At 50.1% G+C, this 57,443-nt stretch carries 61 protein-coding genes and 1 pseudogene (2 of these 62 cut by a window edge); 15 read left to right on the top strand and 47 right to left on the bottom strand.

The window, feature by feature from the left end:
* Together sucC and AB4124_RS20220 are read right to left on the bottom strand one after the other, a co-directional pair.
* A protein-coding gene (gene sucC / locus AB4124_RS20225) for an ADP-forming succinate--CoA ligase subunit beta (protein ID WP_441974000.1) crosses the window boundary here: on the bottom strand, positions 1-945 show its 5' portion. Its footprint begins 216 nt before the window's first position; the window shows 945 of its 1,161 coding nt (coding positions 1-945); it begins with the start codon at positions 943-945; its stop codon lies beyond the left edge, outside the window.
* A 584-nt stretch (positions 946-1,529) separates the two neighbouring features.
* Entirely contained in the window at positions 1,530-1,877 is a 348-nt protein-coding gene (locus AB4124_RS20220) for a hypothetical protein (protein ID WP_441973999.1), read from the bottom strand.
* Positions 1,878-1,908: 31 nt separating this feature from the next.
* Between AB4124_RS20220 and AB4124_RS20215 the strand changes: the two genes are divergently transcribed.
* A complete protein-coding gene (locus AB4124_RS20215; RefSeq protein WP_441973998.1) occupies positions 1,909-3,495 on the top strand; it encodes a helix-turn-helix domain-containing protein in 1,587 nt (528 codons plus the stop codon).
* A 38-nt stretch (positions 3,496-3,533) separates the two neighbouring features.
* On the opposite strand, the gene AB4124_RS20210 is transcribed toward AB4124_RS20215, so the two are convergent.
* The 3 genes from AB4124_RS20210 to AB4124_RS20200 form a co-directional block, all read right to left on the bottom strand.
* On the bottom strand, positions 3,534-4,397 hold the full coding sequence (locus AB4124_RS20210) for a carbohydrate ABC transporter permease (RefSeq protein ID WP_430200206.1): 864 nt from the start codon (positions 4,395-4,397) through the stop codon (positions 3,534-3,536).
* A 12-nt stretch (positions 4,398-4,409) separates the two neighbouring features.
* Positions 4,410-5,327: an ABC transporter permease gene (locus tag AB4124_RS20205; protein WP_441973997.1), complete on the bottom strand. Its 918-nt coding sequence runs from the start codon at positions 5,325-5,327 to the stop codon at positions 4,410-4,412.
* 141 nt (positions 5,328-5,468) lie between these two features.
* Complete coding sequence (locus tag AB4124_RS20200; protein WP_441973996.1) at positions 5,469-7,004, bottom strand: ABC transporter substrate-binding protein; 1,536 nt, start codon at positions 7,002-7,004, stop codon at positions 5,469-5,471.
* A gap of 374 nt (positions 7,005-7,378) precedes the next feature.
* Here AB4124_RS20200 and AB4124_RS20195 point away from each other — a divergent pair, with 374 nt between their 5' ends.
* On the top strand, positions 7,379-8,989 hold the full coding sequence (locus AB4124_RS20195; RefSeq protein ID WP_441973995.1) for a YifB family Mg chelatase-like AAA ATPase: 1,611 nt from the start codon (positions 7,379-7,381) through the stop codon (positions 8,987-8,989).
* Between the two features lie 152 nt (positions 8,990-9,141).
* On the opposite strand, the gene AB4124_RS20190 is transcribed toward AB4124_RS20195, so the two are convergent.
* The 4 genes from AB4124_RS20190 to AB4124_RS20175 form a co-directional block, all read right to left on the bottom strand.
* Complete coding sequence (locus AB4124_RS20190) at positions 9,142-9,525, bottom strand: YraN family protein (RefSeq protein ID WP_076325009.1); 384 nt, start codon at positions 9,523-9,525, stop codon at positions 9,142-9,144.
* Complete coding sequence (locus AB4124_RS20185) at positions 9,525-9,836, bottom strand: EscU/YscU/HrcU family type III secretion system export apparatus switch protein (RefSeq protein WP_076325010.1); 312 nt, start codon at positions 9,834-9,836, stop codon at positions 9,525-9,527. The genes AB4124_RS20190 and AB4124_RS20185 overlap by 1 nt, the downstream gene beginning before the upstream one ends.
* Positions 9,833-11,809, bottom strand: a complete 1,977-nt coding sequence (locus AB4124_RS20180) for a hypothetical protein (RefSeq protein ID WP_441973994.1) — start codon at positions 11,807-11,809, stop codon at positions 9,833-9,835. The genes AB4124_RS20185 and AB4124_RS20180 overlap by 4 nt, the downstream gene beginning before the upstream one ends.
* Before the next feature lie 80 nt (positions 11,810-11,889).
* On the bottom strand, positions 11,890-12,507 hold the full coding sequence (locus AB4124_RS20175; RefSeq protein ID WP_076325012.1) for a ribonuclease HII: 618 nt from the start codon (positions 12,505-12,507) through the stop codon (positions 11,890-11,892).
* A 195-nt stretch (positions 12,508-12,702) separates the two neighbouring features.
* Between AB4124_RS20175 and AB4124_RS20170 the strand changes: the two are divergent.
* A pseudogene (locus tag AB4124_RS20170) lies at positions 12,703-12,826 on the top strand (LacI family transcriptional regulator); the annotation flags it as partial.
* Between the two features lie 114 nt (positions 12,827-12,940).
* Here the strand turns inward: AB4124_RS20170 and ylqF are convergent.
* The 13 genes from ylqF to wecB all read right to left on the bottom strand — a co-directional run bounded on the left by ylqF (position 12,941) and on the right by wecB (position 24,037).
* On the bottom strand, positions 12,941-13,807 hold the full coding sequence (ylqF, locus tag AB4124_RS20165) for a ribosome biogenesis GTPase YlqF (RefSeq protein ID WP_076325013.1): 867 nt from the start codon (positions 13,805-13,807) through the stop codon (positions 12,941-12,943).
* A gap of 55 nt (positions 13,808-13,862) precedes the next feature.
* On the bottom strand, positions 13,863-14,477 hold the full coding sequence (gene lepB / locus AB4124_RS20160) for a signal peptidase I (protein WP_076325014.1): 615 nt from the start codon (positions 14,475-14,477) through the stop codon (positions 13,863-13,865).
* Positions 14,478-14,579: 102 nt separating this feature from the next.
* On the bottom strand, positions 14,580-14,924 hold the full coding sequence (gene rplS / locus AB4124_RS20155) for a 50S ribosomal protein L19 (RefSeq protein WP_015736355.1): 345 nt from the start codon (positions 14,922-14,924) through the stop codon (positions 14,580-14,582).
* Between the two features lie 239 nt (positions 14,925-15,163).
* On the bottom strand, positions 15,164-15,307 hold the full coding sequence (locus AB4124_RS20150) for a hypothetical protein (RefSeq protein WP_213644152.1): 144 nt from the start codon (positions 15,305-15,307) through the stop codon (positions 15,164-15,166).
* 111 nt (positions 15,308-15,418) lie between these two features.
* Complete coding sequence (locus AB4124_RS20145; protein ID WP_441973993.1) at positions 15,419-18,079, bottom strand: collagen-like repeat preface domain-containing protein; 2,661 nt, start codon at positions 18,077-18,079, stop codon at positions 15,419-15,421.
* 188 nt (positions 18,080-18,267) lie between these two features.
* Positions 18,268-19,083, bottom strand: coding sequence for a tRNA (guanosine(37)-N1)-methyltransferase TrmD (trmD, locus tag AB4124_RS20140; protein WP_441973992.1), 816 nt, complete (start codon positions 19,081-19,083; stop codon positions 18,268-18,270).
* A gap of 3 nt (positions 19,084-19,086) precedes the next feature.
* The gene (rimM, locus tag AB4124_RS20135; RefSeq protein WP_076325016.1) at positions 19,087-19,608 is read right to left on the bottom strand and encodes a ribosome maturation factor RimM; all 522 of its coding nucleotides are present in this window, start codon (positions 19,606-19,608) and stop codon (positions 19,087-19,089) included.
* Between the two features lie 112 nt (positions 19,609-19,720).
* Positions 19,721-19,951, bottom strand: a complete 231-nt coding sequence (locus AB4124_RS20130) for a KH domain-containing protein (RefSeq protein ID WP_006211360.1) — start codon at positions 19,949-19,951, stop codon at positions 19,721-19,723.
* 21 nt (positions 19,952-19,972) lie between these two features.
* Positions 19,973-20,245: a 30S ribosomal protein S16 gene (gene rpsP, locus AB4124_RS20125; protein ID WP_006211361.1), complete on the bottom strand. Its 273-nt coding sequence runs from the start codon at positions 20,243-20,245 to the stop codon at positions 19,973-19,975.
* A 48-nt stretch (positions 20,246-20,293) separates the two neighbouring features.
* Entirely contained in the window at positions 20,294-21,676 is a 1,383-nt protein-coding gene (gene ffh / locus AB4124_RS20120; RefSeq protein WP_441973991.1) for a signal recognition particle protein, read from the bottom strand.
* A 21-nt stretch (positions 21,677-21,697) separates the two neighbouring features.
* Positions 21,698-22,054, bottom strand: a complete 357-nt coding sequence (locus tag AB4124_RS20115; RefSeq protein WP_441973990.1) for a putative DNA-binding protein — start codon at positions 22,052-22,054, stop codon at positions 21,698-21,700.
* A gap of 138 nt (positions 22,055-22,192) precedes the next feature.
* Positions 22,193-22,840, bottom strand: a complete 648-nt coding sequence (gene trhA, locus AB4124_RS20110) for a PAQR family membrane homeostasis protein TrhA (protein ID WP_076325253.1) — start codon at positions 22,838-22,840, stop codon at positions 22,193-22,195.
* A gap of 78 nt (positions 22,841-22,918) precedes the next feature.
* Positions 22,919-24,037, bottom strand: coding sequence for a non-hydrolyzing UDP-N-acetylglucosamine 2-epimerase (gene wecB, locus AB4124_RS20105; RefSeq protein WP_441973989.1), 1,119 nt, complete (start codon positions 24,035-24,037; stop codon positions 22,919-22,921).
* A 205-nt stretch (positions 24,038-24,242) separates the two neighbouring features.
* On the opposite strand from wecB, the gene AB4124_RS20100 reads away from it, so the two are divergent.
* The 5 genes from AB4124_RS20100 (at position 24,243) to AB4124_RS20080 (ending at position 28,093) form a co-directional block, all read left to right on the top strand.
* A complete protein-coding gene (locus tag AB4124_RS20100) occupies positions 24,243-25,271 on the top strand; it encodes a glycosyltransferase (protein WP_430105094.1) in 1,029 nt (342 codons plus the stop codon).
* Positions 25,268-26,446 carry a glycosyltransferase family 2 protein gene (locus AB4124_RS20095; protein WP_441973988.1) on the top strand — a complete coding sequence of 393 codons (1,179 nt, stop codon included), beginning with the start codon at positions 25,268-25,270 and terminating at the stop codon, positions 26,444-26,446. The genes AB4124_RS20100 and AB4124_RS20095 overlap by 4 nt, the downstream gene beginning before the upstream one ends.
* A 30-nt stretch (positions 26,447-26,476) precedes the next feature.
* Positions 26,477-27,487, top strand: coding sequence for a polysaccharide pyruvyl transferase family protein (locus AB4124_RS20090; RefSeq protein ID WP_441973987.1), 1,011 nt, complete (start codon positions 26,477-26,479; stop codon positions 27,485-27,487).
* Between the two features lie 64 nt (positions 27,488-27,551).
* The gene (locus AB4124_RS20085) at positions 27,552-27,827 is read left to right on the top strand and encodes a hypothetical protein (protein ID WP_430105098.1); all 276 of its coding nucleotides are present in this window, start codon (positions 27,552-27,554) and stop codon (positions 27,825-27,827) included.
* 62 nt (positions 27,828-27,889) lie between these two features.
* Complete coding sequence (locus tag AB4124_RS20080) at positions 27,890-28,093, top strand: hypothetical protein (protein WP_430105099.1); 204 nt, start codon at positions 27,890-27,892, stop codon at positions 28,091-28,093.
* A 92-nt stretch (positions 28,094-28,185) separates the two neighbouring features.
* On the opposite strand, the gene ftsY is transcribed toward AB4124_RS20080, so the two are convergent.
* The 12 genes from ftsY to AB4124_RS20020 form a co-directional block, all read right to left on the bottom strand.
* Positions 28,186-29,187 (bottom strand): signal recognition particle-docking protein FtsY, encoded by a 1,002-nt coding sequence (gene ftsY / locus AB4124_RS20075; RefSeq protein WP_098747111.1) that lies wholly within the window; start codon positions 29,185-29,187, stop codon positions 28,186-28,188.
* A 27-nt stretch (positions 29,188-29,214) separates the two neighbouring features.
* Positions 29,215-32,784 carry a chromosome segregation protein SMC gene (gene smc, locus AB4124_RS20070; protein ID WP_430105101.1) on the bottom strand — a complete coding sequence of 1,190 codons (3,570 nt, stop codon included), beginning with the start codon at positions 32,782-32,784 and terminating at the stop codon, positions 29,215-29,217.
* A 203-nt stretch (positions 32,785-32,987) separates the two neighbouring features.
* Positions 32,988-33,686, bottom strand: coding sequence for a ribonuclease III (gene rnc / locus AB4124_RS20065; RefSeq protein WP_071220044.1), 699 nt, complete (start codon positions 33,684-33,686; stop codon positions 32,988-32,990).
* A gap of 12 nt (positions 33,687-33,698) precedes the next feature.
* The gene (fabF, locus tag AB4124_RS20060) at positions 33,699-34,937 is read right to left on the bottom strand and encodes a beta-ketoacyl-ACP synthase II (protein ID WP_076325026.1); all 1,239 of its coding nucleotides are present in this window, start codon (positions 34,935-34,937) and stop codon (positions 33,699-33,701) included.
* 161 nt (positions 34,938-35,098) lie between these two features.
* Positions 35,099-35,332 (bottom strand): acyl carrier protein, encoded by a 234-nt coding sequence (gene acpP / locus AB4124_RS20055; protein ID WP_006211375.1) that lies wholly within the window; start codon positions 35,330-35,332, stop codon positions 35,099-35,101.
* Between the two features lie 109 nt (positions 35,333-35,441).
* Complete coding sequence (gene fabG / locus AB4124_RS20050; RefSeq protein ID WP_339266271.1) at positions 35,442-36,191, bottom strand: 3-oxoacyl-[acyl-carrier-protein] reductase; 750 nt, start codon at positions 36,189-36,191, stop codon at positions 35,442-35,444.
* A 46-nt stretch (positions 36,192-36,237) separates the two neighbouring features.
* On the bottom strand, positions 36,238-37,170 hold the full coding sequence (gene fabD, locus AB4124_RS20045; RefSeq protein ID WP_441973986.1) for an ACP S-malonyltransferase: 933 nt from the start codon (positions 37,168-37,170) through the stop codon (positions 36,238-36,240).
* Positions 37,171-37,219: 49 nt separating this feature from the next.
* Positions 37,220-38,209: a beta-ketoacyl-ACP synthase III gene (locus AB4124_RS20040; RefSeq protein ID WP_076325029.1), complete on the bottom strand. Its 990-nt coding sequence runs from the start codon at positions 38,207-38,209 to the stop codon at positions 37,220-37,222.
* Between the two features lie 8 nt (positions 38,210-38,217).
* Positions 38,218-39,204: a phosphate acyltransferase PlsX gene (gene plsX / locus AB4124_RS20035; RefSeq protein WP_215156350.1), complete on the bottom strand. Its 987-nt coding sequence runs from the start codon at positions 39,202-39,204 to the stop codon at positions 38,218-38,220.
* A gap of 24 nt (positions 39,205-39,228) precedes the next feature.
* A complete protein-coding gene (gene fapR / locus AB4124_RS20030; RefSeq protein WP_179090709.1) occupies positions 39,229-39,840 on the bottom strand; it encodes a transcription factor FapR in 612 nt (203 codons plus the stop codon).
* A 142-nt stretch (positions 39,841-39,982) separates the two neighbouring features.
* Entirely contained in the window at positions 39,983-40,156 is a 174-nt protein-coding gene (gene rpmF / locus AB4124_RS20025) for a 50S ribosomal protein L32 (protein WP_006211382.1), read from the bottom strand.
* 53 nt (positions 40,157-40,209) lie between these two features.
* Positions 40,210-40,719: a YceD family protein gene (locus AB4124_RS20020; RefSeq protein ID WP_379404750.1), complete on the bottom strand. Its 510-nt coding sequence runs from the start codon at positions 40,717-40,719 to the stop codon at positions 40,210-40,212.
* A 198-nt stretch (positions 40,720-40,917) separates the two neighbouring features.
* On the opposite strand from AB4124_RS20020, the gene AB4124_RS20015 reads away from it, so the two are divergent.
* Positions 40,918-42,153 (top strand): nucleotidyltransferase, encoded by a 1,236-nt coding sequence (locus tag AB4124_RS20015; protein WP_441973985.1) that lies wholly within the window; start codon positions 40,918-40,920, stop codon positions 42,151-42,153.
* Here the strand turns inward: AB4124_RS20015 and AB4124_RS20010 are convergent.
* Positions 42,143-43,183, bottom strand: coding sequence for a SepM family pheromone-processing serine protease (locus AB4124_RS20010; protein ID WP_076325033.1), 1,041 nt, complete (start codon positions 43,181-43,183; stop codon positions 42,143-42,145). The genes AB4124_RS20015 and AB4124_RS20010 overlap by 11 nt on opposite strands.
* A gap of 113 nt (positions 43,184-43,296) precedes the next feature.
* Between AB4124_RS20010 and AB4124_RS20005 the strand changes: the two genes are divergently transcribed.
* Positions 43,297-44,529 carry a nucleoside recognition domain-containing protein gene (locus AB4124_RS20005; protein ID WP_441973984.1) on the top strand — a complete coding sequence of 411 codons (1,233 nt, stop codon included), beginning with the start codon at positions 43,297-43,299 and terminating at the stop codon, positions 44,527-44,529.
* On the opposite strand, the gene coaD is transcribed toward AB4124_RS20005, so the two are convergent.
* Entirely contained in the window at positions 44,507-45,022 is a 516-nt protein-coding gene (coaD, locus tag AB4124_RS20000; protein WP_441973983.1) for a pantetheine-phosphate adenylyltransferase, read from the bottom strand. The two genes, AB4124_RS20005 and coaD, sit on opposite strands and share 23 nt — an antisense overlap.
* Complete coding sequence (rsmD, locus tag AB4124_RS19995) at positions 45,012-45,617, bottom strand: 16S rRNA (guanine(966)-N(2))-methyltransferase RsmD (RefSeq protein ID WP_076325254.1); 606 nt, start codon at positions 45,615-45,617, stop codon at positions 45,012-45,014. The genes coaD and rsmD overlap by 11 nt, the downstream gene beginning before the upstream one ends.
* A 478-nt stretch (positions 45,618-46,095) precedes the next feature.
* On the opposite strand from rsmD, the gene AB4124_RS19990 reads away from it, so the two are divergent.
* The gene (locus tag AB4124_RS19990; protein WP_441973982.1) at positions 46,096-46,302 is read left to right on the top strand and encodes a DUF5316 family protein; all 207 of its coding nucleotides are present in this window, start codon (positions 46,096-46,098) and stop codon (positions 46,300-46,302) included.
* 395 nt (positions 46,303-46,697) lie between these two features.
* Entirely contained in the window at positions 46,698-48,671 is a 1,974-nt protein-coding gene (locus AB4124_RS19985) for a stalk domain-containing protein (protein ID WP_441973981.1), read from the top strand.
* A 276-nt stretch (positions 48,672-48,947) separates the two neighbouring features.
* Here AB4124_RS19985 and AB4124_RS19980 read toward each other — a convergent pair whose 3' ends face one another.
* Complete coding sequence (locus AB4124_RS19980; RefSeq protein ID WP_233355008.1) at positions 48,948-49,055, bottom strand: YjcZ family sporulation protein; 108 nt, start codon at positions 49,053-49,055, stop codon at positions 48,948-48,950.
* A 205-nt stretch (positions 49,056-49,260) separates the two neighbouring features.
* Positions 49,261-49,515 carry a helix-turn-helix domain-containing protein gene (locus tag AB4124_RS19975; protein ID WP_076325039.1) on the bottom strand — a complete coding sequence of 85 codons (255 nt, stop codon included), beginning with the start codon at positions 49,513-49,515 and terminating at the stop codon, positions 49,261-49,263.
* Between the two features lie 178 nt (positions 49,516-49,693).
* Here AB4124_RS19975 and AB4124_RS19970 point away from each other — a divergent pair, with 178 nt between their 5' ends.
* Complete coding sequence (locus AB4124_RS19970; RefSeq protein ID WP_441973980.1) at positions 49,694-50,365, top strand: tetratricopeptide repeat protein; 672 nt, start codon at positions 49,694-49,696, stop codon at positions 50,363-50,365.
* An 83-nt stretch (positions 50,366-50,448) separates the two neighbouring features.
* Here the strand turns inward: AB4124_RS19970 and AB4124_RS19965 are convergent, their stop codons facing one another.
* The 4 genes from AB4124_RS19965 to rpiA all read right to left on the bottom strand — a co-directional run bounded on the left by AB4124_RS19965 (position 50,449) and on the right by rpiA (position 52,890).
* Positions 50,449-51,084, bottom strand: a complete 636-nt coding sequence (locus AB4124_RS19965) for a GDSL-type esterase/lipase family protein (protein ID WP_076325041.1) — start codon at positions 51,082-51,084, stop codon at positions 50,449-50,451.
* 128 nt (positions 51,085-51,212) lie between these two features.
* Positions 51,213-51,644 (bottom strand): GNAT family N-acetyltransferase, encoded by a 432-nt coding sequence (locus tag AB4124_RS19960; RefSeq protein ID WP_441973979.1) that lies wholly within the window; start codon positions 51,642-51,644, stop codon positions 51,213-51,215.
* A 30-nt stretch (positions 51,645-51,674) separates the two neighbouring features.
* Complete coding sequence (locus tag AB4124_RS19955) at positions 51,675-52,124, bottom strand: MarR family winged helix-turn-helix transcriptional regulator (RefSeq protein WP_076325043.1); 450 nt, start codon at positions 52,122-52,124, stop codon at positions 51,675-51,677.
* 49 nt (positions 52,125-52,173) lie between these two features.
* Positions 52,174-52,890, bottom strand: coding sequence for a ribose-5-phosphate isomerase RpiA (gene rpiA, locus AB4124_RS19950; protein WP_441973978.1), 717 nt, complete (start codon positions 52,888-52,890; stop codon positions 52,174-52,176).
* Between the two features lie 47 nt (positions 52,891-52,937).
* Between rpiA and AB4124_RS19945 the strand changes: the two genes are divergently transcribed.
* Complete coding sequence (locus AB4124_RS19945) at positions 52,938-53,063, top strand: hypothetical protein (RefSeq protein WP_441973977.1); 126 nt, start codon at positions 52,938-52,940, stop codon at positions 53,061-53,063.
* A 226-nt stretch (positions 53,064-53,289) separates the two neighbouring features.
* Here the strand turns inward: AB4124_RS19945 and AB4124_RS19940 are convergent, their stop codons facing one another.
* From AB4124_RS19940 to AB4124_RS19930, 3 genes are all read right to left on the bottom strand, one after another.
* On the bottom strand, positions 53,290-53,865 hold the full coding sequence (locus AB4124_RS19940) for a macro domain-containing protein (protein WP_076325045.1): 576 nt from the start codon (positions 53,863-53,865) through the stop codon (positions 53,290-53,292).
* Between the two features lie 69 nt (positions 53,866-53,934).
* Complete coding sequence (locus AB4124_RS19935; RefSeq protein WP_441973976.1) at positions 53,935-54,369, bottom strand: hypothetical protein; 435 nt, start codon at positions 54,367-54,369, stop codon at positions 53,935-53,937.
* A gap of 56 nt (positions 54,370-54,425) precedes the next feature.
* Complete coding sequence (locus AB4124_RS19930; RefSeq protein WP_379404774.1) at positions 54,426-55,049, bottom strand: TraX family protein; 624 nt, start codon at positions 55,047-55,049, stop codon at positions 54,426-54,428.
* Between the two features lie 219 nt (positions 55,050-55,268).
* On the opposite strand from AB4124_RS19930, the gene AB4124_RS19925 reads away from it, so the two are divergent.
* Positions 55,269-55,442, top strand: a complete 174-nt coding sequence (locus AB4124_RS19925; RefSeq protein WP_441973975.1) for a hypothetical protein — start codon at positions 55,269-55,271, stop codon at positions 55,440-55,442.
* A 71-nt stretch (positions 55,443-55,513) separates the two neighbouring features.
* Here AB4124_RS19925 and AB4124_RS19920 read toward each other — a convergent pair whose 3' ends face one another.
* Positions 55,514-57,443, bottom strand: partial view of a cellobiose phosphorylase gene (locus tag AB4124_RS19920; protein WP_441973974.1) — the 3' portion only. 1,295 nt of this gene lie beyond the right edge of the window; the window shows 1,930 of its 3,225 coding nt (coding positions 1,296-3,225); the start codon falls outside the window, past its right edge — the gene reads right to left on this strand; it ends in the stop codon at positions 55,514-55,516.

Here is a 57,443-nt window from a genome sequence, read left to right as displayed (position 1 = left end):
AAAAATTCCTTTTACTTGAGGATCGGACAAAATAATCTTGAAGGCTTCCGTTACCTTCTCCGTTGTTGCACCGCCCCCAACATCAAGGAAGTTAGCAGGATCGCCGCCATAATACTTGATAATGTCCATCGTAGCCATGGCAAGACCTGCGCCGTTAACCATACAGCCGATGTTGCCATCGAGAGCTATGTAACTCAAATCGTATTTGGATGCTTCGATTTCCTTCTCGTCTTCTTCGTCCAGGTCGCGCAGTTCAAGGATATCTTTATGACGGAACAACGCGTTGGAATCGAAATTGAGTTTGGCATCGAGAGCCATGACGTTTCCGTCACCGGTTACGACTAGCGGATTGATTTCAGCGATAGAGCAATCCTTCTCTACAAATGCCTTATACAAGGCCAGCATGAACTGAACGGCTTTACCTACCAGTTCATTCGGAATATTAATGGAATACGCTAATTTCCGCGCTTGGAATGTTTGAAGTCCGATCGCTGGATCTACAACCTCTTTAAAAATCTTCTCAGGAGTTGCTGCTGCAACTTCTTCAATCTCGGTACCGCCTTCTTCGGACGCCATCAAAACGACACGACCGGTAGCACGGTCAACGACCACACCGATATAATACTCTTTGCGAATATCGCAGCCCTCTTCAATGAGGAGACGCTTGACTTCCTTGCCTTCCGGACCTGTTTGGTGAGTCACCAACACCTTGCCCAGAATTTCTTCAGCATAAGCACGAACCTCATCCAGGTTCTTCGCCACTTTAACGCCGCCGGCTTTACCCCGACCGCCTGCGTGAATCTGTGCTTTGACAACGGTTACGGGACTGCCCAAAGATTGTGCAGCTTCAACTGCTTCTTCTACCGTAAACGCTACCTTGCCGTTCGGAACAGCTACTCCATATTGCTTCAGTACTTGTTTTCCTTGATATTCATGGATATTCATTCTCGAATCCTCCTATCAACATGACTGGAACAAGGCTGGCTGACACGGAACTAATCTATGAAAGATTACCCTGTCAACCTTTATATATTAAACCCAAGCTATTGTAACATGTTTTTAAAACGCTTACCTTAAAAAGTTCACAGTTTATCCACTCTATTTGGCATGGGTATGATTCCTTCCAGATATAAATTGGAGAAATATGTAAAAATCATTTGTTTTTCCGTGCAAAGTGTATCAATCCAATGATCCCCAATGCGACAACGGCAATACCTAACAATCCTGCTAGCATAATCATAATATTTCCCCATAATATGGTCATCCCGCTTCCCTCTCCTATCCGAAATAATTAGTATATCGATTACTATTATACCATTAAATCCCTTTTCATTTAAGTTAAACTGTGACGCAAAATAAAACTCTTTATCCTTTTTCCGCTATCCGTTAGAATGATTGAAAGATTAGTGAACGCATTCATAAGGAGATTCAGCATGAGTTGGTTGAAGTCATTTTTTCCACTGCATTCATTATTTGTTAAAATGCTGGTGTATTTTCTCATCGTGATTTTCCTGCTCTCCTCCTACAATTTATGGTCGATGACATTCTACTCCCGTAATGTAAACAATGAAATTGTCAAATATAATCTGACCCTGATTCGAAATACCGTAGATCAATTTGAGAAACAATACTCTACTTGGAAGAATCTCCTCCTCAACCTTCAGCACGATGAATTTGTCGGCAATATCAGCAGGCAGGCCGATTCCGGCGGAAAGAAGGGCATCAATTATCTGCAGGTGGATATGGTGATGGATCAGATCCGGACCTTGGTAAGCCAGCCCTACTATCACTTGAACAATGTCATGATCTACTACCAGAATCATTCCTTCCTGCTTGAACGGGATGGCATCGTTGACGATGACCGCATGTTTAAGCATTACTACATAAGCGACTCCTATCCATACGAGAATGACCGGTTCCCGTTTTCTGCTGATGGACTCGGAGGGAGAAATTCTGTTCGAATCAGCCCCGGATGTGAAAACCCAGCCACTGCCGGAATGGGACGGCCAATCGGAATGGATGATGGAGAAGGGATCTTATTACTTTTTCGAAAAGGGCACCCGCTCCGGCCTCACCTACGTCTCCATTATTCCGCATAACGAACTCAACCAAAGCATCAGCCGCATGAACTGGATTGCCGTGCTGTTATTTGCAGCTACCCTGCTCATCGGGATTCTCGCATCTTGGGTATTTTCCCGCAAAATCAATCGGCCGCTCAAGAGAATGGTTACAGGACTGGGCCAGGCGGAGATGGAGCTATATCAGGGGAGCATTGCCGAATTCAGCGCTATTTCCAACCACCTGAAGGGTTTGCAGCATGAACGAAAGAGCATCAAGGAATGGATGGACCATACCAAACCGCTCTTAACCAGCTACCATTATTTGGCCCAGTTCAAAAACTTTGCACTTGATACCGCCGCTGCCAAAGAGCTTTGGGTCGGCGAGGGTGCATTCATGGTTATCGTTTATCAGTTGAGGTACCGGCATGTTCCTTCGCGTCAGCTTGATGCCTTAATGACAAGGACAACCGGCAAAATCAAAGATATGATCACGCTGCAGATCCAAGAAACGTTTCCCTTATCCCACACCCTTCAGATGGAGGGCAAGCAAATCTTGTCCATTGTGTACACTCAAGAAAAATCTGATATGCTGCAGCAGTGTCTGAGTCAGCTCAAACAGATTTTTGATCAAGATCAAAGCACTTATCTCGTGAATATTGCGGTTTCGTCCGTGTTCCAGCAAACCTCTGATTTTGACCGGGCTTATGCAGAAGCCATGTCGCTCCTGCAACAAGCCATGCCGATTGAGGAAACCCAGATCATCTGGGAGAAGGAACGCCGCGAAGATGTAACAGGATTCACTGCCGAGCAAGAGCACGAGTTTTACGTGAATTTACAGGCCGGCAACGAGAGCAGCTGCCAATCGCTCATTGAGCGCGCCCTGGATCGATTGCAGCGGCAAGAGGCCACGGCCGATCAACTAAGCCACTTTGCCAAATCGGTCTCGGTCCGCATGAGAAGGACAGTAGAACTGCTGAAAATCAATATCGACGCACTTCCGGACTACGCAGAAAAGCTTGCATACAGCGTGACCCCTGAGCAATACCGCGACATCCTTCTCGACGAGCTCGCCCATGCAGCACATGCGATCCGTCTGAAACGAGAGGAACATTACGATATCATTCAATATGTCTTTCATTATCTGGAGTCGCATTACGCTGAAGAAATATCGCTCGAACAGCTTGCTTCTAAACTCAACATGTCGCCTACTTATCTGTCAGGGTATATTAAAGAGAAAACGGGGAGCAACTTCAGCGACCAATTGAATGCGATTCGAATAACAAAAGCGAAAGAATTACTGCAGACAACAAATATGCCGATACAGGAAGTAGGCAACCGGATCGGCTACCGCAATGTCACTTCCTTTATCCGCATGTTCAAAAAAGTAACCGGCCAAACACCAGGTGATTACCGGAAAACCAACTGGATCCGATAACACACAGGTGAGCGGCCGGCCGCTTTAACCTGTAACCTTTAACCTTTAACCGAGCCAATCAAAGCCCCTTTTACAAAATACTTCTGTATAAACGGATAGACAAGCAGGATCGGCAAGGTGGACACCATAATGGTAGCGAATTTCAAGCCATCCTCCACCACCACGATATCGCCTACAACCGGACCATCCGTTCCCGTCAATTGCCCCGACAGCACGATGTTTCTTAAAATCACCTGGAGCGGCTGCATATCGGCATCCCGCAGATACAGCAGCGGCCCCATGAAATTATTCCACATCCCGACGGCATAATACAATCCGATGGTAGCCAGCACCGGCTTGGAGAGCGGGAGCACAATCCGGAAGAAGATTCCGATTTCGGACAACCCGTCTATTTTTCCGGATTCCTCTAGCTCTTGAGGCATACCCATGAAGAAAGTTCGCATGATGAGCAGATTCCAGGTGCCTACCGCTCCGGGCAGCACCATACCCCATATAGTATTGACAAAGCCAAGCTCCTTCACGACCAGAAACGTCGGAATCATCCCACCGTTAAAAAACATCGTAAAGACGATTAGCATCAAGATCGGTTTGCCCATGACCATCTTGGTCTTGGACAGCGCATAAGCCCCAAGTGCCGTTACAATCAAAGAAATGGCAGTTCCTGAAATCACATAAATCAGCGTGTTCTTATATCCTTTCAGCACCCGTCCGTCTTCGAACACATACTGATACATATCCAGGTTGAAGCCCCTCGGCCATAGCCATACTTCCCCGGAGGCGATGGATGCGGAATCACTGAGGGACACGGCCAGCATATAAACAAACGGGTATAGACACGCCATCACAATCCCGGACAAAATCAAGGCATTGAGCGCGTCAAACCAGCTCCATTTTGGTTTCATCACGTTCCTCCTTTACCAGATGCTGCTTCCGCTGACTCGTCGGCTGAACGAATTGGCCGCGATAATGAAGATAAAGCTGATGATGCCGGTAAACAGATCAATTGCCGTGGCATAACTGTAGTTGCCTTGCGTTAATCCGACCCTGTACACATAGGTGGATATAATATCGGCTGTCTCATAAGTGGCCGGAGTCGAGAGCAGGTATATTTTCTCAAAGCCGATCTCCAGTATTTTTCCGATATCAAGTATCAAGATAATCACGATCGCCGGCGCGATGCCGGGAAGTGTGATGTTCAGCGTCTGCTTCCACCGATTAGCCCCATCCATCTGTGCCGCCTCATATAATTGCGGATCGATTGCCGTCAAAGCAGCCAAATAGATGATGGTGCCCCATCCAATATGCTGCCATACGTCAGTCGTTACATAAATCGATCTAAACCAGGAGGCCTCAACCAGAAAGTTGATCCGCTCGACTCCAATTGCGCTGAGCAACTGGTTGACCACTCCACCTGTCGGGGACAGAAACATGACCGCGATTCCTGCTACAACCACGTTGGATATGAAATGCGGAAGATAACTGACCGTCTGGACAAACCGCTTCAAAAAGGATTTGCTCACCTCATTGATGAGTAACGCAAGAATAATAGGAGCCGGAAAACCGAAAATCAGCTTATATAACCCCAGTAGAAATGTATTTCTGAGAACAGGCCAGAAGTCAGGCGTATTAAAAAACATGCTGAAATATTTGAACCCCACCCAGTCGCTCTCCGTGATCCCCTTAAATAAGTTGTAGTCCATAAAGGCGATCGAAATGCCGAATATGGGAACATACTTAAAAATGATGTAATACAGTGCACAGGGAAGAAGAAGCAGCAGCAGGTATTTGTCCCGCTTCACTTTCGTCAAGAAACTCGAATTCTGTGCTTGCAAAAAACGTACCCTCCTTAGCGAAATCAAAACTGACCTACAGGCCCCATCCCATAAGGACCGGGACCAGCCTATACTTCCGAAAGCCGGTCCGGGAAAGGAAAGCAGTGCGCTCATCTGGCAACATCCGTGCAGGTATAATTTTTACTTGGCTTCGTTTATGAACTTTTGCGTCCGCTCATAAGCGCTCCTATGAACATCCAGCACCTGCTGCACGCCAAGCTTGTTCACTTCGTTCACGTAAGCATCCCAATCATCCATCGGTTTCTGTCCTAGAATGAACTTGGCAATCTGCTCCTCATGGAACTTTTTCACGGTTTCGCCGACCATGCTCAGCACTTCATTTTCTTCATTTGTATAGGCGAGCCTTGGCTGCGGCTTCGTTTCATGGTCAGGCGCGATTTTCATCGCTTCCCGCATTTTTGGAGAATACATGGACTCGTAAGCCGTCATATCCAATACCGTATGTGCCCCGATTGTTGCGATGCCCGTCTTGGTTCTCAAGTCGCCAAACTCTTTGTAATCCACGTTGAATTTGCGAGCCCCGTTCTCGGTTGTGAATGTCTCCCCTTCCCTACCCCAAGTTGCCAATTCAATTCCTTCGGGGGAGAACAAGAAATCGAGGTACTGAAGAAGCCGATCCCGCTCCTTGGAATTTGCCGCCACCGCAAAGCCGTCGGACTGCAATCCGGCGAATACATTGTGGGACTTGCCATCCGGAGTTCCAACAGGAGGAACCATATAATCGAGACTGAACTCGGATGCCTTATCCCCAAGCATTAACGGAAGTTCATCCATGATGCCGATATAGTCGCTGGCGATAAACGATTTGTTCTGAAGCAGCAGATCGTTAAATTGCTTGCGTTTATGCGCCATAAAGTCAGGTGCTACCAATCCTTCCGCATAAAACTTATTCATGTACTCAACCATTTTCTTGTAATTGTCCTCTGTCGGGCCGTAGCGCCATTCGTCCTTCTCATCATCGTAATAATAGCTGCTATTGGTGTTAAACGCCGGTGCCATATTAACCAGAGGACTCAAACCGTTAAACACGGCAATCGGAAAGCTGTCCGGATATATTTCCTTCAATTTTTTCACAACCGTGTACAATTCGTCGTAGGTGGTCGGCGGCGTCAGATTGTGTTTCTCGAATACGTCGTCCCGGTAAAGCCATGACCGCCTGGATTGCTGCTCAAGTCCATACAACGGCATAAAATAGTTCTTCCCCTCGGGAGACAGAATAGCTGCCTTTACTTCCGGATGGTCCTCGAGAAACTTCCTGTAGTTCGGCATCTGATCCAAGTGCTCGAAATAGTCGACAAACGCTCCGCTTGCCCCGTGCGTGTTGGCGGCATTCAGGCTGTTGACCATCATAAGATCCGGTATCTCGCCCGAGGATATCGCCAGGTTCATCGTTGTGGTGTAGTCACTCATCACAGGTTGTACCTTGAAGGAGATGCCGGTTTCTTCTTTCAAGTACTTATAAATCGGCCAATTTTCCTTATACGGCCAGTTCGTATGAGAGAAAGTCATCATCTCTAGTGTGACTTCCTTACCTAAGGCGACGTTTTCATGATTCTCCTCCTTTACCGCGTTTTCTTTTGAGCATCCGCTCAATAACGTGCCGGCTATAATGGCAGCTAATGCCAGCAACCCCAGCTTTCGGTTCCAAATTTTCACGCGAGCCCTCTCCCTTATGTATGATGATGTAACGCCAGCCGCTCTTAAGGCAGCATGTCGTTTATGATTTTGATTCTACTTACGGACCGGTGCGTTGACTATTGACATTCCTTCCCGTTATTGCCTGTAGCTACGATTCTGAAAAAGTGGCAACTTTCTGAACTACGGTACATTCACCGCTCAGATCCCGCACCACGGATGGGCCCTTGTCTATTGAATGGAGTTTCTTGCATAGTGCGAATTGACAGTCGGGAAGGGGAATTTTACAATATGGACTAGAGTCACCCAACGAAAATGAGGAAGCACCCTTTTCGAATCTTGGATGTTCTATTACGATTCAATCCACTGATATCAGAAATGAGGTGCTTTCATTTATGTACGGAAAACTTCATAGCGCTTGCTTGCACGGCATTGACGGCGTTGTCATCCAGGTGGAGGTGGACCTGGCGAACGGGCTGCCCCAAACTTCTATCATCGGTCTGCCTGATTCCTCCATTCGCGAATCTATTGAGCGGGTTCGGGCATCGATTAAAAACTGCGGTTTTACCTATCCCTTAAAACGGATAACCGTCAATCTTGCACCGGCAGATCTGCGCAAAGAGGGCTCTTCCTTCGATCTGGCGATCGCCGTCGGCATATTGCTAACAAGCGAGCAATGGACCTTTACGAAGGCCGGGCAAATGTTGATCCTGGGCGAACTTGCACTGGATGGTACACTTAGGCCCATCACAGGGGTATTGCCGATGGTAGAGCAAGCGAAAAAGGAAGGGTATGCCGGGGTTATTCTCCCGCGCGAAAATGCTCCGGAAGCTGCATTGATCGGGGGGATCGAGGTCTATGGGCTTCAGCATTTAAAGGAGCTTGTTCAGGAAGGACCCGATGAAAACATCCATCGTAGTGAAACTGGGGGAACTACAAGCTTTACCGTTTCGCTGTCAATGCTCAGATATGATCGGTCGACGACTCAAAGCGGAACTCAAGTGGACAGCCTACGGGGCAAGCAGCTTGAAGACTATCGAGATGTGATCGGTCAGCAGCATATCAAACGTGCCCTGACCATTGCTGCCGCAGGCATGCACAATATTCTGCTCATTGGGCCCCCGGGTACTGGAAAAACGATGCTCATGAAACGCCTCCCCACCATACTGCCGCCGCTGGCGGACCAAGAAGCGTTGACTACAACGAAAATCTTCAGCGCTGCCGGAAAGCTAAAGCCATCCGACGGGTTGATGACAAGACGCCCCTTTCGGTCCCCTCACCATACCATCTCGGCTGGCGGGCTCATCGGAGGCGGCACCATTCCGAAGCCGGGGGAAGTCAGTCTGGCCCATAAAGGCATTCTCTTCCTGGATGAGCTTCCCGAGTTCTCGAGGCATGTGCTGGAGGTGCTGCGACAGCCCCTGGAGGATCGCGAAGTAACCATCAGCCGGGCACGAGCGGTATTTACCTTCCCTGCGCACTTCATGCTCGCTTGTTCGATGAATCCCTGCCCGTGCGGTTATTACGGCAGTGATCACCCCCATCAACGCTGCACGTGCAGCGTTACCCGAATCGCTCAATACCGCGCCAGAATATCGGGGCCCTTGATGGATCGGATCGACCTTCAAGTAGACGTGCCTCGGCCTAAGGAATGGCCGGGAAGCGCAGTACCTATATCATCCGAGCAAATGCGGGATCAAGTCTATGCGGCACAAACGATTCAATTGGAACGCTATAAACAGCTCCCGTTCAGCTGGAACAGCGAACTGTTCGGCAGCTTCCTGAGGAAACATGCGGTGTTGGACAAGGACTCGGCAGAGCTCCTGCAAGCGACAATCGATACGCTGGGCCTGAGCATGCGCGCTTATGACCGAATCCTGAAGCTGGCCAGAACCATTGCCGATCTGGAGGCATCCGATGCAATACAAAGCCAACATATCGCTGAAGCGATTCAATACCGTCAGCTGGATCGACAATATATCACTGCCGAAGAAACAACTCGTTGATGAAAGACAATAGCCCATGGTCATCAGGCCGATGACTTATGAAGACTGGAAGTTTGCTCCTATTGCATAAAATAAACCTGTCATACGCAAAGAAGGTGATGGAGCTCAGCTCCTATCACCTTCTTTGTTATGGCTGCTTCGGCTCGTACCCATCAAAATGCATTCTCGATATGATCCATCGAGACAGACGTCAGATCCGCGCGAAGCATAACGGAGATAACATCAAAACGGATTGGCCGGTCGTAATAACGCTTATGATGAACGTACTGCTGTGCCGTGTTTCGGACCTGCATCACTTTGCGAGCATTCACGGACTCGGCAGGCGTGCCGAAGCTATTCGTTCCGCTTCGGCTTCTGACCTCAATTACCACAAGGGTCTCCCCTGTTTCAGCGACGATGTCCAGTTCTCCAAAGCGGCAGCGCCAATTGCGGTCCAAAATCCGGTATCCTTTTTCAATCAGGGAAGCGGCCGCCAGCTCTTCGGCAGCGGCTCCTTTTTGCTTGCGGCTGTCCTTTTTACCGGATGGCGAGTTCATTAGGGCATCATCCCTCCATCCTTCGCTTCACGATCCGCACGATAAACATATGTCAACACTTCCGCTACAAGCTGGTATAGCACCTCCGGAATCTGCTGATCCAGATCCAGCTTAGAGAGAATCTCCACCAAAGCTGCATCTTCTTGGACAGGGACGCCATGCTCTTTGGCTTTGTCTAATATAGACTCCGCCAATTTCCCTTGCCCTTTGGCAACCACAATAGGTGCTTCACTCTCGCCAGGCGTATATTTAAGGGCGACCGCCTTTTTCATGGCCGTTATTTGTCCTTGCTCTTTCTCTTCCTTGCTCATATCCGCATATCCACCCCTTTATAGGTTTGCGGGGTGTATTCTGCCGCCGTTCCCTGCACGGACGCATCTGAAGTAAGCGGTGCAACTAAGGGTAGCGGTTCTGTTTTTACGCTAAGCAATTGATAGCCGATAGACGAAACAGCTTGAGCCAACTCTTGCTTTTTCTCCTCAAACAGCTCCGCGGCGTAACTCTGATCATTCCGAAAGCTGAGGCTGACAATCCGGTCAACGACCTGCACATCGATCAAGGTCGGGCCTAGAAATTTCATGTCCAAGTCGAACAACAGCCTGCAGTTGGTTGCATCCAGCTCGCCTTTTCGGCCTCTGCGGGATTGAATATGTACGGATGCCGTCTGTTCCCCGTCGACCCCATGCAGAGGTATGAACATGGTAACCTGTGCGAAAGGTGCTGTTCGATCGGTGTTTAGCAAGAGCTGCTGGCCCGTTAAATGCTGAACGACTTGCTGTGCCGCTTCCTTTAGCGCAGGCGGCGCATCCTGGCTGGACAACACCTGAAGCAACACTCCCTTCAGTGTGTCTTGCAGGGCAAGCGCCGGTTCACCCGATGGCGTTGAGGCCATAACGGCTTGCTGTACGCCTTGGGCGATATTCTGCTGCCCGGATGGCACAACTGGCTGCGTCGAGCCCTGTTGATTCACAGCACCGGCCTGAGCATTCGCAGCAGCTTGCTGGCTCGCATTCGCCGCATTCCCTGGCGTGCCAAGAGCCCCGGGTGTAATCGCTGCTGCGCCACTGCTGCTAGGGGCAGGTGCTGCTGGCTGGGAAGCTGCTTGTCCGCCTGCTTGGCCTGCCGCGGCAGCGCTTGGCTCAGCTGCGGCGGGCAGCGGTGCAGCAGCACTCGCAGCTGGAGCAGGAGTGTGTGCTGGCACGGTCGCATTCGCTCCTGGAGCCGCGCCCGCGGCCGTGTTGCTGCCGGGTTGCGCGGCTGCCTGCTGCCCGGCAGGTGGTGCGGCGCTACCCGTGCGCGCCGCTTCGCCCGCGGGGCCCGTACCGGCCCCGCGCAGGGCTTGCTGCTCGTGCTCCGCACCGAGCAGCTTCAAGAGCCGCCCCACCCACGGCTCCGCGCTGGGGGTGGGCGGCTTTGGCGAAGGGCCTGCGGCACCTTCGCCTGGAGCTGCCGCCGGGCCCATGGCCACGGCGGCGGGTTGACCGGCGGCAGGCGTTGCCGTGCCGCCGCTGGCCCATGGCTGCGCGAGCTCGCCGCGCAGCTGCTGCAGCAGGCCTTGCAGCTTGGTCAGCAGCGCTTGCTGACCTGAGCCGGCCTGCGTGACACTGCCAGCGGAGGCCTCACCGCCAACCGAGGGAGGTGCTCCGGATGCTGCTTGTTTCCCCGCATCCACCAAACCTCCACTACCTGCGCTTAAAGCAGACGCCAGCTGCTGCTCCAACGACTGCAGTAGTTGATGCAGTTGGGGCCCGAATACCGCTTGATGCAGTCCCTTCACGCTTTCGGGGGTAATCGGCAGTCCGCGGTGAAACGCAATCGCAGCCGACTCCGCCCATTCCGCCGCGGGAATCTGCGGAGGCTTCACGGCCAATGCCTCGCGGAACATGGCGATATTGTCCTTCGTTAGCGGAACTCCCGCGTTCTGCATACCCCGGATCATTTCGCGGTTTTCCTTCGTATCCGGAAGACCGGCAAAATCCAGCACCTCAGCCATGGAAGACGGGGACAGCGGTTGTCCCGGCGTTTGACTAAGCGGCTTGAGAACGGCCGTCCCTCCCTCTCCCGGCGGCTGAACTTGCAGAAGGGCAGTTTCCCCGGCTCGAAGCGGCGTTTCCAGCTTCGCCTTCACTTGAACGCCCTGGATCTGCACCACGGCTTCTTGTCCGTCTTCCGATACGTTCATAACAACACCGCGAACGACCTGACCCGGTTTTAATTCCAACATCTTGGCGTCTCCCGGCTTTTGCTCTCCCAGGAGGCCACGAATCAACGATCCGATGTTCACGATAGTTCCTCCCACACCTTCTGTTTACCTTATATATCGGCAGCAGCCCGCCTTTTGACGAGGGCGGGCTGCATCGAAATCTAGAATAAGGACAATTGCTCAATCTCCATATTTTTCAGAAAGCTTCTTCTATGCATAGCGGTAGGTCCGTGCAGCTGCAGCTGTTCACGGTGAAACTTGGTAGCGTAGCCTTTATGTACGGCGATTCCGTATTCCGGATAACGCGTCTCCCATTCCCCTTCGCACAATCTGTCGCGAGTGACCTTGGCAATAATGGAGGCCGCAGCAATGGACTGGCTGTTAGCGTCGCCTTTAATGATGGCACGCTGGGGAATATCGCAATCCACCTTCTCGGCATCAACAAGCAGAAACTGGGGAGTAACAGCCAATTGCTCCATAGCCATCTTCATGGCAAGCCTTGCGGCTTGTTTGATGTTAATTCGGTCAATCGTTTCCGCATCCACCAAACCAACGCCAACCGCCAGCGCCTGTTCCATGATGAGATCATAGAGGGTTTCCCGCTTCTTGGCACTGAGTTTCTTCGAATCATTGATCCCTTCAATCACTAACCCCTCCGGCAAAACAACCGCCGCAGCAACCACGTCGCCGAACAAACAGCCGCGGCCTACTTCGTCAATACCTGCAATATGTATATAACGGCTCCAGTACTCACGCTCGTACATTAATAAATCTGTCATAGGTTTAACCCCTTTGGTTCCGAATTACCGCTTGTTTGATGTCTGTACATACGGTGTTTCAAACACGTTCTATCAATCTAGTAACTCTTCTAGATTATCACACTCGCCACAGAGCGTCACCCTTTAACCTCCCCTTTCCGCCAATCTTTCGTGCAAAGATCCCGGACCAAACAGGTTATGCATCAATTGATTTTACTGAAGAATAAAAATATCGCCATTCCAGTTGACAATGCCGTGTGCGTTAGATAATGCACCTGAGTCACGTATTGTTGAGCCTCACTTATCAACTATTTATAGCGATGAAATGGGAATCAATGCAGTCTAATCTCCTCCTGATCTGATCCATAAAAAATAACCATTCCGCCGTTAACCGGCAGAATGGTTATTTTTTGGTTTAAACTAGTGGAGGATAGCTCTCGTTCACCCTATTGAATCAATAAGGGGATTCCATCGAATAACGCCCAAGCTTGCCTGCGCGTAGTTCACGTAGGAAAATGCTCGAGGCTTTTTCCAGATCGACTCTTCCTCCGCTGACGATGCAGCCTCGTTTTCTTCCGATCGCTTCCATTATCGCCACAATTTCATCCGGGTTATCCAGATCTGTTGGGCGCTCCTTAAGATCAAAACGTTCGCTCATCGATTCCCAATAATAGTTGGAGAAATATTTGATCGCAAAAAAGGCAATATCCTCTACGTTCAATATTTCCTCTTTGATGGCGCCGGTTACCGCAAGACGATACCCTACATTCTGATCCTCGAATTTTGGCCACAGGATGCCGGGTGTATCCAGCAATTCCATCTCACCACCAGCAACCTTAATCCACTGTTGTCCTTTCGTGACACCCGGACGGTCACCCGTCTCTGCGATGTTGCGGCCGGCAAGACGGTTAATCAGCGTGGATTTGCCTACATTCGGTATACCTACAATCAACACACGCATAGCTCGCGGGTTCATGCCCTTGGCTATTTGTTTATCGATCTTCTCTTTCAGCAGCAGCTTAATCTGGTTCGGAATATCCTTAACACCTGTCCCTGTGGATGCATCTACAGGAAAGGCGGTTAGGCCATTTTCCTTGAAGTGGGCTTGCCATTGCCTTGTGACCTCAGGATCTGCCAAATCGGCTTTATTCATAATAATGAGCCGCGGCTTGCCCTGCAAAATCTCGTCAATCATCGGATTTCGGCTTGAGAGCGGAAGCCTCGCATCGGTCAGTTCAATTACAGCATCGATCAGCTTCAGCTTCTCCTGAATTTGGCGGCGCGCTTTGGTCATATGTCCGGGAAACCATTGTATTGTCAAACGTCGTCACCTCTACTTTGCACTGCAAACTTTCATCGTTTCTTTAGCGCCTTGGCTAATGGTTGATGAGCCCTATGTCTTTAATCGGCCAGAAGATCAAGTCTGCTCGCCCGATAATATCCCCCAAAGGAACATATCCTATCATACGGCTGTCCGTGCTGTTGGAGCGGTTATCTCCCATCACAAACACATGACCATCTGGCACAACACCATCCTGAACGAACGAGTTCGGGAAATCTGTGTTATTGTATAATCTGTTTTCAGCATGGGCTTGATCAATCGCTTCCTGTATGTAGGTTTCATTCACAGGCTCCCCATTGACAAGCACTTTATCGCCTTCAACTTTAACCGTATCACCAGCAACTGCGATCACGCGTTTAATGAAATCCCTGCCCTCATCAGGAACATGGAATACGATAACTTCTCCACGCTCGGGTTTACGGATATCATATAAAATCTCATTGACGATCAGCTTCTGATTGGATACAAAGTTAGGTTCCATGGATGGACCCTGCACAATAAACGGTTTAAAGAGAAGCCAGCGAATGAGAACGACGAGAACCAGAGCAATGAGAAGAGCCTTCAGCCATTCTACAAGCTCGTTCTTAGCCTTTTTGGCCGGTTTCCCCACGTTGGTTTCAATTGCCTCCTGGTGTTGATCTTTCTCCATAACCCACCGTCCTTCTCTATAGATCGCTTTCGCATTATAGCGATTTTTGGATATACAAAAGGGGCTTGTATATACGCACAAGCCCCTTTTACCGCCTTGTAATTAACGACGAATTTCTTTAATTCTCGCTGCTTTACCGCGCAGTTCACGAAGATAATAAAGCTTCGCACGACGCACTTTACCACGGCGAGCCACTTCGATTTTATCGATTTTAGGCGAGTTGATTGGGAAAGTTCTTTCCACACCAACACCGTAAGAAATTTTACGAACGGTAAAAGTCTCACTGATTCCGCCACCGCGACGTTTAATTACTACACCTTCAAACAACTGGATACGCTCACGAGTTCCCTCGATAACCTTAACGTGTACTTTTAAAGTATCACCAGGACGAAAGCTCGGAATATCTTTACGAAGTTGTTCTTGAGTAATCGCTTGAACGATATTCATCTATGACTCCCTCCTCTCACACAGGTGTTCTTGCATCTTCCGGAAACTCTATGTATTTCCTTCATTATCCGCAGCGGACCACCGTATTCACAACAAAAGAAATGATAACATATTTTGTAGACCGAATCAAGTGTTTTATCTTTACACCCTCATGCATAAACCAGCTTTTTCTCCTAGCTCTGGTCCATAAAAAACCACTTCCAGCATGAAAAATCATGCCGAAAGCGGTTAGCCTCACCTTAATTTACGGTTTCTTTCGAGTCGTGCATGCCCTTATGACGCTTGCCATAGTATTCAAGGATGTCATCTACCGTTTGAAATTGAACTTCTGTATTTGTTGTTTCTTCTATTTTCGCTTCATGTTGTTGTCGATGTTCTGTCATGACAAGATGCCTCCCAGTTCTGAAGTGATTCTTCAGTTACATATTACCCATCAACGCAGGAGTTGTATCAGCAATATTAAAAAATATGACACTGAAGTATACAAATCTGGGCTAAGAGCCAATTCTAAAGATAGAAATCCTTGCGCCGGTTTGAGGAGCATTTATCGCTTTGCTGACTGGCGATAAATTATAGAGCCCTACGGTGTTACCGGCACTTAAATTGATGACCGCAGATCCTGATACCTCGGCAGTGGTTGAATTCGAGTTCATGTTCCCCGTACTGGTTATATTCCCGTTCACGACGATTCCGAACGTGTTGGGAGCGGTTTGGCCATTTTCGAGCGATATCTGCCAATCAAAATAGTAAAAACCCGCTGTCACAATGGTCAACGTCGTTGTACCATTATATGTTACACCTTGAAGTGTGCTCGTCGAGAAGGTTACAGGTGAATTAGCAGCCACATTTTGAGTGACTCCATTACTGGCATACAACACGCTGCCGCCGATAAGCGTATTCGCCTCCGTCGGACCGGTTGGACCTGCTGGACCTGTGACTCCCGTTGGCCCAGTACTGCCAGTTGCTCCGGCATTACCAGTCGGACCTGTTACTCCCGTCGCTCCTGTAGCGCCTGCTACTCCAGTGGCTCCCGTAACGCCAGTCGGACCTGTTGCTTCTGTGGTTCCCGTCGCTCCTATGACACCTGTAACTCCTGTTGCACCCGTGGCTCCAGTTACACCTGTAACTCCCGTTGGCCCTGTTGTTCCTGTGGTTCCCATGACGCCCGTTGGCCAAGTACTGCCAGTCGCTCCGCCATTACCAGTCGGACCTGTTACTCCCGTCGCTCCTGTTGCTCCAGTAGCACCTGTAACCCCTGTTGCACCAATTTCTCCGGTTGCTCCTGTCAGACCTGTCACCCCGGTTACTCCTGTGACACCTACTTCTCCCGTTGCTCCTGTTGCGCCTGAGGCTCCAGTGACTCCAATCGGGCCTGTCGGTCCCGTAACACCAGTTTCTCCTGTTGCTCCCGTTACTCCTGTGACGCCTGTAACTCCTGTAGCTCCAGTTTCTCCTGCTGATCCTGTAACGCCAGTCGGACCTGATGCTCCCGTCGCTCCTGTTGCTCCTGTTGCTCCTGTTGCTCCCGTGGCGCCTGTGGCTCCAGTTACGCCTGTAACTCCCGTTAACCCAGTACCACCAGTTGCTCCGGTTGCCCCAGTTACACCTGTTATTCCGGTTACTCCTGTAATTCCTGTTGCACAAATTTCTCCGGTCGCTCCTGTCGGACCTGTTACACCGGTTGCTCCTGTCAGACCTGTCACCCCGGTTACTCCTGTGGCACCTACTTCTCCCGTCGCTCCTGTTGCGCCTGTGGCTCCGGTAACTCCAATCGAGCCTATTGCTCCTGTAGCACCTGTTTCTCCTGTTGGACCCGTAGCTCCCGTTGGCCCGGTAACGCCTGTTGCTCCTGTAGCCCCTACTTCTCCGGTTGCTCCAGTCGGGCCTGTTACACCTGTTGGTCCTGTAGCGCCAGTTGCACCCGTAGCACCGGTCATGCCTGTTAATCCAGTCACTCCCGTTGCTCCTGTGACTCCTGTTGCACCAATTTCTCCAGTCGCTCCTGTCGGACCCGTTACTCCTGCTGGCCCCGTAACGTCGGTTACTCCTGTAGCACCTACTTCTCCCGTTGCCCCGGTCTCGCCTACTGCTCCAGTCGCACCGGTTTCACCAGTCGGTCCGTTCGCTCCTGTTATCCCGCCAGGTGCCCCTGGCGGTCCTTCCGGACCTGTTGGACCTGTAGCACCCACCGCACCCGTCGGGCCAGTTGCTCCCGGCACGCCGTCCAATCCGGGCCCTCCTGTAGCACCTGCAGTGCCTGTCGGGCCAGTCACACCCGTGGCTCCTGTCGCTCCAATCACGCCCGGCTGATCGTTACCTGGCACGCCTTCCAACGTTTCCTGGATCGTGAGACCTTGAACACTTTCAGCGCTCGTCCTTGCTACAGCTGGCAGAGATTGCAGAGCAGCATCTTGGACAGCCACCGGAATGCTTAATGTCGCTATCGTTCCTGAAAGAGCATTCGTATAGTTGATCAACTGTTCATTCAAATGTTCAGGCGACGCCCCATTCTGCAACGATGCATTAATTCCATCCGTTGCTTGTTGCAGCCTGCCCAGCTGTTGTCCGGAACTCCCTAATCTCGCAGCCTGCTGGTTAATTCCCTGAAGTACTTCAGTAAGCTGCTGACGAGACCCGGCCCCTGGATTCGTCGTTGCATTCATAATGTAAAAAGGCAGATTGTTCATTAAATTGATTAGAGGGACAGCATCCGCACTCGGAAAAGCATTATCCAGCCTTGATTGAATACCATTTTGCAAAGCAGCGATATCCGGACCGATCTCGCCGCCGACCCCAATTCGTTCTCCATACATTTGAAACAACGGCATGACTTCATTCAATCTTGTTAAAATCCCTTCCAGATTGTCCGAATTGGAAATCCTTGCAATTTGCTGTACAACCTGCCTAAGACCCCGCCGTTCCCGCAGCGAGAACTTCATTTCCGAGACCAGATCGTTAAGGCTCTGCAATTGTATTTTGATAAGTGTGAAATCCTCGTTAACCGGCTGTTCCACAAATGCGTGTAACAGTGATGTTAATTGACGGATCAATGTAACGAATGGAGTGGCTTGGTTCCTTCCGACACGAATTTGTCCGGGTGTAAGTCCCTGAATTACAACCTTGCTGTTCCTACGTTTCCTTCTTTCTTGCCTCAATCGATTTCACCCCTTACGATTAATGCATCCGCAAACGCCTATTTATCACACTATTCAATTCATACGAATTTTGTTCTCAGGTGCAAGCATGAAACGTGCATATTACTACATACTAGCCACATTCAAAAAATAAAAAAAACGAACAGACCTGTGCTTACAGATCTGTTCGTGAGATTAAACAAAAAAGCTTATGAGGATCCCGCTTCTCGCTGAAGCTTGTCTAAATATGCCTGATCCTGCTTGGACAACTCCAGCTTGTCTAACAACTCAGGGCGACGCTCCCATGTCCGCTTAAGCGCCTGTTCCCGACGCCACACGTCAATATTTGCATGATGACCGCTTAACAAAATATCCGGCACTTTCCAGCCGCGAAACTCAGCCGGACGGGTATAGTGCGGATATTCCAACAGGCCAGTACTGAATGAATCCGTCACCGCTGACGTTTCATTGCCTAGTACACCCGGCAGCAATCGGACCACTGAATCAATGGCAACCATCGCTGGCAGCTCTCCACCGGTAAGCACGTAATCCCCGATGGATAACTCATCGGTAACAAGAAACTCGCGAATCCGTTCATCATAACCTTCGTAATGACCGCATATAAACACCAGATGGTCTTCCTGAGACAACTCTTCGGCCTTTTTCTGCGTGAAGGTCTCTCCTTGCGGACACATCAGAATGACTCGCGGAGGCTTGGCTGTTCCGGAAATTTCCACTGGAATCTTTCCGGCAGGATTAGCCCCATCCTCATGATTCGAAATTTCATCCGTATCCGAAGCAAGGATATCCTCTACCGCAGCAAAAATCGGGTCCGGCTTTAACACCATCCCCCCACCGCCGCCATATGGAGTATCATCGACCTGACTGTGCTTATTTCCGGCATACTGGCGGAAGTTGATGGCATTCAAGTTCACAATTTGTTTTTCGGCTGCTTTACCCAGAATACTCGAATGAAACACACCATCGAACATCTCGGGGAACAGCGTCAGCACATCGATCCGCATGGACTATAACAACCCTTCCATGAGATGCACCCGAACAAGCTTCGATTCCTTGTCTACATCAAGTACGACATCCGGTATGGCCGGAAGGAGGACTTCTTTTCCCTCAGGTGTCTTGACAACCCACACATCATTCGCGCCTGGGGTCAAAATTTCGGTGATCAAGCCAAGCTCCTCGGCAGGGTCTTCGTCGGTCATCACCTTGCAGCCAATGATCTCATGGAAATAGTACTCGTTCTCCGGAAGCTCTTCCTGAAGATCCGCTGTGATCTTCAGCAGCGAGCCCTTATATTTTTCAGCATCATTGATGCCATGCAGCTCCTTGAATTTAACGATATACATGTTTTTATGAAAACGAGATGTATCCACCGTTACTTCAATCTTGCTCCCCTTGTCCGGGACAATATACAACTGGCTCTTTGGAGCAAATCGCTGGTCGGCAAAATCCGTATGCGGCATGACTTTAACTTCCCCGCGGATGCCGTGCGTATTCACGATTTTCCCTACAGTTAACAACTTTTCAGACATGGTCTTCCTCCTGCATCACTTAATAAACGTTCTAAGCTGGTTTGACCGGCTGATTTCTTCAGCATGTACGAAAAAGGGCTAGGACATGCATCCTAACCCCCTTTCGTATATTTTAAGAAATGATATCAACGGTCACCCGTTTATCCATTTTAACCGCCGCCGATGTTACGACTGTACGCAATGATTTGGCGATACGCCCTTGTTTGCCTATGACCTTCCCGACATCGTCAGGATGCACGTACAGCTCATATACAATCAAGTGCTCCTTCTCAACGGTTTTCACAGTCACATCTTCTGGATGATCCACTAAAGCCTTAGCAATAACGCGAACTAATTCTTCCATAGATAACCCTCGCGATCAGTCTTATTTCTGATGCTTCAGCTCATGAAACTTCTTCATTACGCCCGCTTTGCTAAGCAAGTTGCGAACCGTGTCAGATGCTTGCGCACCATTTTGAAGCCAGTTCAGTGCTTTCTCTTCATCGATTTTAACTTCAGCCGGTTGAGCAACCGGATTGTAATAACCGATTTCCTCGATAAAACGGCCATCACGTGGGGAACGGGAATCAGAAACCACCACGCGGTAGAAAGGAGCCTTGTGAGCACCCATGCGTTTCAGACGAATACGTACTGCCATTTGAAAATTCACCTCCTTCAAAAAATGTCCATTCGATATGACCGAGACTTAACGGAATGGAAACTTCATGCCTTTCCCACCGGTCAAGCCTTTTAGCTGTTTCATCGCTTTGTTCTTGCCGCCTTTAGGACCCATCATATCCGAGAACTGCTTCATCACGCGGCGCATTTCGTCAAACTGCTTGATGAGCCGGTTCACTTCAGCTAGCGAGGTTCCGCTGCCTGCCGCAATCCGTTTACGACGGTTGTGATTGATGATATCAGGCTGCTGCTTCTCCGCCGTTGTCATGGAGTGGACAATTGCCTCGATGCGTCCCATCTGCTTCTCGTCAACCTTGAGATCCTTGGCTTGCTTCATCTTGCCCATGCCCGGAATCATATCCATCAGCTGATCCAGAGGACCGAGCTTCTTGACCTGATCCATCTGCTCCAGGAAATCCTCGAACGTAAATTCGGCATTACGCATTTTACGTTCCATTTCCTTGGCCTTGTCTGCATCAATGTTCGATTGTGCTTTCTCGATAAGAGACAGCATATCGCCCATTCCGAGAATCCGCGATGCCATCCGTTCTGGATGGAACGGCTCCAGCGCATCAATCTTCTCGCCAAGCGCCGCGAATTTGATCGGACATCCGGTAACCGCCTTAACCGAGAGGGCGGCACCGCCTCGGGTATCCCCGTCGAGTTTCGTGAGTACGACACCTGTCAGCGTCAATTGCTGGTTGAAGCTTTCCGCGACGTTCACCGCATCCTGACCCGTCATTGCGTCAACGACAAGCAGAACTTCGTCAGGATTTACGACGTTGTGAATCTGCTTCAATTCTTCCATCAGCTCTTCATCGACATGAAGGCGACCGGCAGTATCGATAATGACATAATCGTGACCATTATCTTTGGCATGCTGGAGGCCTTGCTTCGCGATTTCCACTGGGCTTGTCTTATCTCCCAGGGAGAACACCGGCACGTTGATCTGATCACCGAGTACTTCGAGCTGCTTGATCGCAGCAGGACGATAGATATCGCCCGCAACAAGCAGCGGTCGGCTGTTCTGCTTCTGAAGCAGCTTGGCCAGCTTGCCCGAAGTCGTTGTCTTACCGGCACCTTGCAAACCGGCCATCATAATGACCGTTGGCGGCTTATTGCTCTTCGCCAGTTTGGCTTGGCTTCCTCCCATCAACTCCGTCAGCTCTTTATTAACGATGTCAATGATCACCATGCCGGGCGTAAAGCTGTCCATCACTTCCTTGCCGATGGCCTTCTCTTTTACTTTGGATACGAAATCCTTAACCACTTTGAAGTTAACGTCGGCTTCGAGAAGCGCGAGTCGAACTTCACGCATGGCGGCTGTTACATCTTCTTCGGACACCTTGCCTTTACCACGAAGCTTGCTGAACACATTCTGTAGTCTGCTGGTCAATCCTTCAAACGCCATATCCGCCACCTCCGTTCATACTTAATCCCATACCTTTAATTGCTCAACCATATCGGTCATTACATTCTTATCATGTTCACCCAGGTCGCTACTCTCCACCATTTCCCGAAACTTATCCAGCTCCCGGATGCGCGTCTCATGCTTGCTCAGGAGCCCCAACTTCTCTTCATAGGACTCGAGCACCTGCTCTGCACGCTTGATATGTTCATAGACGGCCTGACGACTAATCTCAAATTCACCTGCGATTTCTCCAAGGGAAAAATCATCATGGAAATAATATTTCAAAAAGGTCTGCTGTTTCTCTGTCAGCAGCTGCTCATAGAAATCGAACAGCAAATTGATCCGGTTCGTTTTCTCGAGCCGATTCTCCTGACTCATTTAAGGGCACCCCCCTCGTCAAGGAAAAACACTTTACAGTTCGCTTAACGAACCTTATCATACAAAAAACAAAGAAGGATGTCAAGCCATTTCCCTTGTCATCCTTCTTCATGTTTAGGAAGCCTTCATCCTGCCCGTTCAACCGATAGGAAGAAGGTAGATCAGTATCGCAAAAAAGTGGAGAATCGAGCCCGCCAGCACAAACAAATGCCAGATGGCATGATGGTAAGGAAAACCCCGCCATACATAGAATATAGTGCCCAGCGTGTACAGCACGCCCCCAATGGCAAGTAAATTCATACCTTGCGGCGCCACAACCGCCGTTAACGGATTCCAGGCAATGACGATCAACCAGCCCATCGCAATGTAAAATACCGTGGAGAGGAACAGAAACTTCTTGACGAAGAATGCTTTAAATACGACACCAAACAGCGCAACGCCCCATACGATCCCGAAGAGACTCCAGCCCAGCGTTCCCCGGATGGCAACCAGCAGGAAAGGCGTATACGTCCCTGCGATGAACAAGTAAATGGAGGAGTGGTCCATAAACTCAAAGAAATCCTTAGCTTTCCCGTCTCTCAAGCCGTGTACGAGCGTTGAACTCAAATACAGCAGGAGCATCGTCGATCCGTAGATCGTAAAGCTAACCACATGCCAGGCAGTGCCCTTCAAACTTGAAAAAACAATCAGGAGCACCAGTGCTGCAACGCTTAGTGCCGCTCCTATGCCATGTGTTATTGCATTCGCTATCTCTTCTCTGCGTGGATATGTGTAAGTATTGGCCATAACAGGTATCCTTTCGCTTGAAATCTTATACTTCATTATACGCGCTGCGGGCATGCAAAATCAAAACCGCCCACTATATCAGCCGCCCTGCGATTGGAAGAATTGCTGGATGGCGCTGACGATTTGGCGGGACGCAGTGCCGTCGCCAAACGGATTATGGGCTTTTGACATGCTGCGGTACGCTTCCTTATCCGTCAGCAGCTGCTCTATTCCTGCCTGAACTGCTTCACCCTTCGTGCCGACGCATTTTAGGGTACCGGCCGTCAATCCTTCCGGGCGTTCGGTTTTATCCCTCAGTACCAGAACCGGCTTCCCTAGTGACGGCGCTTCCTCCTGTATGCCACCGGAATCCGTCAAGACCAGATAGGAACGCTGCATGATATGATGCAGATCTACCACATCGAGCGGTTCGGTCAAGTGGATTCGCTCGTGCCCCTCAAGCTCTTGCGCGACCGCCTCCTGCAGCACAGGGTTTGGATGGACCGGATATATCACTTCAATGTCAGGGTGCTTCTGGATCACCCGCTTCACTGCCTCAAATACCCCTTTCATCGGTTCTCCCCAGTTTTCCCTGCGATGCATGGTCATCAGTATTAATCGGCTATTTTTCCGTAACTTGCTCTGTATCGGATGCTCAAAAGGAGCCTGAAGCGTCCACTTCATCGCATCGATTCCCGTGTTTCCCGTTACATATACGTGAGCCGAACGGTTCTCAGCTTTGAGATTTGCTGCGGACAGCGCCGTCGGGGCAAAATGCATATCCGCCACTCTGCCGATCCACTCGCGGTTCATCTCCTCTGGAAACGGCGCGTATTTATCATACGTCCGCAGCCCTGCTTCCACATGTCCCACCGGAATCTTCGCGTAATAAGCTGCTAAAGCACCGATAAATGCTGTCGTTGTATCCCCGTGGACCAGCACAAGATCATATTTTCTCGCTTGGAATACCTTCTCCATCCCTTTTAGCAGATCAGCGCTCAGACTGTATAAGGATTGCCCTTCCTTCATGATATTCAGATCCGTTTGCGTCTGGATTTCAAAAAAACGAAGCACCTGATCCAGCATCGCCCGGTGCTGGGCGGTTACGCATACGATTGGAGTTAATCCCGGGGCTGACTCCAATTCCTTGACCAAAGGTGCCATTTTGATCGCTTCCGGCCGCGTTCCGAATATAACAAGAACATTTTTCTGATTCACGAACCTTCACTCCCCCTCGTTTTATATGAAAAGATAGATCTGAACCTCATATCTTAAGCATTATATGGAAAATTGATAGATTCGTTCCGGTCATGAATATGCTTGTAGAAATCAACCATTTTTTTGGTCATTCGGCTCATTCGTCCAATTCTATGAAGCTAGCAATGCATATATTATCCCGAGTACAAAGAAAGGAGGAAACCTCTTGGCTGTTATCATTTATCCGAGAACGATGAACTGGTCGTATATGAAACAGAGACCGCAGCAGCTAATGGCTCAATTGGGCGCGCTTGGTCATCAGGTTTTCTTCGAAAACCTGGCACCGCTGGATAAGGAGTTCAAAGAAATTGAACCAAATGTGTTCCTATTCACAGATACCAAAACATTTCTGCACAAAAAACTGCCTGCCCTTCGCAAAGAACATCCGATTGTCGTCTGGACGACCTGGTCTAAACTCCGTACGCGCATTTCTACACTTTTCAAACCCGACATCACAATTTACGACTGCTGTGATGAATTTCCGCATTGGGCAAAATATGAACCTAAAATGATTGATGAAGCGGACCATGTCGTATGTACCGCAGAGGTGATTCACACCCGGTTGTCCCTGGCATATCCGGATAAACCGCTTACCCTGATCCCGAATGGCGCTGACTCTTCATTTTTTCATATTCCATTCAGTGAAAGGCCCGCCGATCTTCCTCCGGGTCCTGTTGTCGCTTATATCGGCGCCTGGGCGTATTGGGTAGATCATGAGCTGTTTGCTAAGGCGGCCCTTCGTTTTCCAAACGTCCAATTCGTTTCCATTGGAGCTCCTTACGGCAGCTCCGGCGATTATTCGAAGCTTCCCAATGTGCATATACTCGGTGAAAAGCCGCACCAGGAGCTCAAACGTTATCTGACTCATATTGACGTTGCTTTGATCCCCTTCCAATACCATCCGATTACGCTGGCTACCAATCCAATCAAGGCGTACGAGTATATGGCATCCGGTGTTCGCGTACTATCAACAGCTCTGCCGGAATGCATTGCCATGGAGCCGCATGTTACCACAGCGACAACCCATGATGATTTCTTGGGCAAGCTGTCCTCCATGCTGCATCACCCGGATACAGCAGAGCATAAGCTGGCACGCATTGCCTACGCCAGAGAGAATCGCTGGGTTGAACGCGGATTGAAAGCCGATCAAGTGATTCGGCAGGCCATCCTGGACAAAGGCATGAGCTCCCATTGAAACCCTATGCCAAACTATGTACGCAGCCATTCGGCTACAGAGCCACCGATACGTTTACCTATCGCGAACAAATTATTCAGGAAATCTCACAAATAGACCGTGAGTGGATTCTATGGGGCGGTAACTTGTCCTTTTCCAATAAGAGCGCACAGACTTCCATTCCGATGCCAACCCCAATTCCAGATCATATTGTCTGTATATGCATGAACGGTGCCCCGCTGTATTGGAGAAAATCCTGGCTGCTTGCTGCTCTTACCTACTGGAATAACAGGCTTCCGGCTGCCAAATTTCTGCCTTACGATCTGCTGCTCGAAGACCCAAGCCTTACGATGCATCTGGACCCAACGCAAAATCCTCCGTATCAAAAGGATCTGGAGTATATTCTCCCTATTCTGTCTGCAACAAGGATGCGAGAGAAAACCACCAACTCCAAAGGGTCTTTATCTTTATCCCCTGAAATTCCTCCGCAGCCTGTCGTCTCCATTCTGATGAGTATTCACAATATGAAGGACACTTTAGGCTGGAGCATCCGTTCCGTGTTGGCACAATCAAGCGATAACTGGGAGCTGGTAATAGGTGATGACGGCTCTGAAGACGATAGTCTGGAGGAAGCCTGTGCTTATCTTGACAGCAGAATTCGGGTTCTGTCTCAATCGCGTAACCGCGGAAAGGCGATCATGATGAATCGGCTGCTTTTCGAAGCAAAGGGTCGATATATTCTGGAATTGGATGGCGATGACTGGCTGGCTCCCGATGCGGCCGCACTCCTGTCCGAAGCACTTGACAACAATCCGGACAGCAGGATGGCCACGGGCCGGTATGGATGCTGGGAACGCACCCGGCAGCTCGGTCCTCTATGGAGAAGAAACGTTGATTCGGGCAAGCTTTATTCGGCACGGTCTACTTCCTTAAATCGAACGAATCTACACGGCCACCCGCTCGTCCCCCGTATGTATCGCAAGTCATCCCTAATCGCCATTGGCGGCTGGTGGAATCGGGAGGATCGTCTCGGACGTATCTTCGAAGATATCGATGTCACTGCCAGGCTTCTTAAGCACAGCTCACCTGTTCAGGTCGATGCTATCTTGTATCATCGCGTCATTTATGGCAGCAGTACCAGCCAACGTAACCGCAGCCTGTTTGAAGCCTGGTGTCAGCAAACACACAAGAGTTAGACAGCGCTTGAAAAAGGAGGTGATACGTACATGCATATTGCCGCTTCTGGGTACTATGGAATGGGAAACTTCGGTGATGATTTATTTCTTCACACCCTTCGCCAAGTATTCCACGATCATCACGTCTATCCCTGGAACTCCCGATTGGATCCCCGTCAGACGGATGCCTTCATCATCGGTGGTGGAGATTTAATTACACCATACTCGTTCAGTCCCTATTACTTCCCCCCTCAGCTCGTAGGACAGCCCACTTGGGTCTATGGCGTCGGCATTGTGGATGCCTACCCCGAACACACCTGGCCTGAAGAGCAGGTATCCGCCTACCGGGATATCATCTCCAAGGCAAACCGAGCGGTGTTCCGGGATGAACGATCGTCGGACATCGCCAAGCGGGCAGGCTTCCACCGTAATGTCGAGACAGCTCCTGACATGGTATTCGGCTATCGTCAGCCCGATATCCCGGTGAAACGTTTCTCTAAACGTCCAACGATTGGTGTCGTTGTGTTTTCCTATGAATCATTTCCGATGGACAACATGACCAAACTGCTGGCACATCTTATCGCCAAAGGCTATCATGCCGTCCTTATCCCGGTCATTCATCATCCGGGCAACGCGTACTCCGATTACAACACATGTCTGCAATTGCAGAAAAAGGTAAAGGAGTCTACGCCCGGCGCTTCCATTGAGACGCTGCCGTTTCTCATGGATATTGAGCTCACTTATCGTTTCATCCAATCTGTCGACTATTTGATATCATTCAAACTTCACCCGTCGCTAGCCGCTTTACGGGGCGGCAAACCTGTACTGGCGCTTAGCACCATGAGCAAAGTGCATAGTCTGCTGAGCTCTTTTCGTCTCAGTCAGTACTTTACGGATTATCGTCAGCCGCTTGATGTTCTGGTCGACAAAACCGAAAGCTTCCTTAAATACGGCCCCGGTCATGTGCAGCAGATTATGCCCATGATCCGCGCGACGGAGGAAGAAAGCACTGCTTCGCTTCTGGATTTAAAGAAGCATATCGAAGAGCACAACCGTTGGTAATACAGAAAGGAGAATGACTATGTGTTGCTTCCTGTTCTGCAGAAGACTTGCAAGGCGAGTCAAGATGTTAACACGGCAGGTCGAGCTTCTAAGCCAGGAAATCAGTCAATTAACCGAACGGGTAGAGTCACTGGAGAGTCAAGTCCTCACGGGTTTAACGATTATTCCGGAGCTGATTCAATATTTCGAAGTTCGTACCGGTCAACAAGTACGGGTTAGCACAACGTTTGTCACCTTGGAAGGGGTCGTTTTGGCTACCGCCGAAGATGGTGTTCAGCTCCGTGAAGCATCGGGTGACCTTGTGCTGATTCCATTCGCCAGTATTACATCCGTTCAGTAATTCCTTCGAATGATGCTGGATATCAGCTTCAAACTTTCATTACGGCAAGGAGGTTAACCGATATGCGCTACGTGGATTGGCTGCAGGGATTTATCGGCTCGGAAACCGAAGTAACGGTGTCCGGAGATGTGATCATTGGCACGCTTACCAAAGTGGGCGAAGGAACCATCATCTTAAAAGTACCGCCAATTATCTATGGTCCTCCTACAGATACGGCCATCATCCCGCTTCGTTCAATTGAATTCGTTCGGATTGTCTCTTCATAAAAAGCATGTGCCCGCAGATCGAGCCGAACATGAAGAAGGACCGAAAGTATATCTTTCGGTCCTTCTATATACATATTCGATTAGACCAGTGTCTAGTCTTGTTGTTCTACAGCATTCTCTTCTTCTTTAATCAAACCCGCAAAGAGGGCATGAACGAACTGCTCGGAGTCAAAGGTCTGGAGGTCGCCCATTTTCTCTCCCAAGCCTACCAGTTTCACCGGAAGATTCAACTCTTGACGAATCGCGATCACGATGCCACCCTTAGCCGTGCCATCCAGCTTGGTTAATACGAGGCCGGTCACGCCGCTCTTCTCCCCAAACAGCTTCGCTTGGCTCAGCGCATTCTGTCCTGTCGTCGCATCAAGGACCATCAGTACCTCATGCGGGGCACTCGGAATTTCACGTTGAATGACGCGGAAGATTTTATTCAACTCTTCCATCAGATTCGTTTTGTTCTGAAGGCGTCCCGCCGTATCACAGAGCAGAACATCCGCTTGCCGCTGCTTGGCTGCTTGAACCGCATCGAACATAACAGCTGCCGGGTCTGAGCCGGGCTGCTGTTTAATGACTTCAACGCCAACCCGTTCTCCCCATACTTCCAGCTGTTCAATCGCACCTGCACGGAACGTGTCGCCCGCTGCGAGCAAAACCTTCTTGCCCTCCTGCTTGTAACGATGCGCCAGCTTGCCGATCGTAGTTGTTTTACCGACTCCGTTAACGCCGACAAACAGAATGACCGTAATGCCATCTGGATTCTCCCGCAGCTCATTGCTGCTGTCATCACGAAGGAGTCCCATCAGCTTCTCTGACAATACTGGCTGCAGATCGGCAGCGTCTTCAATCCGCCGTTTCTTCACTTCGGCACGAAGATCGTCCATCAGATCCATCACGGTATTCACGCCGACATCAGCACCAATCAGAATCTCTTCCAATTCCTCGTAGAATTCTTCATCGATTTTTTTTCGGCGAATCACCAGGTCCGACACTTTCTCGATAAAACCCTTCCGAGTTTTCTCGAGTCCGTCGCGGAACTGTTTTGTTACATTTTCCGTTTTGCTGGAAATGCTCTCTTTTAACTTCTTAAAAAAGCTCATACGTACCCTCCATGTCGTTATGTTAAATTAGGCAATCTCCGCTTCCTCATTCTCAAGCTTGACGGACACCAGCTTCGACACGCCGCCTTCTTCCATCGTGACGCCGTACAGCACATCCGCCTCTTCCATCGTCCCTTTGCGGTGGGTGACCACAATAAACTGCGTTTGTTCAGAGAACTCCCGCAAATACTGGGCAAATCGGACCACGTTCGCTTCATCCAGCGCCGCTTCGACCTCATCCAGTACGCAGAACGGAACCGGCTTCACCTGCAAAATGGCAAATAGCAGCGCCATAGCGGTTAATGCACGCTCTCCGCCGGAGAGCAGCTGCAGATTTTGCAGCTTCTTGCCAGGGGGCTGTGCGACGATATCGATCCCCGTCTCAAGCAATCGATCCGGATCGATCAGGACCAGGTCGGCTCGTCCACCTCCGAACAACTTCGTAAATACCGTGCCGAACTCGCGCCGGATCGCATCGAACGTCAGCTTGAAGCGCTTGGACATTTCATCGTCCATTTCCTTAATGACCTGGTACAGCGTTGTCTTCGCTTCAACCAGATCCGCCTTTTGCTCACTCAAGAACAGATATCTCTCATTGACACGCTGATACTCTTCAATAGCCCCAAGATTCACATCTCCGAGGGAAGTTATCGACCTCTTCAAATCACGCACTTCGTTCTGAGCGGCAGTGATGTCTTCCGGAATCGGATACCGCTGCTTGGCAAGCTCATAACTCAGCTCATAGTCCTCGCTTAATTTTTTCAATATATTCTCAAGCTCAACATCGAGCCGGTTTACCCCAATCTCGGTCTGGCGAAGCTGATCATCCACGGACCGCAGCTGCGTGCGCTGTTCCTTGGTTTCGCTCTCTTCCAGCTCCAGCTTCCGGCTTAGCGCGGTGCGTGCAGCCCGTTTGAATTCAAGCTGCTGCGTCGCCTCTTCCTTCTTCAGCTTGTACTGGTTCAGATCCTCGATCTGCTTCACGCTTTCGCTTTCGTTCTGATTCAGGTCGGCTTGAACGGAGGCCAGCATCGTGCGGTTCTGCTTCTGCTCCTTCTCATGGTTGTCGACATCCGACTGAAGGCGCTTGAGCTGTTCCTCCAGTGAGAAGGTTTCCTGATCCAGCTTTCCTTCGCGAACCTTGAGGTTCGTCAACTGACTTTGAAGCTCTTCCTTCGCCGATTCATTTGCTTTCCGGGCAAACTCTGCAGCTTGAATGGCCAGATGGGTCGATTTCTCTTCTTCCTCCAGCTCGGACAACAGCTTCTGCGCGCGTTCACGGCTTGCCTGAATCTCTTTGGCTTCCTTCTCTTGACTGCTCTTCTCTTCGCCTGCCAGCTCGGCTTGTTCGAGGACGTGGCGCAGCTCATGCTCAAGCTGCTTGCGGTCCCCTGCAGCCTGCTGTTCCTCAATCCTCTTATCGTCTCCGGCTTTACGGAGCTCGTCCAGCTTATCCTGAGATTCAATCATTTGATTCCGGACGCCTTCAATGCCCTGCTGCAGCTTCTCCAGCTGCTTCTCGGTTTCCGAAATTTCCTGATCGAGCTGATCCAATTGACGCTTGCGTCCCAGCAGACTGTTCGTTTTCTTGTGCTGACTACCGCCTGTCATGGATCCGCCTGCATTGACCACGTCTCCCTCGAGCGTGACTACACGGAAGCGATAGGAGAATCTGGCGGCAATTTTGTTCGCTTGCTCCAAGGTCTCGGCGATCACGACATTGCCCAAAAGGCTGCCGACGATGTTGCTATATCTGGAATCATACTTCACCAACTCGGAGCCAAAGCCTACAAACCCGGCTTCCCCTTCTGCCAAATGCCGGTCGGATGCGGATACATTCCGCGGACGAATGACGTCCAGAGGCAGAAAGGTCGCCCGACCTAACTGGCGCTGCTTCAGGAAGGCAATCGCCTGCCTGGATACGGATTCGTTCTCCATGACGATATGCTGAACCGATGCGCCAAGTGCGGTCTCCATCGCAAGCTCAAGCTTTTCCGGTACACGAATAAGCTCGGCCACAGCACCATGGACGCCATGGAGCACGGATTTGCGGGATGCCTTCAGCACTTCCTTAACACCTAGCATAAATCCGTCAAAATCGTCCTGAAGCTCTTTCATGGTATCGCGGCGGGAAATTTGCGCTTCTCGCTTCTGCTCCCATTTCCGAAGGGCTCCCTGCGTCTCTTCCTGCAATTTCTGCAGGGATTGATATCGCTCGCTCTCGCTGATATAACCGCTGCGAAGGTCGGCAATCTCTTTACCGAAGCGTTCAATGCTTCGATCGATACTCTCTTTGCGGCGGAGCAAATCCTCTTTCAGGGCTTCCCACTTACCTGACTCTTCTTGTGCTCGATTCATCCGCCGGTCCAGCGCCTCCTGCTGCTGGTCCGCATACCGGATTTCATTCCGCGCTTGAGCCATTTGGTTCATAAGCTCCAGCAAATTCCCCTTCAAGCTCTCTTCCTGCTGCTGACTGATTCCGCCAGTTACGCCCACCAGCTTCGCTTCTTCCGCTGACAGCTGATCCCGCACCTGGGTTAATTCCTGCTGGAGCTCTTGCAGCTTGCTCTTCATGCTCGCAAGCTCGCTTACGCGCTCTCCCAAACGATGATCGCCTGATTGCAAACTTTCTTCCAACTGCTCGCGCGTACGTTCCAGGTTACGGCGGCGCTCCTTAAGCACCTCGCCATAGCCTTCGCTCTTCTCAAACAGCTCGCTGAATTGGAGCAGCTGGCTCTGCAGATCCTCAACTTCCTGCTCCAGTTGGCGCAGTGCCGATCTGTCACTCTCCAGCTTGGCATCATGCGCGGATACAACGGTGGACAGAGCAAGCTGCTCTTCCTTCAGCTGCTCCAGCTTGGCATTGGCCTCGCTCCATGAGGTATGTATCTGTTCGATCTGATACACATACAGAGAGATTTCCTTGTGCTTCAGTTCTTCCCGAAGTTCCTTGTAGCGAATAGCCTTCTCGGACTGCTCTTTCAGCGGTCCGATCTGATCCTCAAGCTCTGTAACCAAGTCGTGGATACGAAGCAGGTTTTGCTCCGTTTCATCCAGCTTGCGCACAGACTCTTTTTTACGAGATTTATATTTAACGATCCCGGATGCTTCCTCAAAAATCCCCCGGCGATCTTCTGAACGTGTACTCAAAATTTCCTCAATGCGACCTTGTCCAATAATGGAATAGGCTTCTTTACCGATTCCGGTGTCCATGAACAGCTCCGTAATATCCTTGAGTCGGCACGATTGCCGATTAATGAAATACTCGCTGTCCCCGCTGCGGTGCACTCGTCTGGTTACGGTTACCTCGTTAAAATCCAGCGGCAGCACATGGTCCTCGTTGTCCAGCGTAAGGGAGACCTCTCCATAATTAACCGCTTTGCGCGCATCACTCCCGGCAAAGATAATATCCTCCATCTTGCCGCCGCGAAGCGATTTGGCACTTTGCTCGCCAAGCACCCAGCGGATCCCATCGGAAATGTTACTCTTACCGCTGCCATTCGGACCTACAACGGCTGTAATTCCCCGGACAAATTCCATCTCCGTCTTGTCGGCAAACGATTTAAATCCTGCTAACTCGATCCGTTTCAAAAACATATTCGACCTATCACCTCTCCTGCTATTGTACCATAAGTAGAATCGGCTTCACCGCCGTCTTTGGACGAGGTCCATTAACGTAATAGCAGCTGTCCCTTTATAAAGACAGACAACGAAAAGAGCAAAAAACAGTCATCCTATCCGGGTCCGGTTATCCGCTTGACTGCTCTTTGCTCTTTGTTTGTCATCACATCAGCGAAGCTTTAGGCATCCGCACGTTTCAGCTGCTTTAGGGCTACTGCCGCTGCCTGCTGCTCGGCTTCTTTCTTGGATCTGCCGCTTCCACGTCCAAGACATTCGCTTCCCATGTAAACCTCCGAGACAAACTCCCGCTCATGTGCCGGTCCTCGCTCTTCTACGATACGATATTCCAGTGCGCCCATGCCGTGATGCTGGGTCAGTTCCTGAAGCTCGGTCTTATAATCGCTCATCTGCGGACGACCGTTGACGGTCACCGTGGGAAAGACATGGTCGCTTAAAAACCGGCGAACCGCTTCCAATCCCTGATCCAGATAAAGCGCCCCCACAAATGACTCAAATACGTCTGCCAGAAGAGCCGGGCGGGTTCGACCGCCCGTCATTTCCTCTCCTTTGCCTAGCAGAACGTAACGTCCAAAATCCAGACCTACAGCGAATTGAACCAAGGAAGGCTCGCATACGATAGCGGCCCGCAGCTTGGTTAACTCACCTTCCGGACGGTCCGGAAATAGGTTGTATAAGAATTCGCTCACCGTCAGCTCCAGAACTGCATCCCCGAGAAATTCAAGACGCTCGTTGTCCTGGCTCTGACTGAAGCGATGTTCGTTTACATAAGATGCGTGGGTAAAGGCCTGCTTCAGCAGCATTGCATTGCGAAACTGGATTTGAAGTTTATGCTGTAACTGCTTCAGATCTCCACTCAACACACTGTCCCCTTACTCGGCGTATTTTTTCAGGATAATCGTAGCATTATGCCCGCCAAATCCAAACGAATTGGACATGACGATATCCAAATCGGCTTTACGCGGGTGATTCGGTACATAGTCAAGATCACACTCCGGATCTTGATCCTCCAGGTTAATCGTTGGTGCAATGATTTGGTTCTTCAAGCTCAGTCCGCAGATAACGGCCTCAACGCCGCCAGCAGCTCCAAGCAGGTGACCTGTCATCGACTTGGTCGAGCTAACGGCCACTTTATAGGCATGGTCACCGAGAGCCATCTTAACGGCCTTCGTTTCCGAGCGGTCACCCACCGGCGTTGAAGTCCCGTGAGCATTAATGTAATCCACTTCCTCCGGCGCAATGCCTGCGTCACGGATCGCCATCTTCATGCAGCGGGCTGCTCCATCCGGATCCGGCTCGGTAATATGATGGGCATCGGCACTAAGGCCATAGCCAACCACCTCGGCATAAATGTTGGCACCGCGTTTCAACGCATGCTCCAGGGATTCGATCACAAGTACGCCAGCGCCTTCACCCATTACAAAACCGTCGCGGCCCGTATCGAATGGCCGGCTGGCTTTCTCCGGCTCGTCATTGCGGGTTGACATTGCACGCATAGCGCAGAAACCAGCCATCCCTGTTGGACGAATGGTTGCCTCGGCCCCGCCGCAGATCATGACATCCGCATCACCACGCTGAATCAGACGATATGAATCGCCGATCGAATGTGTTCCGGTAGCACAAGCCGTAACCTGTGTGGTGTTCGGACCCTTGGCTCCCAGATTGATCGACATCTGGCCTGAGGCCATGTTTGCGATCATCATCGGAATAAAGAATGGGCTTACACGTTTCGGGCCCTTCTCGAGCAGGATATTATGCTGATCCTCCCAAGTTCCCAAACCGCCGATACCCGATCCGATCGATACGCCAACACGCTCTGCATCGGCATTCACGCCAATTTCAAGACCACTGTCCTCAAGCGCCTTCGAACCGGCTGCAACCGCAAGCTGTACAAATCGGTCCATCCTGCGGGCTTCTTTGCGATCCATGTAATCCTCAGGATTAAAATCCTTCATGGATGCTGCGATTTGCGTTGTGTAATCACTCACATCAAATGCTTCGATGCGGGATACGCCAGACTTGCCTTCCATCAAACTGTTCCAGAATGTATCCAGGTCTTGACCAATCGAAGTCATGACTCCCATTCCTGTTACAACGACTCTATGTTTCAAACAGACTCACCTCTATGTGGACTGCCCGTCCATCTATGAGGCCGCACACGCAGACTCATGATAACGAAGGCAGTAATAATCTATCACTTGTTCGTGCTAAAGCTTGGATTGAATGTGGAGAAGTCCCGTCTTGCTAAAGAACGGGACTTAACTGTAATGACTTAGGTATGAGATTGTATGTAATTTACAACTTCACCTACGGTCGTAATTTTCTCCGCATCTTCATCAGAGATCTCCATATCAAACTCATCTTCCAACTCCATCACCAATTCAACTACATCGAGAGAATCAGCTCCAAGGTCGTCTTTGAAAGATGCTTCTAATGTTACGTCGGCTTCGTCAACACCCAGGCGGTCGATAACGATGCGTTTCACGCGTTCCAATACATCGGACATCCGGCTCACCTCCTCTTGGTAATTATACGAGATATGACTTCAAATTGCCATAGAAGGCATTTGAAAACGTTTTAATGCCCGGCGGCCAGCGCCGGAACAGTAGCGGCGTCTACATATACATGCCGCCATCCACATGCAGCACTTGTCCAGTCATATAGGATGCACTGGAAGATGCTAGAAAAGCAACCACGCCGGCAATCTCCTCCGGCTGACCCAGTCGGGCGAGCGGAATTCCGCCAAGCAGGCCTTCCCGCATGTCCTCAGGAAGTTCCCGGGTCATATCGGTATCGATAAAACCAGGAGCCACAGCGTTCACCGTAATCCCGCGGGAAGCCAATTCCCGCGCGGCTGATTTGGTCAGACCGATGACTCCGGCTTTGGCCGCAACATAGTTGGCTTGCCCCGGATTACCAAGCGCTCCGACAACGGAGGATATATTGATAATGCGTCCATAACGTTGTTTCATCATGGGACGCGTCACCGCCTTAAGACAATTGAATACCCCTTTAAGATTCGTTTCGATCACCTGATCGAACTCCTCTTCCTTCATCCGCATGATTAGATTATCTCTAGTAATCCCTGCATTATTCACCAGGATATCAATTCGACCAAAAGTCTCCATCACCTGCTTTACCATGGCATCGGCTTCTTCAGTCCGTCCAACGTTGGATTTAACCGCGATGGCCGATACGCCCTTTGCGCGAATCGCCTCCACAACCTCGGTTGCGGCCGCTTCGCTTCCTGCATAATTGACAGCAACGTTAGCGCCCAGATCAGCAAGTCCAAGAGCAATGCTCCGGCCAATGCCGCGGGAAGCACCCGTAACAAGCGCAGTCTGTCCTTTTAGAGCTTCACTCATACCTATTCCTCCTTTCCAGAGTGATCTGGTTTTTATCCATCGTTATTTATACTACGGTCTCCAAACCGCTGACGCTGTCCAGACTATTTACATTAATGACTTTGACGGATTTGTCAATCTTCTTGATCAAACCGCTGAGTACACTGCCAGGACCAATCTCGACGAAGGTATCCACGCCTTGAGCGATCATCCATTCCACGCTGTCATGCCATAACACAGGGGAGTATACCTGTTCCACCAGCAAACCGCGGATGGCAGCGGCATCTTCCACCGAACGCGCCGTCACATTGGCAACTACCGGCACGGAAGGGGTATTAAACGCAGCCTGCTCCAGTTTACCAGCCAACCGGTCAGCCGCCTCCTTCATCAAGGTCGAATGGAAGGGTCCGCTAACCTCCAGGGGGATAGCCCGCTTGCCGCCAGCTTCCTTCACTCTTTCTGCAGCAGCTGCGACGCCTTGAGCTGAACCCGAGATGACGATTTGCCCCGGACAGTTCATGTTCGCAAGTTCTACAACATGTCCCTCTGCCGAAATGCGCTCGCACAGCTCTGACAAAGCCTCACGATCTGCGCCAAGCACGGCTGCCATTGCGCCTTGACCTCCGGGAACGGCTGCCTCCATGTATTCTCCGCGGGCTCTGACGATCGACACAGCTTCTTCGAACGAAAGCACGCCTGCACATACAAGTGCACTGTATTCGCCGAGGGAATGGCCCGCAACGTAATCCGGTTCGATCCCCTTTCCGCGAATGGCTTCCAGGTAAGCCATGCTGGTTGCGAGTAGAGCTGGCTGAGTGTTTACCGTTTGTTTCAAATCTTCATCAGGACCATTAAAAATAATGGAGCTGAGCGGAAATCCAAGCTGATCATCCGCGGCTAGAAAAAGATCCCTTGCGGCAGGAACCGCATCATAGGCATCCTTACCCATTCCGACGGACTGAGCGCCTTGACCAGGAAATATAAATGCTGTTTTACCCAAAATCGTGAGCTCCCTTCTCTTATTTCACTAGGCCTAAAAGCTGTTATGTTTACCAGATAAGTACGGAGGAACCCCATGTTAATCCGCCACCAAACCCAACCATCAACACCTTGTCTCCTTCTTTCAGGCGGCCGGACTCCTGTGCTTCGACAAGAGCTAGCGGCACGGAAGCGGCTGAGGTATTGGCGTATTTATCAACATTGATCATGACTTTCTCTTCCGGAAGCTCCAAACGCTCCATGGCAGATTTAATAATCCGGATGTTGGCTTGATGAGGAATGAATAAGTCGATATCCTTTTTGTCGATGCCTGCTTTGGATAATACAGCTTCCGTGGCAGATCCCATTACCCGTACCGCAAATTTGAACACTTCGCGGCCGTTCATATAAATAAAGTGTTTATTCGTGTTAATTGTTTCAGCAGAAGCCGGTAATCTCGAACCTCCTGCCTCAATGTACAGATGCGCTCCACCTGCACCTTCCGCACCAAGATCAAAGGCTTGGAACCCGCGGCCTTCCGGCACTTCGCCGACAATCGCCGCTCCGGCACCGTCGCCAAATAGAACGCAGGTATTACGGTCGGTATAGTCCGTAATGCGGGACAAGCAGTCCACCCCGATCACCAAAGCATTGTTATACATGCCCGTCTTCACGAAATTTGTAGCTGTAGCCAGGCCGTATACAAATCCCGAGCAAGCAGCCGACAGGTCAAATGCCGCCGCTTTTTTGGCTCCAAGCCGATCCTGAAGCAAACATGCGGTCGATGGAAAGAACATATCCGGCGTAATGGTCGCCACAATAATCAAGTCCAGATCCTCGGCGTTCATTCCGGCTGATTTCAGCGCGTTCACAGCAGCGTGGTAAGCCAAATCCGACGTCGCTTCATGCGGAGCGGCAATATGCCGTTCCCGGATTCCCGTCATGGAGACAATCCATTCATCGCTTGTATCTACCATTTTCTCTAAATCACGATTTGACAATATTTTTTCAGGTACGTATTTGCCTGTGCCAATAATACCGACTGGACGCAAATTGTTCATTTCCTCACTCACTTCCCGCTGATTTCATTCGAAATACTCTCTACCAATCGGTTCTGCAGCGCCGTCCGCGCTTGGCGAACCCCATTCTTGATGGCGTTCGCATCCGATGAACCATGGCTCTTAACGACCAGACCGCCCAGACCAAGCAGAGGCGCTCCACCATGCTCCTTATAATCAAGCGTCGATTTCAGGCTGCGAAGCTCTGGCATCATCAAGGCGGCAGCCATCTTGGTCTTAAGAGACTTGCTGAACTGCTCCTTCAACAGCGAAAAGAGTGCGCCAGCTGTTCCTTCAATCGATTTCAACAAAATATTGCCCGAGAACCCGTCACATACGAGTACATCACAAACACCGTTCATGACATCGCGGGACTCAACATTGCCAACAAAATGAATGGGCAGCTCCTCCAGCAACGGATAAGCATGCTTCGTCAGTTCATTGCCCTTGCCCGGCTCGGTACCGACATTTAACAGCCCGACCCGAGGTTTGGTGATTCCATGCACCTTCTCGCGATACAGGCTGCCCATTAATGCGTACTGCTGCAGATGCTCAGGCTTCGAATCCATATTCGCTCCAAGATCCAAGGCGAGCATCCCCTTGCCATCGAGAGTAGGAATCATTGGCGCAAGCGCAGGCCGCTCAATCCCCTTCATCCTGCCCACGACGAGTAGTCCGGTCGTCATGAGGGCCCCCGTATTGCCTGCCGAGATCATGGCATCGGCTTCACCTTCGCGAATCATGCGACCCGCCACAACCATTGAAGCATCCTTCTTCCGGCGGACAGCCTTTACCGGCTCATCCTCCGCTTCTATGACTTCACTTGCATGAACCACCTTCAGATTGGACGGTTTGTCCTTCAACAGTGCTCCAATCTGCGCTTCATCCCCTACGAGAATGATCTCGGTATCGCTCCATTCCTGTGCAGCAATGAGCGCGCCTTCGACGTTACTCTGGGGAGCGTTGTCGCCGCCCATCGCATCAATCGCAATTCTCATGCCAAACTTCCTCCTTTACTTATGTCATTCTCCTGCAGATCGGTAGATTACGAAATTCCCTTGAAACACCATTTCATCAGCGACATAAGTAAACACTTCCACCTTGGCCTTTCCCTTCTGGCCGGCAATGGACCTAACGTAGGCTTTGGCAATGCATTTCTCGCCGAGACGCACCTGTCTCAAAAACCGTATATCCGCTGAAGACGTCAACGCGATTTCTTCATTGATTACGGCAATGGCAAGTGAATTGGCTTGAGCGAACACATAATGACCGCGGGCAATTCGCGTTTTGCTGAATACATGTTCCTCACGGATTTCAAATATCGATATTCCGCTCTTGTCCAACTGCAAGTCAACGACATCCCCGATCACCTCTTCGAGTGACAAGGAACGAACCTGGTCATAAGAATGCTCCGCCATCTGCTTCATTCGCTCACGAAGCTCCGGGATGCCAAGTTCCATACGGTCAAGGCGTATCGTCTGAATGCTCACTTTAAGCTGGCGAGTCAACTCGCGGTCTGTAACAAAGGGATTCTCGTCGATCAGCTGAATCAGCCGCTGGTGACGGTCTTTCTTGGATAAACGATCGATGACGAAACAACTCCTTCTGCCGCTATGAAAGCCGCCATTCTTCAAACATACATATATGTAAATTAGTCGCAAATATTAGAACCTGGTACTAATGTTAAGTATAAATCATGTCACGTTAAAAAGAAAGGGGGACTTCAGACAAAAAAAATAGCACCTCACCAAAGATGAAGTACTACTTATTTAAAAATTATTGTTTGATGATCTCTCTTGCCTTATACGTTCCGCATACTTTACATACGCGATGAGCAAGTTTCAATTCTCCGCATTGCTCGCATTTCACCATGCCTGGCACAGCCAGCTTAAAATGAGTACGACGCTTGTCACGACGTGTTTTGGACGTTCTACGTTGAGGTACTGCCATGTTCCCACCTCCTTATCAATTCAACCCGCTGAACACGGGTGCCAAATCCATCATCATTTAAAGAAGTCCTTCAGTCCGGCTAGCCTAGGATCGATCACTTCCGTATCGCAGTTGCACGTGCTTTCATTCAGGTCCTTGCCGCAATTCGGGCAGAGTCCCTTGCAGTCGGCTTTGCACACCGGAGCTAGCGGCAGGTGGAGCAAAAATGCTTCTTCTACATAGGGAGTGAGATCCACACTCTCACCTTGCACGTATGTAGTGTCATCATTCTCATCCTGAATCGATTCAGGATCTACCACCGGCTGGAATACTTCATGAAAAGGGATGTGCACATGTTCGCTGATCGGCTTCAGACAGCGGGAGCAATTCATCTCCAGCTCGCCTTGCAACCTTCCATGAACATCCACCGCACCAGAAATCGATGAGGCTGCTGTCAAATCCACGTCTAATGGCTGAACAGCAATAATGTCCTTCCGATCCTTAACGGCATTGCTTACATCCACGGTTTGATGGAACTGTAACGGTTGATCGCTGGTTGTCAATTTACGAAATTGAATTAGCATATCCATCACTCCAAACAAACAAAGATTATTATACCGATTACCAAAGACTTTTGTCAACAGGATAACCCTAAAGAACCATGATTGTTTCCCCGATATTTCTCACGCTACAACGAGATTATCACCCATATATGGCGATGAGCTTATTGTTGCAGGAACGTCCTGTAATTATGTTATATTCTTATCAAGGAGTTGAAACTAATGAAGACGGTTGGCATTGTCGTTGAATATAATCCCTTACATAACGGTCATGTTCTGCATTATCGTAAATCCAAAGAAGTAACAGGGGCGGATGCCGTTGTTGCAGTGATGAGCGGTCCGTTTCTCCAACGCGGCGAACCTGCTATTGCAGGCAAACGGGCACGCGCCGAAATGGCCCTTGCCATGGGAGTAGATCTGTGCATCGAGCTGCCGGTAACCTATGCCGTGCAGCCTGCAGAATGGTTTGCATACGGTGCGATAGCTATTCTGGAAGCTACCGGGGTGGTGGACTGTCTTTCCTTCGGATCGGAGAGCGGTACACTGGAGCAGCTTCTACCGCTGTCCCGTTCGCTTGCCAGCGAATCCGGCGAGCTCCAATCCGAAATTGAAAGGCATCTCCGGGAAGGCATGAACTTCCCGTCCGCTTACGGTGCTGCCGCTGCAACCCTATTCGGCGAGTCCCGACCAGCAATTGCCCATTTGCAAGAGCTGCTCACGCAGCCGAACAATTCCTTGGGCCTGCACTATCTGATTGCCCTCCACCGCCTGGGCAGCCGCATTACGCCCTACACCATTCCAAGAGAAAACGCGCACTACCACGATCCCTTGCCGGGAGACTCGTCCATTGCCAGTGCAACCGCCATCCGTAACATCATTCTTTCACAGGGCTTGGAAGCAGCCAGACCCTACATCCCCGAATTCACGCACAACATCATGGAGCGGGAAATGGAAAGCGGACTAGCTCCCGTCCACTGGGAACAGTTTCGTCAGCCGCTGTTTCAATCCCTACTCACGCATACACCCGCGCAGCTTGAAGGCTTCCTTGAAGTTACCGAAGGCTTGGAATATCGTGTTCAGCGCATGCTTGCGCAGTTGAAGCAGCCTACGGTTGGGTCTCTCCTCGAAGCGTTGAAGACCAAACGCTATACCCGCACCAAACTTCAGCGTATGCTCCTGCATATCATGCTCAATCATGACAAAGCATCCATGAATCGCGAGGAGCTGGCCAAAGGTCCGGGATATATCAGGGTCCTTGGCTTCAGCGACACAGGGCGTTCCTTGCTGAAACGAATGAAGCAGAGCGCCTCGCTACCTGTTATCCAGAAGCCGACAACGCTGGAGCATCCTCAGCTCGAGAGGGACCTGATGGCAGCCGCCGTATACGCCAACGGACACCCTAAGCCGGATATCCGCCATTACTACAGCGATTACCTGCTGCCGCCACTCACCCCTTAGGCGGCAGCTGCTCCAGATAATCTACTGCATCCTGCAGATCGTCAACCGGGACCAACTTCATATCCGTTTTGATTCGATCCGCCCGCTTCTTGGCTTCATCGTAATTTTTTTGCGGCACAAAAAAGATATCGGCTTCCTTCCGGTCAGCCGCCACGATCTTGTGTTTCACGCCGCCAATGGGACCTACGGCGCCTGATTTGTCAATGGTACCCGTTCCCGCTACCCGATAACCTCTGCTTAAATCACCTTCGGTGAGCTGGTTATAAATTTCAAGGGTAAAAATCAGTCCGGCTGAAGGTCCACCGATATTGGTATCCGCAAAATGAATCGTGTGATCGGGATTCGCCGGCTCTACACTTTGCATCGTTGCAATCATGACGCCAAGACCCGGACGCTCCGCCCCGGTCTTCTCATCCTTAATGCTAACAAGCTGAACCTGTTCTTTAACGGTTTTCCCCTTGCGTTCAAGCTCCACGGACACCACTTCCCCGATAGTTTTCTCGCTTAACAGGCTGGCAATTTTCTCATTATCCTCTGCCGGCTGCCCATCAATCTTGATCAATTTATCGCCAGGCCGGAAATGCTCGGCATTAGCAGATTTTTCGGAGATCGACATCACGAATACATAAGCAGGCTCGATACTGTAGTCAATACCAGCTTCTTGATAAGCGGCTTCCATTGCAGCGGACTGGGAAGAATTCATGTAATACACTTGTGTGGCTGCATATTCGTCCTTACTCTGATCTCCCATTTTCTCGGCCTTTTTCACAACCTCCGAATTGGGATTAAACGCAGACATCATTAACAAAACCATATTGGCATAGCTTGCCGACACGGTTGTCATCATAAATGTGCCCTCTTCCGCCGGATCGCTCTTCTCGACATTGATCATGGGGCGAACCTCCTCGGCGCTCCCCGGCTGGTATACAAGATAAGGGGTCGGCATATAAACGACAACGTACAGCATGACCCCAACCATTAATAAATACAGCGCAATTTTTAAGCCATTCGGTTTTACAGACTTCTTCATGTAGTTTCCTTCCCTCCGCCTTATATATCCAGCCTTCCACCAAGTTTGGTCTGACGGTTGTCTCCTTTGCATAAAGTTGTACTAGCCATGTTTACGCTGAAAGGAGATTCCTTATGAATAAAGACAACGCCGTCAAGTCATCAAACGGGCTGTGGAACACCATCCTGCTGGGTGCTGCCGCTTTCCTGCTTGTACTGGCTGTCGTCAGCGCGCCCGAACCTGCCTTCCAAGCCACCCTGCAAGCACTTAAGCTATGGTGGAATATCGTATTTCCCGCTTTGCTGCCGTTTCTCGTTCTGGTGGAAATACTCATCGCCTATGGCTGGGCCCATGGAGTTGGCGTACTGCTGGACCCTTTGATGAAAAAAACATTCAAACTTCCCGGTGCTGGCGGCTGGGTTCTTATAACAGGAATGACAGCCGGGTTCCCGGCAGGAGCGCAGGCCGCCTCCGGAATGTATAGACAAGGCGAGCTTCGTGCCGATGAGGCCGGAAGGCTCGCCGCTTTATCCCATTTCTGCAATCCAATGACCATTCTCGTTGTCATCGGAACTGGTCTGCTTCATCAACCGGAAGCTGGTTATCTGCTGCTGATCGTTCATTGGATTTCCGGACTGCTGGCCGCTTGGATATTCGGCCTTTTCCATAAACCGGCTTCTTCAGAAGGAACACGGCAGTTTACAGCATCGTTAAATAAAGTCCGATCAAGCAAATTTGCCCAACGTCCCCTCTTAAAAAGGGCAGCGACTGCGGCTCTGGAGGCCCATCAGCGGGATGGACGGAGCTTTGGCAAGTTACTGGGCGACTCCGTTACCCGTTCGGTTCAAACCTTAATGATGACAGGCGGCTTTATCTTGTTCTTCGCCGTCCTGACAAGAGTATTGACCGGTCACCTTCTGCCGCAGCTTCCGCCCTATCTTGTATCTGGACTATTGGAGGCCCATCTGGCAGCCCAATCCATCAGCTCATCGGCATTCCAAGCAGGCATATTGCAGCTGGCTGTACTGTCCGCCGCACTGGCATGGAGCGGAATCAGCGCTCAGCTGCAAAGCCTGTCGCTGATGCAGGAGACCGGTCTCTCTTGGCGTTACTTTATGGTGAAGCGAGCCTTGCATTCGGTGCTCGCCTTTGCGATTACACTGGCCATGTGGAAACCGTTCAGCGCCCTATCAGCAGGCATCGTACCAGCCTTCCGAACGGAACCACTGGATCACGCCAACGCGGATCAGCACTTCAACTTTTGGAGCGGATTGCCTTCATTCTTGCAGGTTCAAGGCGTAATCTGCTTATTATTGATAGCGGCGTTCTGGCTGTGTTCCCGTTTTATTGACCGTTATCGCCACTAAATTTACGGCGCATCGCGGTATGGACCTCGGGGCTGACCAGATCCGTTGTATCTCCATTAAAATGCGCGATTTCCTTTACAAGACTTGAGCTCAGGAACGAATATTTCGGGTGTGTCATCATAAAGATCGTCTCCGCATCCGGATTCAACTTATGATTGGTGGATGCTAATTGAAGTTCATATTCAAAGTCGGTCACCGTGCGGATCCCCCGTACAATGACCTGGGCATTCTTCTGGCGGATATAATTCGCCAGAAGGTCACGGAAGCTGTCGATTTCCACATTCGGAAGATGTGCTGTTTCCTGTCTCAAGAGATCCTTGCGCTCTTCAATCGTGAACAGCGGGTTCTTGCTTAGATTATTCAACACGGCCACAATCAGCAGATCAAACTGCTTGGAAGCGCGTGTGATAATATCCATATGTCCCATGGTGACCGGATCAAAACTTCCCGGGTATACGGCAACACGGTATGTACTAGTATTCTCATTTCTCATCCTGTAATTCCTCCTCATCAAGCTCTGACGCTTGATCTTGCGCTGTGTCGTAACGGTATATCGATATGGCGGCTTCTCCGTACTTCGCAGTCCGGAAACAACAAAAGTCACCAAATTTCTCAGGATAATTGTAGCTTGATTCGTATTCCAATACCACCACAGCTGAATCTTGCAGCAAACCTCGCTCTGCCATGTCCAGCATCAGCTCATCACCATTCTTAAACCTGTATGGCGGGTCCAAAAAGACCAGATCGAAGCTGTAGCCGCGCTTTTCTAGCGCTTTAAGCGCTCGTGCCGCATCATTGCGGTACACCTCGGCGCCTTCTTCAAGCCTGGTTGCCTTCAAATTATCCTTGATCGTACTGATGCTCTTCGGCTCCACATCAATAAAAACAGCACGTTCCATCCCCCGGCTTAATGCCTCAATGCCAAGGCCTCCTGTGCCTGCGAACAGGTCAAGCAGGACGCCCCCCTCAAAGTAAGGACCGATCATACTGAATATGGATTCTTTCACTTTATCCGTCGTCGGACGGGTGCTTGTACCAGGCACACTTTTGAGCGGCCGGCCCTTTGCACTTCCGGATACTACTCTCACTGCTTCATTCACCCGTTTCATTATCTATAAATTCATTGCCAAGACAACGCCATTGACAGTAATTATCGTAACACAATCATCCCATATATGAAAAACGAAACATAACGTCTCTCCATTTTTTTTCAAAGTCAGGTATATTTCTACCGCAGCCGGGCATCCTTGAAATATCGACATCAATGAATGTCGTAGACAACCGCGGAGAAGACTTACGTTTCCCCATAAGCTCTTCGTCCGGTTTCTCCTCTCCCATGAGGGAATCTCTTCGGAGGTTCCCGAACTAAATCCCTGTAACGGCAATGTCTATTACAGGGATTTAGTTCTTTTTTTTATGTTGAGCCGCTCACCTCGTTGAGCGGCTTTTTTCCATATCAATCCTCACCTTCTAGTCAGACGATTCACCTAACCTTATATGAAAAGCATAACCAATCCCTCTCAGCCAACGTTCTAACGATAAAGGGCATGATGGGAGGAACACGTGATGAACCTGTTTTTATATGCAGGATTGGCTTGCCTGTTGATTGCAACGCTTCTATCCGGAGCGTTTATTACGGGATACCAACAAAGAGCCAACTTCTATGCTGAATCCAAGGACGACCGCGCATCCAGAGAGAAAGTAGCCAACTGGTTCTTTTTAGCCGGTTTCGTATTTCTTGCGGTCGCCGGCATTGTGTATTTGTTCCGCTAAGTTGGCACTGTGAACATTTGCTCGCTCCCCGCAGCGCAGAATAAAAGCACAGAAGCACCGTTCAGGAAATTCGCCAAAATCGAAACGATGAAGAATGATTTATACGAGGCTTTATTGATATTGAGGGGGAACTGATATTACTTAATCAGGTTTCTGCTAACGATGATCCCCTTGGCAATCCCCTTAACTTAACACCGTTAGGCCGACGCAGTTCATCAAACAATCGCGAGCTTAACCAGCAAAGACGCCCCCCGGATATCCGGCGAGCGTTTTTTTGTTCCCCTCTTTAAGGTCATAACGCCACGCAACCTTTGCAGGAATAACACCGATTTTGTCGAATCAATAAATCTGTTTGAAAAATATTCCTAATGTTACAGTGAAGAGAGGTCATGTAAGTGAGAAGAACGTTGTATGTTCTCGTATTGTTCAGCATGCTGGTGGGACTTGGCTTTGCGGGCACGACGCACGGGATCGCTGCTGCCGAAGAGTCCAGGCTCCAGATCAGCGATATTGCGGGAAGAAACACCTACCTGATGAGCGATGGCTCCATGTGGTCCCTGATTGACGGACGACATGCCATACGGACGCCGGGTAAAGTTGCAGCCATCAGCGGTTATGAATACGAAGGCATTGGTATGACGCAGGATGGGCGATTAGTGGAATGGGATATCGGCAAGGGACCCGAGGTCGTTCCGGGAACAAGCGGCGTGAAGCAGATAGCGGGTTACTACTGGCTGAAGTCAGACGGTACCGTATGGAGCGGCTCGGAAAAAGCAAAAAACCTCAGCGGCATTTTGCTCATCGCCAATGCCGATCAAGAATTTGCCGCCTTGTCCTCCAACGGGGAGCTGTTACTGCAGGATAACTACAAAGATGGACAATTCAAGAAGCTCGGCATCGTGGAAAACCCTTCAGGGGTTAAATCCATGACGGTTCACAGCGGGCGTGTAGCCCTATTGCGTGACAACGGTGACGTGGTTGTATACGAAACGTCCAACTTTGACGATAACGGGCGCATCATACCAGTTACCGTCGCTCAGAATGCAGCTCATATCGTTTATGCTTCCAATGAGCCGACGGATCTTCTGATTGTGACGCTCCAAGACGGAACCGTATGGACAACCGGAGTGTATAAAGACCGCTGGAAGCTCAAGGAGCAGGTCTCCGGACTGAGCGGGATCGTAAAAACCTCCATTTACGGAAATGCAAAGGATCTATCGGAGGGATTCTATGCGCAGCGCTCTGACGGAAGCTGGATCCATCACCAGGATGGACAGAACAAATCGGTTGATGTGCCTGTCGTTAAGGCCGTATCGGTTTCGGTATCCGATGCCAAGCCTTATGTAGGGGATATCCTGGAAGTCAGTATCCAGGAGACTTACACGAACGGGGCCAAAATCAAAGTACCGATTAAAGATGCCCAGATCGATATAGAGAAACCTTATTTGATGAACATGCAGAAGAATGGAACACTGAAGTCTGCGGGCGTTGGCAAGACACAGATTACGGTAACCTCGGGTGGTCTGTCCAAATCGATAACGGTATCGTCCAGCCTGCGCAACAATTTGAAATATGCAAAACAGATCAACGGGAATATCATGGTGCCGGCGAAATCCGTCATTCAGGCACTGGGCGGCGCCTACTCGACCAAAAACGGAGCCGTGGAGGCCAAGTTCGGAGAGACCGTGCTCTCGCTTACAGTAGGCAGCAACCAGGCCAAGCTGAATGATAGTCCGCTGCGCCTAAAAGCAGCACCGATCAAAGGCAAAGGCGAGCTGCTGATTCCGGCCGCCGTGTTATCCGATGTTCTGGGTGCGAAAATCAGCTGGGATACCAAGTGGAAACAAGCGAATATCTCCTTCGGAAGCGATGCAGAGATGACCATTGTCTCTAACGAAACGGCTGGTTTGATCAAAAAAGCCATGCAAGGCAGCTTGGTTAAATTCATCGGCCGAACGTATTGGGTGAATGATTTCGAAGACCTGGAACGCTTCTCGAAATTATCGGTAACCGACATTTTGCCGGACGACAAAGGCGAATTCAACGTGATCTTCAAAACGGCATCAGGAAAAACAGTGAAAAGCTATCCTATGCGCTCTTCGGAAGTGCTGCAGCTGTTTGCAGACCGTTCTTCTTTATTAAATTACGACCCTTATCAAAAATACAAATGGTCCGCATCGGTCTGGAAACAGATTAAAGCAGGCCAGGTTTCCCTCGGCATGACAAAAGAACAGGTGCAGCTTTCATGGGGGAACCCGGCAGCCAAGGACATTACCACTGGCGGCGGTAAAACCATTGAAACCTGGGGGTACTCGAATTTCGATATCGTATCTTTCGTAAACGGTAAAGTTATACTGATTATGATGTAACATGAGTAACAGGCCGGGGCCAGACCTCTGACCGGATAATATTCGTTCTCCCAAGAACAGACCACTCTTCTCGAGCGGTCTGTTTTTATTAGTGATGTTCTGATAGACGGTTAAAACGATGATTCATGACAAGTCATGAAAGCCGATTCTCGCTTCAAAAAAACAGGACCGCCCTAAGAAGAGGCCATGCCTCTTTTGGACGGTCTGTCGTTGTGACTGCTCATGGTGCTCGGTATCACTTATTGATTCAATTGGTTTGTTCACTCAAAAGATGGATTAGATAAATGCGCGAGTAATGATCACCAACAAGATGAATAATACCAAAATAGCACCTACAGAAGAGCCATATCCATAGCCACCATAACCTTCTCCTACTCCGCTCACATGAATCCCTCCTTTTTTGAACATACCACATGTTATGTTGGTTCCGCTCAAATGAACTGGGCTGCCACCTGTTCGGGTTAAGAATAATGAATCAGCCCATGCCTTGGAATCTGCCGGATTTGGATTGAACATTTCCTTTGATTCCGATATGAAAAAGGCGTGGTTTAACCGTCGTTCCACCACGCCTCATGCGATCACTAATTGTCTATACCTGCGAAAGTTGTTCTTTTTCATCCCGATCGGTCTCAGGATCTGAATATACAATTTTTCTGCGGCGATCGACCAAACCTTCCTCGCCCAACTCACGGTATTTGCGCATCCACACTTTCAGCCGTCCGATATCTGATATTTGTAAGGCGGATGCCACTTCTTTCTTAGTCATACCTTCCAGCCGCATGGCGACTGCCTTTTTCTTCGTTTCGAAACTGTAATGATGGAATGTCTGTCCCTTTTTCGCCATGATTATCACCTCTTTACTACCTTTATCGGCTATCATCGACCTTCTTTCAATACCTAGGGCCTATTCCGACATGCGCATGCCTTCAAGGTCTATAGAACCGATGGTATTTCCACCTAAATAAATCCATGTTATGGTATAATTTGTGTTACAACTTTACATAGAAATTGAGGGATCTCTTTTGTTTAAACTCATCATTTTTGGATTTCTGTTCTACATCTTCGGTAATCCGATTACGGCGATCCTGGTGCTGCTTCTCATCGTGTATGTGCTGGATCGCCGTTTTGTCGGGGTATTTCCCAGTTTGACAAAGCCAATCAAACGTGCACGGAATATTTCCAAGCTGCGCAGACAGATTGCAGTTAGCCCCAGCGACGTTTCATCAAGACACGAGTTTGCCAGATTACTCTTGGAGCGCCGTAAGTATGGGGAAGCCCTGGAGCTGCTGGAATCCATAGCATCCAGTCTAGAGGACTCCGCCGAATTCTGGGACGATATTGGAAATGCACGCCTGCATACCGGCAGCATCACACAAGGGGAAGCGAATATTATGCGGGCCCTGGAGATTAACCCGAGGGTTAAATATGGCCGGCCTTTTCTTCGGCTTGCTGATGCATTTCGGGATTCGGATCGGGAGAAGGCGCTCCATTATTTGGAACAGTTCCATTCCATTCACTCTTCCTCCAGCGAAGCCTTTTATTTGCTTGGTTATATGTATCAATCGCTTGGAAGGACTGAGGATGCCAAGAAGTCCTATCAGGAATCGCTGGATGTGTATCGGTCACTGCCGAAATACAAAAAACGGCAAGAACGTAAATGGGCGGTGCGAAGTTTTTTTAGGAAATTATTATAAATCATAAGTGATTATATATAAACCAAAGGGCGTCCACACGGTCAAGAGACCATGGGACACCCTTTTTTTGATCATTCGGTTTTCTATGCAAGTGGCTTGTACCCAAGTCGATTTAATTGTTCCGCGATCACCCGGTACCCTCGGCCATTCGGGTGTAAACCGTCCACCGACATCAGTTCTTTCTCTCGGCCAGAAAATTGTGTGTAAATATCAGCTACGCGAAAATAGCCGTCGCTTAACCCCATCAAATGCCGATTGAACCGAATCACGTATTCCGTCGCCTCCGTCCAGGCCGGATATGGATTATACAGACCGATAGCGCGAATATAATAAGGTTTGCTGACTGGCGACTTTATTTTTCGGATATGTTTGACGATATTAGCCACATGATTCTGACATCGATACAAGGCAGCGTCCAGCACCTCCCGATTCGGTCGACCTCCCGTGGATTTTACCGCACGTATCAAGTCATTGCCTCCGATCGATATCGTGATGATCTGGGCCTGCTGCAGATGATAGCGAAACGTAGGAAGCTGAACTACCCGATCGTATAACTCATCCGAGGTTAATCCGTTGACCCCGAGATTCTCATGGGCCACGAACTGGCGAAGCTTCTCCTCCGCCATCCGACGGTATAACGGAACAAAACCGCTGCCAGGCATCGCCCCAAACCCAAAGGTCAAGGAATCGCCGACAGCGGTATAATGGTACACCAACATGTTCACCCCCTGCCCCGCTCGTTACGACATTATATGAGGGATGCCGCCATTGCGAAACGGGTTTATTGTCTTGAATGGCAATTTTAATTACACTCCAAGACGGCAAACATGCTTTTAATCTGAATAGCTTATTCTTCGGACTCCTCCACCTCGTAGATGCAGCGGAATCTTTCAACGCCCGGATACTTCTCTCCCAAGCTGTATACCTCAAAGCCGATACTGCGATAGAAGTTTACGGCTTCTTCGTCCGTTTCCGCAATCACTCGGGCCGGTTTAGGCTGAACCTCAAGGAGCAGCTCCAAAATCAATCCGCGACCATATCCCTTTCCCCGATTCTCCGGAAGAACGGCAAGATGCCGAATGGTAAGCTCGTCCTGATCGATATCAAAACCGATGACTCCTAAGAGAAGCCCATCCTCTTCATATCCAAACAACCGGCTGCGGCCCGTCTGATAAGAAACTGCAGCCTGATCCACCGCTTCCGGATCCGGAAATACCGAGTAACTGAGCAGTTCCTTTACTTCGGTTTGTATCGCTTGCACCGTTATATCTTTAAGCATACTTATCTCCAATCTAAAACTTGTATAGGTCTACAACATCTTCTCTGCACTGATTCCCAGCTTGCGCAGCAGCATCGCCGCCTGCGCTCGCTCGTCCTCCGACAAACCGCTAAGCACCTTAACCATCAATTCCTGATGCTGAGGAAAAATGGCTTCGAAGAATTCTTGTCCCTCTGCGGTAAGCTCAGCATAAATAACGCGGCGGTCCTCAGCGGAAGCCCGGCGAACCAGCAGGTTTTTCTTTTGAAGCTTATCCACCACATATGTAATGTTACCGCTGGAGATGAGCACCTTCTCCCCAATTTTCTGCAGCGGCTGCGGTCCTTTGTGATAGAGTACGTCCAATACACCGAATTCGGTGGAGTTCAATCCGTGACTATTGATGCTGCGATTCGAATGTGTCATAACTGCGTTATAAGCTCTGGCAAGGACAACCAATAAATGTAACGGGGTATCCTCGTGTTCTTGAATATCCGACATATTTCACCCTCCGAGAGATATCATGTTATTAAGGTTAATGAACGCCGGATCAACTGTCAAATGTATTCTTTGCTTCTATGCTCCCGGAATGCAGTATCCGTACCGTTCCATCCTGGCAGCCTATGATCGCTTGGTCGGCCATACCGATAAACAGCCCATGTTCAACCACGCCCGGAATGACGCCTAGCCGGGAGCTCAATTCCTCTGGGTGGGCAATATGCTGAAACCGGCAATCAGCAATATAATTCCCGTTATCCGTAACATAAAACCCTTCATCTTGCTTACAACGAATTTGCACCGTACAGCCAAGCTGGGCCAGTGACCGAACTGTCCACTCATAAGCAAAAGGGACAATCTCAACCGGCAGCGGAAAAGCGCCGAGTTGAGCTACGGCTTTCGCTTCATCTGCCACAATCACGAGCCGTTCGCTGTGAAAAGCAGTGATCTTCTCGCGGAGAAGCGCTCCACCCCCTCCCTTGATTAACCGCAGCTGGTCGTCCAGCTCATCAGCCCCGTCAATCGTCAGATCCAAGCGATCGATCTGATGTATGGGCGTCAGGGATATTCCTTGTTCCATCGCCAGCTTCTCCGAAGCTTCAGAGGTAGCCACGGCCTGGATCGAGAGTCCGGATCGGACCATCTCGCCGATTTTGAGAATGGCGTAATAAGCGGTTGAGCCTGTACCCAGCCCAATCTTCATTCCATCCTGCACATACTTGGCGGCATGCTCCGCCGCCATTTTCTTCATATAATATTCACTCGTCATGTGAACCCCTCTTTCGTCTTAAGCTGAAGGAAAAGCTGCAAACCCGCTTGGCTGCTCTTGAAGAGAACAGTCCGGAGCGAACCTCCCTTCTCAATCAGGAAGCCCGCCTCGACGATATGATCACGATGCTGGAATGGGTACTGTTTGAGCCAAGCGGATCCTATCATATGTAAAGCCGACTGACAAACGTCAGGGGCGCTAACTGCGCCCCTGACGTTCATTAAGATTACAGAATTTATAATTTTTCAGCGGAGCTGAAAATTCTATAATCGCAAAAACCTACCTTTGAATCGCGGTCGCTCATCCTTGAAAAGGCCTCGATGGAGGTTTGTTTTTGGGGGTCCCTGCAAAGTATTTGGAATAAGCATCGAAGCATAGGCTCCACTTTGTGGGGTTATTTTATATTTGCGCCTCCTTCTCCTGTGTGTACTGCTCAAGCCAATGGACATAGAGCTCTTCATTATCAGGAGAAAAACAAACGAAGTCAATCCGATCCAGGCGGTTATCCGGCAAATCTTCCTCAAGCAGCTTCGTAACCGCCTTTAACGCAACATCACATGCCGGAGCCTTAGGATACTCATAGATACCCGTGCTTATATTAGGAAAGGCGATGCTTCTGGCACCCACCTCGATTGCAAGCAAGAGACTGTTGCGGTAGCATTCCGCCAGCGTATGCTCCTCACGCCGTCCACCGCCCTCCCATATTGGGCCGACCGTATGAATGATATGCTGGGCAGGTAGCCGACCTGCACCGGTAATCACGGCATTGCCTGGCGGGCAGCCGCCTTGCTGCTTGCGAATTTCCATGCACTGCTCCATGATCTCCGGGCCGCCGGCGCTGTGAATTGCGCCGTCCACGCCTTTTCCACCCAGCAGTCCCGAATTTGCAGCATTGACGATAATGTCGCCCGTCCATGTCGTAATATCGCCTATAAAGACGGAGACCGATGTCCTTCCGATTATAAATGTTTTCATTTCGGAAAATCTCCTTTCGGTCTTTTATTTCTCTATTACCCCGCAAGTGGGTGGATTGACCCTGTTTGCCTATTCTGTTCTGGGCTTTTTTTTCGCAGCTGCAGACAGTCGATCGGTCAAACTCTTCTCTTCCGCTCCTTGCAGCGCTTCCTCCACCGTACGGTAGAACATCAGCGTGCCGGTATCCCTGGCCTTCGTCAAATGATGAAGAAACACATTGCCGGCTTGCTCCAGCTTCAAATCCTCCGACTCATTCTTGACCCGGCAAAGATATACCTTCATCATGCCGCCTTGTGGATCGCGAAATTCCATGACGCCGATGGGACTCATCGATCTTTTGTCCTCCTCCGTGAACTGATGCGTCATATAAACGGTATATTCCGAAGCAGGCGGAGGAATGTATGCTTCCCGTTTTTTATCCGCAATTAATTTGGAATTCATGAATGCGATGTAACCCGCCGCCGCGAACAATAGAATGCAGGCAGCAATTGCGATATTGAACATGTATGTCTCTCCTTGTATATAATCATCCATCAGGCATTAACCTAAAGAGTTCTTCTCTATAAAAACACCCGTAATAACGCAATAATCAGTAAATGCAGAGGATAAAATGAACGCCATACCCAGCGACTCACCCGCATATACTCTAGTTTCTTCCATACATGCGGACCATAGGCTATCACAGCCGTCGGGATGACACTCCACATCTGAAGCTCCCAGTTATTAAGGAACCAGAATAACAGGTTCAACACAATATGAAGCGGAACAAGCCAGCTGGCCTGGGCATATCGGAAAATCAAGATCAACAGCAGGCCGTAAGCTCCGTAATCAAACGGAAATTCGCTCATTAGCGCACAGGCGGCAACAACAATCATCCATGATAACAGCTGGGAATCCGATCGTTCCAGCACATACAAAACGATGGCTCCAGCTACCAGAGTAATGACTACATTCAACCCTTTAAGATCCAGCGCAAGCTGATAGGGAATTTGGGAGATGGCCGCAATGACGGCCAGCCGAATGATATACTTGGGTCTCGAAGAAGTGTAGCGGTGCCCCTGAACGAGAGCATAGACGTAGATTGGGAAAGCAATGCGGCCGATGATTCTCCAAATCTCCTGATGCGGAAAAAACACAAGTCCTACATGATCAATCAGCATCGTCAGCATGGCGATCCACTGCATGATAACCCCCTCCTCGCACTCGAAGATGTTGAATCTATATGTACTTGAAATCGATATATCTATTATGGGTTGCAACACTGGGACTTGCAAGCGAAGAAACATGAAAGAACTGGATATCCGGCATCCATGTTCAATATCCTCTATAATAAGAACAACAGCAACTTGAGAAGGAAGAGCGCTTGTTTGGATCAACATGATACAGATGGAGGTGACGGCCGTATGGAAAAGAAAAAGAACAACATGGCCCTTGGGATAAGCATGGGGATCGGCGTTGGCGTAGCCCTTGGCGTTGCCATGGATAATATCGCTATCGGCATAACGATCGGTGCCGCCATCGGCATTTTGTTTGGCTCAACCATGTCAAGCGATAACAAGAAGCCCCCTAATGAATAAACAGAACTTCAAATAACAGTAAATAGACCACCCGATTCTTGCCGGGTGGCCTGTTTGGCGTTCGTTTCCCTCTATTTCAATACAGCATGAATTTCTCGAATGTTCCCGTTCCGAACTTCATGAGCCAACGCTCCTGTAAGGAGGGGTCCATCCACCTTGATCGAATCCCCTCCCACCGTGATGAGAGTTAATCGCTGAATCGTAACGCCGTCCTGGCCATACGTATTTGCTGCGCGCTCGCTGCGATACGTCACCTTGACGGAACCAAGGAAGGTGAACGACACTTCTTGATTCTCGTCAAACAGCCAAGCCGGAAGCAGTGGGTTCAGATGCAGCTGAAGCTGGCCGCCTTCGTAACGGAATACCTTCTTCCCTGCCATCATCGTAATCCACATGCTTAGGAATTCGGCCGTCGATCCGCTAAGCCTTGCCACAAAACCTCGTCCATGCACGTGAGGATCCGGATTGACGCTGCTGGCAATGAACGAGGAATTCTCCAGCGTGCTGCGTCCATAAACCGCCGGGTCCAGAAAAGGGACAAGGGATGTTTTGATTTCCGAGAAAAACTCGTCATACAATCCGGCTTTTAATAATGAAAGCAAGTATTTATAGGTCATATGCAAAAATACGGATTCCCGCTCCAGCCACCCGGCTGTAAATGCACGGATGCGCCCGATTTCATCGGTTTCGCCTGCCAGGCTGACGGACGTTTTATACATCCCCAGCGCGGGATCATACAGATCGGAAGCCTTGATCCGATCATACATCGTTCTCGCCTGGCCTTCATCAGCGAGCTTCATTCCGCGGGCCGGTGCCTCCAGAAAATGCGGGAGCGCATATGCCTTGAATTCAAGCACTTTTGCCGCGGGCAAACCATAGCGGGTAATCACTGGGTTCCCCGCTGCATCCCGAACCTCTTCAAAGCGCTCGGCTTCAAAGCGGAAATACGTTGGCACGATTCCGCCTCCCATCTGCTCGGCACGCTGAATCCCTTCTTCGATTTTGTCCAAGAATGCCGCGTACATGACCTTCACGTTTTTCACCGACATCTCAACCTCCAGACCGCTGATCCCGTACCGGACCGATGCACGATAGGATTCACGCTGCCCCGCTACCAAGTCCCAATAACCGAATGAATCCAATGAGCCGGACTGATATTGCTGTACGGCTTCGTATACACTACCTAAGTAAGACGCGATCTCCTCCGGTACCTGAATCACTTGATGGCCACACCGCTCGGCCGCATCCACGATAAATGCGACCAAACGCTTCAATTCCATCGTTTCGCTCATACCCGACCCAAACAGTCCCGGCAAGCCGTTCATTGCGTCATTCCAGCCCGGCTTGTTCGCCTCCATCTCTACCCCCATCCCGTAAGGATCGAGTGTCGCCATTTTATTGAGGGACAATGAGATCATTTTGACAAACAGATTCGTGCGGTACATGCCGCCTAATCCGCCATCTACCCGCAGCCATTTCGCCGCGTTCCGTTTTCTGCCGAGCTTATTCAGCTTCTCCTCGTCCTCCAGCAGAGCACCATATTGCCGAACCTTGCCTCCTCGACTGATCACAACCTTCTCACTCCGCGGAAGGACGTACACCGGGCTGTCAAAGAACGTATACGTATTCTCCTCAAACAATAGTTCCTCATAACGGTCGGGATAAATATTCAAGTAGGTATCAACTAAATCCATATTATACGTCCAATGATCCGACCAGAACCCTTCCCCGAACGAAGCTGCAAAATGCTGATCGGATATCGTCAACAGCCCGGATAAGAACTGTTCCTCGCTAATCTCCAACCTGATGGCTTGATCCGAAATCGCGTTGATGATTTTTCCTGGCGTATAGTCCCCGGCGCATGCCTTTGTCAGCTTCTCATAATCTTCCTCAGCCGCGGAAGCGCGCAGCAGCTCCTGCAGCTCCTCCTCCTTCCCTTCACTCACGCGAAATTTCGTCCCTTCTACGCTAAGCGGGTTATAACCGTCGGCTTGAATGAGA

The organism is Paenibacillus sp. 2KB_20, from assembly GCF_052115765.1.
In the GTDB taxonomy this organism is placed as follows: Bacteria; Bacillota; Bacilli; order Paenibacillales; family Paenibacillaceae; genus Paenibacillus_AQ.
Note: the sequence above shows the minus strand (reverse complement) of the source record. Positions and strands in the feature narration are given on the sequence as shown.

What these genes read in the sequence shown, in the direction of transcription:
- AB4124_RS20220 (WP_441973999.1), bottom strand. Translation starts at nt 1,877, where the DNA reads ATGCTTAAACATGCGGTCATCGTCAACGATGCCATCCCGTTCAAGCAG.
- AB4124_RS20215 (WP_441973998.1), top strand. Translation starts at nt 1,909, where the DNA reads ATGACCGGTTCCCGTTTTCTGCTGATGGACTCGGAGGGAGAAATTCTG.
- AB4124_RS20210 (WP_430200206.1), bottom strand. Translation starts at nt 4,397, where the DNA reads ATGAAACCAAAATGGAGCTGGTTTGACGCGCTCAATGCCTTGATTTTG.
- AB4124_RS20195 (WP_441973995.1), top strand. Translation starts at nt 7,379, where the DNA reads ATGTACGGAAAACTTCATAGCGCTTGCTTGCACGGCATTGACGGCGTT.
- AB4124_RS20190 (WP_076325009.1), bottom strand. Translation starts at nt 9,525, where the DNA reads ATGAACTCGCCATCCGGTAAAAAGGACAGCCGCAAGCAAAAAGGAGCC.
- AB4124_RS20185 (WP_076325010.1), bottom strand. Translation starts at nt 9,836, where the DNA reads ATGAGCAAGGAAGAGAAAGAGCAAGGACAAATAACGGCCATGAAAAAG.
- AB4124_RS20175 (WP_076325012.1), bottom strand. Translation starts at nt 12,507, where the DNA reads ATGACAGATTTATTAATGTACGAGCGTGAGTACTGGAGCCGTTATATA.
- lepB (WP_076325014.1), bottom strand. Translation starts at nt 14,477, where the DNA reads ATGGAGAAAGATCAACACCAGGAGGCAATTGAAACCAACGTGGGGAAA.
- rplS (WP_015736355.1), bottom strand. Translation starts at nt 14,924, where the DNA reads ATGAATATCGTTCAAGCGATTACTCAAGAACAACTTCGTAAAGATATT.
- AB4124_RS20150 (WP_213644152.1), bottom strand. Translation starts at nt 15,307, where the DNA reads ATGACAGAACATCGACAACAACATGAAGCGAAAATAGAAGAAACAACA.
- trmD (WP_441973992.1), bottom strand. Translation starts at nt 19,083, where the DNA reads ATGCGGATCGATGTGCTGACGCTGTTCCCCGAGATGTTCGATGGTGTG.
- rimM (WP_076325016.1), bottom strand. Translation starts at nt 19,608, where the DNA reads ATGTCTGAAAAGTTGTTAACTGTAGGGAAAATCGTGAATACGCACGGC.
- AB4124_RS20130 (WP_006211360.1), bottom strand. Translation starts at nt 19,951, where the DNA reads ATGGAAGAATTAGTTCGCGTTATTGCTAAGGCTTTAGTGGATCATCCA.
- rpsP (WP_006211361.1), bottom strand. Translation starts at nt 20,245, where the DNA reads ATGGCAGTACGTATTCGTCTGAAACGCATGGGTGCTCACAAGGCTCCT.
- ffh (WP_441973991.1), bottom strand. Translation starts at nt 21,676, where the DNA reads ATGGCGTTTGAAGGATTGACCAGCAGACTACAGAATGTGTTCAGCAAG.
- AB4124_RS20115 (WP_441973990.1), bottom strand. Translation starts at nt 22,054, where the DNA reads ATGAGTCAGGAGAATCGGCTCGAGAAAACGAACCGGATCAATTTGCTG.
- trhA (WP_076325253.1), bottom strand. Translation starts at nt 22,840, where the DNA reads ATGGCCAATACTTACACATATCCACGCAGAGAAGAGATAGCGAATGCA.
- AB4124_RS20090 (WP_441973987.1), top strand. Translation starts at nt 26,477, where the DNA reads ATGCATATTGCCGCTTCTGGGTACTATGGAATGGGAAACTTCGGTGAT.
- AB4124_RS20085 (WP_430105098.1), top strand. Translation starts at nt 27,552, where the DNA reads ATGTTAACACGGCAGGTCGAGCTTCTAAGCCAGGAAATCAGTCAATTA.
- AB4124_RS20080 (WP_430105099.1), top strand. Translation starts at nt 27,890, where the DNA reads ATGCGCTACGTGGATTGGCTGCAGGGATTTATCGGCTCGGAAACCGAA.
- ftsY (WP_098747111.1), bottom strand. Translation starts at nt 29,187, where the DNA reads ATGAGCTTTTTTAAGAAGTTAAAAGAGAGCATTTCCAGCAAAACGGAA.
- smc (WP_430105101.1), bottom strand. Translation starts at nt 32,784, where the DNA reads ATGTTTTTGAAACGGATCGAGTTAGCAGGATTTAAATCGTTTGCCGAC.
- acpP (WP_006211375.1), bottom strand. Translation starts at nt 35,332, where the DNA reads ATGTCCGATGTATTGGAACGCGTGAAACGCATCGTTATCGACCGCCTG.
- fabG (WP_339266271.1), bottom strand. Translation starts at nt 36,191, where the DNA reads ATGAGTGAAGCTCTAAAAGGACAGACTGCGCTTGTTACGGGTGCTTCC.
- AB4124_RS20040 (WP_076325029.1), bottom strand. Translation starts at nt 38,209, where the DNA reads ATGAACAATTTGCGTCCAGTCGGTATTATTGGCACAGGCAAATACGTA.
- plsX (WP_215156350.1), bottom strand. Translation starts at nt 39,204, where the DNA reads ATGAGAATTGCGATTGATGCGATGGGCGGCGACAACGCTCCCCAGAGT.
- rpmF (WP_006211382.1), bottom strand. Translation starts at nt 40,156, where the DNA reads ATGGCAGTACCTCAACGTAGAACGTCCAAAACACGTCGTGACAAGCGT.
- AB4124_RS20020 (WP_379404750.1), bottom strand. Translation starts at nt 40,719, where the DNA reads ATGCTAATTCAATTTCGTAAATTGACAACCAGCGATCAACCGTTACAG.
- AB4124_RS20015 (WP_441973985.1), top strand. Translation starts at nt 40,918, where the DNA reads ATGAAGACGGTTGGCATTGTCGTTGAATATAATCCCTTACATAACGGT.
- AB4124_RS20010 (WP_076325033.1), bottom strand. Translation starts at nt 43,183, where the DNA reads ATGAAGAAGTCTGTAAAACCGAATGGCTTAAAAATTGCGCTGTATTTA.
- AB4124_RS20005 (WP_441973984.1), top strand. Translation starts at nt 43,297, where the DNA reads ATGAATAAAGACAACGCCGTCAAGTCATCAAACGGGCTGTGGAACACC.
- coaD (WP_441973983.1), bottom strand. Translation starts at nt 45,022, where the DNA reads ATGAGAAATGAGAATACTAGTACATACCGTGTTGCCGTATACCCGGGA.
- AB4124_RS19990 (WP_441973982.1), top strand. Translation starts at nt 46,096, where the DNA reads ATGAACCTGTTTTTATATGCAGGATTGGCTTGCCTGTTGATTGCAACG.
- AB4124_RS19975 (WP_076325039.1), bottom strand. Translation starts at nt 49,515, where the DNA reads ATGGCGAAAAAGGGACAGACATTCCATCATTACAGTTTCGAAACGAAG.
- AB4124_RS19965 (WP_076325041.1), bottom strand. Translation starts at nt 51,084, where the DNA reads ATGTTGGTGTACCATTATACCGCTGTCGGCGATTCCTTGACCTTTGGG.
- AB4124_RS19960 (WP_441973979.1), bottom strand. Translation starts at nt 51,644, where the DNA reads ATGCTTAAAGATATAACGGTGCAAGCGATACAAACCGAAGTAAAGGAA.
- AB4124_RS19955 (WP_076325043.1), bottom strand. Translation starts at nt 52,124, where the DNA reads ATGTCGGATATTCAAGAACACGAGGATACCCCGTTACATTTATTGGTT.
- rpiA (WP_441973978.1), bottom strand. Translation starts at nt 52,890, where the DNA reads ATGACGAGTGAATATTATATGAAGAAAATGGCGGCGGAGCATGCCGCC.
- AB4124_RS19940 (WP_076325045.1), bottom strand. Translation starts at nt 53,865, where the DNA reads ATGAAAACATTTATAATCGGAAGGACATCGGTCTCCGTCTTTATAGGC.
- AB4124_RS19935 (WP_441973976.1), bottom strand. Translation starts at nt 54,369, where the DNA reads ATGTTCAATATCGCAATTGCTGCCTGCATTCTATTGTTCGCGGCGGCG.
- AB4124_RS19930 (WP_379404774.1), bottom strand. Translation starts at nt 55,049, where the DNA reads ATGCAGTGGATCGCCATGCTGACGATGCTGATTGATCATGTAGGACTT.
- AB4124_RS19925 (WP_441973975.1), top strand. Translation starts at nt 55,269, where the DNA reads ATGGAAAAGAAAAAGAACAACATGGCCCTTGGGATAAGCATGGGGATC.